We start from the raw sequence: 57,671 nt of genomic DNA, 5'->3' as shown, positions 1-57,671 counted from the left end.
GCTGCTGACGCAAAACATCGAAACGGCTCAGATGCATGGCGTCGCCCTGGATGAGTTGCACCCCAGGAAAACGCTTGGCCAGAAGCGCGGATAGCGCCGCCGAGCGCTCGACCAGCACCAGATCTTGGGCGGCGACACCTTGGTTCAGCAATGCGGCCGTCACCGCGCCAGCGCCGGGGCCTAATTCCAAGACAACACCGTCGCCCTGTGGCACCAAGCTGGCCATGCGCCGTGCCAGGAACGGAGAACTGGGGCAGATCGCCCCGATTTGGCGCGGATTACGAACGAATTCCCGCATGAAATGCCAGTATCCCGCCGCTCGCCTGTTGACCGACTGCTTGTTCGCCTCTTTCATCCTCGTTGTCATGGCCGCCTTGAAGGGCGGCTAGATCCTGAACAGCGGCCAGTTTAGCGAGCCAGACTTAGGGCTGGCCGCTGGCGCCAAACCCATGGCAACGGAGGTTTGAGTCAGGCCGCGCGTACGAGCCACTGGTTCACGCGTCGCACGTAGGCGGCCGGGTCTTCGGGCATGCCGCCTTCGGCCAGCTGCGCCTGGTCGAACAGGATGCGGGACAGGTCGTCGAACGCTTCGGCCTGGGCTGCATCCCCCTTGTCGAGTTCGGACTGCAGACGCTGCACCAGCGCATGCGCCGGATTGATTTCCAGGATGGGCTTGGACTTGGGCGCCTCCTGTCCGGCCTGGCGCAACAGCCGCGCCAGATGCCCGCTGACGTCGCCCTCGGCGACGACCAGGCAGGCGGGCGATTCCACCAGCCGGGCGCTGATGCGCACGTCCTGCGCCATGCCGTCCAAGGCCGTTTTCATGCGCGCGAGCAAGGCCTGATGCGTCTGCGCGGCCTCCTCGGCCTGCTTCTTTTCCGCCTCGTCCTGCAATGCGTCCAAGCTGGCGGCGCCGCGCGCCACCGATTGCAGCAGCTTGCCCTCGAATTCGCGCAAGCTGCCGAGCATCCACTCGTCCACCCGATCGGTCAGCAGCAGCACTTCCACGCCCTTGCGCTTGAACACCTCAAGCTGAGGGCTGGAGCGCGCAGCACGCGGCGTATCGGCGGTGATGTAGTAGATCGCCGTCTGTTCGGGTTTCATGCGCGCCACATAGTCGGCAAGGCTCGTGGTCTGCGCGTCGGACTCGGCGGCCGTGGAGGCGAAGCGCAACAGCTTCGCCAGGCGCTCGCGGTTGGCGAAGTCCTCGCCGATGCCCTCCTTGAGCACCTGGCCGAATTCCTGCCAGAAGGTCGCGTACTTGTCGCGCTGCGCCTGGTCCTCGCTGCCCGCCAGGTCTTCCAGCAGCGAAAGCACACGCTTCGTGCAACCTTCGCGAATGGCGCGGATATCGCGGCTTTCCTGCAGCAACTCGCGCGAAACATTGAGCGGGAGATCGGAGCTGTCGACCACGCCGCGCACAAAGCGCAGATAGGTGGGAAGCAGGCTGGTGGCGTCGTCGAGAATGAACACGCGCTTGACGTACAGCTTCACGCCGGCCATCTGCTCGCGATTCCAGAGGTCGAAGGGGGCCTTGGCCGGGATGTACAGCAGCTGGGTGTATTCGCTGCGCCCCTCGACACGGTTGTGCGTCCAGGCCAGCGGCGCTTCGGCGTCGTGGGCGATCTGCTTGTAGAAATCGATGTACTGCTCGCTGGTGAGTTCGCCCCTCGGCCGCGCCCATAGTGCGGCTGCCTTGTTCACCTGTTCCCAGTCTTCCCGCACGACTTCCGCGGCCTTGTCCTTGTCCCATTCGCGCTTGCGCATCTCGATGGGCAGGGAAATGTGGTCGGAATAACGATTGATGATGCTCTTGAGCTTCCAGGCCGTGAGCAGGTCGCCGAATTGCTGTTCGTCGGCGTCCTCGCGCAGATGCAGGATCACGTCCGTGCCCCGCGCCTCGCGGCGGATGTGCTCGACGCTGAATTCGCCGGTGCCGTCGGATGACCAGCGCACGCCCTGCTCGACCGGCAGTCCGGCGCGACGGCTTTCCACGGTGATGCGGTCGGCCACGATGAACCCAGAATAGAAACCCACGCCGAACTGCCCGATCAGGTTGGCGTCGGCCTTGCGGGCGTCGCCGATCTGCTGCATGAACTCGCGCGTGCCGGACTTGGCGATGGTGCCCAGGTGGTCGATCGCATCCTGCATCGACAGGCCGATGCCGTTGTCGCTCACGGTGATGGTGCGCGCCTGCGGGTCGAAGTCCAGGCGAATGCGCAGATCGCTCTGCCCTTCCCACAACGCCGCGTCGTCGATCGCCAGATAGCGCAGCTTGTCGCAGGCATCGGAAGCATTCGAAACGAGTTCGCGCAGAAAGATGTCCCGGTTCGAATACAGCGAGTGCGCCACCAGGTGCAACAACTGCTTGACCTCGGCCTGGAAGGCATGGGTGTGGCTGCTGGCGGCGGGCGGGCTGGTCGTGGTGTCTGTGCTCATGGCTCTGGATCCAAAACGCTGGGTAGATGGGAAATGATGGTGAGTTCGCGGCTGAAAGCCCGTGACCCCAAATGGTGCCGGAACGGCAAAGTTCAAGTCGGCTGCGCATCCAGCCACGCCGCCAATCGGGGCAAGGCCGCGCGCGCGTTGGCCGTCGTGATGCGGGCCGCATGTTCTGCCGTCCAGCCGCGCAAGGCGGCCAGGGTCTGGGCGATGCGCGGCAATTGTGCCGGCGTGTTGGGCTGCGGCGGCTGCGAACGGGCCAGCCATTCAGGCGGAATGTCGGGTGCGTCGGTTTCCAGCACGAGGTTGGTCTCGGGCAGTTCGGACGCCAGCCGGCGGATGTTGAGCGCACGGGGGAAGGTCATGGCGCCACCGAAACCGAGCTTGAAACCCAGCCCGATAAAACCATCGGCCTGCTGCCGGCTGCCGTTGAAAGCGTGTGCAATTCCACCGGACGCGAACTGCGACCACCCCTGTCGCCGCAGGCCGGCGAGCAGGGTGTCCTGCGACTTGCGCACATGCAGCAGAACCGGCAAGGCGAATTCGCGCGCAAGCCGCAACTGCTGGTCATACCACCAGAGCTGACGCTCGCGGTCCAGTCCGGGGACAAAGAAATCCAAACCGATCTCGCCGATGGCGACGAATTGCGGGTCGTTCATGGCCTCCCGCACGGCCATGCGCACGACCTCGAAGTCGGACTCCACCACCCTGTCGACATACATCGGATGCACGCCCAGCGCGTAGACATGGCCGCTTGCCCGCGCCAGCTCGCGCACCGCGCGGAAATTCCCCGGCTCGACCGCCGGAATCACCACGCAGCGCACGCCGGCCTCGCGCGCCTGGGCCAGCACGGCGCCGCGCGCGCCGGCAAGCTCGGCGGCGTCCAGATGGGCATGGGTGTCGATCCAGGCCGTGGGTTCGGAAAAAATGTTCAATGCGGCGGACACCAGAAGCGGGCCGACCCTGATCAGGGCGCGGCAGATCGAAAACGCGGATTGCGTGAATTTGTTGGCAAATTGTGCTTCACGATGGCCCGCAGCCCGGAAACCCGTCCCCCGCTGACCGACAATACCGATGGCCCGGCACGCTTCTTCCAGGTATCGTGTGCCCACCACTCACGACACCATGAAACGCCGCCAATTCCTGCAAACCCTGCCGCAAAACCGATTCCTGGCCCGATTTCTCACCCGGGCGGGCGGCCTCGCCTCACTCGGCACATGGATTGGCGGCCTGGGCGCTTCGCCGGCCCGGGCGGCCGGCGAAGCGCCACCATGCAACTGCGGCGACTGCCCCTCCTGCCACAGTGCCCAGGCAGGGCAGACGCCGGCCATCGCGTTCTACTACGGCAGCCGTATCCCGCTGGACGATCTGCGCGCTTTCGATTGGGTCGTCCTGGAACCCGAACACGCGCTCAAGCAAGACCCGGAGGTCGTCAAGAACCTGGCGCCCCGGACCCTCGCGCTGGCCTACGTCTCGCTGGGCGAGGTCCGGCCTGACCGCCCTTATTACAACGACATCCCGAAAGCCTGGCTGCCCGGCGACAACCCGGCCTGGGGCTCGCGCGTCATCGACCAGACCGCCGCGGGCTGGCCGCAGTTCCTGCAACAGCGCATCATCGGTCCGCTGTGGCAGGCCGGCTTTCGCGCCTTTTTCCTCGACACCCTCGATTCCTATCAATTCCTGGCGAAAACCGACGCCGAGCGCAAGCGCCAGGCCACGGCGCTGCAGTCCACCCTGCGCGGCCTGATCGCCGCGTTTCCCGGCATTCGCTTGCTGCCCAACCGCGGCTTCGAGTTGATGGATGCAACCTTGGCCAAGGCCACGCTGGCGGTGGCGGCCGAGTCGCTCTACCGCGGCTGGAATGCGACGAGCAAACAGTTCGTCGAGGTTTCCGAGCCCGACCGCCAGTGGCTGCTTGCGCGTTTCGGCGAACTACGCAGCCGCTACCGGCTAGCCGGCGTGGCCATCGACTATGTCCCTCCCGAGCAGCGCCCCCTGGCACGCGAGACGGCCGGCAAAATCGCCGCCGCCGGCCTCATCCCCTGGGTGGCCGACCCCGCACTCGAAAGCCTGGGTGTCGGCACGGTCGAACTGGTTCCGCGCCGCGTGCTGTTGCTGCATTCCTGCCAAAACGGCGACAGCCCGGAACTGCTCAACCAGAGCGCGCACCTCTACGGCGCCATGCCGCTCGAATACCTGGGACTGGTACCGGAGTATCGATACGTCGGAGCCCCGGCCATCACCGAGCCGCTGGCCGGGCGGTATGCCGGCGTGGTGCTGTGGGCGGACCGTTCCGACGTTCCCGACGCCACCGACCGCCTGCTCGCGCGCGCCAGAGCCGAAGGCATCCCGCTGGCCATCCTGGGCCAAGTGGACCCTTCCGTGCTGACGGCCTTCGGCCTGCGTGTCGGCCAGGACGCGCTGCCCGGCCCACTGGCCGTGCAGCGTCAGCCCGGCACGCCGAACGGGGAAATCGTCCCTCTCGTCGCTGCGGCCAACGCGTTCCGGCTCGACGCCGGCCCGGGCAGCCAAGTTTGGCTGCGCGCCACGGCGGCGGACGGCCAGACCATGGACGGCGCCGCCATCACGCCCTGGGGCGGCTACGCGCTGGGCAATTTCGCCGTGTTCAACCTGCCGGGCGATTCGGGCACCCGCTGGTCCGTCGATCCTATCGCGTTCTTCCGCGCGGCGCTGCGCGTGACCGACGCGCCCATGCCCGACATCACCACCCGCACCGGCCGGCGCGTTTTTTTTGTCCATTTCGACGGCGACGGCTGGGTCAACGCCTGCGACCGCCCAGGCTCGCCGCTGGCGTGCGAGGTGCTGGTCACCGAATATCTGGAGAAGTACCGCACGCCCACGCTGGGATCCATCATCGTCGCCGAGGTCAGTCACGAGGGCCTCTACCCCGCCCTCGCCGACCAGGGGCAGAAATGGGCGCGACGCATGTTCGCGCTCCCCCACGTCGAAGCGGGCAGCCACACCTGGAGCCACCCCTTCGACTGGGTCGCCGCCAGCGACGACCACAACCGCGGCACGCCGACCAAGGCGCTGCCCTACGGCAACTACCTGCCGGTGCCGAATTACACCTTCAGCACCGAGACCGAGGTCGTGGGCGCGCGCAACTACATCCAGAACAAGCTCTGCCCTCCGGGAAAACCCTGCGACATGCTCCTCTGGCCCGGCGACTGCAATCCGCCGAACAAGGCCGTTGCGCTCGCCTACAAGGTTGGCATGCGCAACATCAACGGCGGCGGCGCCACGATCACCCGCAGCGAACCCACGTTGTCGCGCGTGTGGCCGATGGGCATCCCCAAGGGTCGCGACTTCCAGGTCTACGCCGCCTGCTCGAACGAGGAGACCTACACCCACAACTGGACCGGCCCCTACTTCGGCTTCGAGCGCGCGATCGAGACCTACCAGATGACCGACAGCCCGCGCCGGCTCAAAGCGCTGGACGTGTATTTCCACCCCTACATCGTCACCAAGCAGGCCGGCGCCATGAGCCTGCACAAGGTCTGGCAATGGGCCATCCGCCAAACCACCCACCCCATCTTCGGCAAACAGTACTCCGACAGCGTGCTCGCCTGGCGCCAGGCCACCGTGGCGGCTCTGCTCGATGGCGGCTGGCGCCTGCGGGGAACTCCGGCGTTGCGGCAATGGCGCGTGGGCGAGCACACGGCACGGCCTGATTTGGAACGCTGCAGCGCCATTGCCGGACACACCACGCATGCCGGCATGCGCTACGTGCACGCCACAAGCGATCAGGCCATCCTGCGCGTCGGCGGCCAGAGCCCCTTGCCCTATCTGATCGACGCCAACGCCGACATCATCCGCTTCGAGACCATGCCTGGCGGGGGCTGGACACTGGAATTCGCCGGCCACGTCCCGCTCCAGGCCAACTTGACGCTGCCGCCCGGCTGGCGGGTGCAAACCGGGCCTGCCGTGCAAGTCCAGCTCGGCACCGGGACAGCACGCATCGACAGCCGCGACACCCGTGCCGCGTTGCGCATCCTGCCCAAGGCCTGATGTCCAATCCATCCGGACAGCGCCCGCAACGACACCGACAGCGGCTCTCGGTTTCACCCGACGATCCGCGGCGCAGCAGGCTGTTCCCGCGCGGCACCCTCGCCGGACTCGCGCTGATCGGCGCGGCGACGCTGGCGCTGATGTGGCCCGGGCGCGAGCTGATGCAACTGCTGCGCAGCACGCAGGACACCAGCCTCGCCATCGACTACCTCAAGCACCTGCTGCGCCTGCAGGGCGGCAACGCCGACCTGCGCCTGCTGCTGGCGCAGCGCTACATGAGCATCGGCCAGGCACAGCAGGCACTCGCCGCGCTCGAGCCATTGGGCGCCGACCCGCGCGCCGACGCGATGCGCCTGGGCATCTGGCAGCGCCTCTGGTTCGATGCCCGCGCCCGCGGACAGACCGCGCAGGCGCAGCGGGCGCGCGGCGCGCTCGTCGCCCTGCTCGCGCAGACCCAGCCGCGCAATTTCGACGATTGGCGCTCCACACTGCTTCTTCTGCAAGGTCTGGACGACAAGAAAACGATCCAGCGTCTGGCCCCGATGGCGCTGCGCTACACCCCGCTGCCCACACCGGCCGCGCTCGAGACCAGCCAACTGCTGCTCGGGCTCGGTGAATACCGCCTCGCCGCGCAAGTCCTGTTCGCGTCGCTGCCGGCTGCCCGCACCCAGGCGCAGCAACGCGCGCTGCTGCAGCGGGCTGCGCGCGTGCTGCTGGCCTCGGGCGATGCCAAGCAGGCCTACGCCCAGGTCGCCGCCCATGCGCGCGACCTCCCGTCCGATCCGCAACTGGCCTGGGAGCTGGTGCGGCTCGCGCTTGCTGCCGACCGGCCGCAGGACGCGCTGGCCTGGCTGGGCCGCGCCGTGGACCTGAGGCAACCCGCGGCCCAACTCGCACGCCAGCTCGACGCCGCCCAGGCCGAACTGGCGTGGCGGCTGATGCTGGCTTCGACCGATCTGAACGGCGCGCTGCACATCGCCGACGCGGCACTGGCCGCGCCCTACCGCAGCACGGCCTGGGCCCGGCGACGCGCGCAGGTCCTGGAATGGAACAACCAGCCGGATGCCGCCATGCACCAGTGGATGGCCCTGCTGCGTCAACGCATCACGCAAGAAGCCTTGAGCAATGTGCGCCGCCTGGCCGGCAACCTGCATTCCTCCAGCGGCCTCATCGCCTACTGGGAAGCGCGCGCCAGGACGGGCGGCATGACAGCCGGCGACTGGCTGGAGTATGCCCAGGCGCTCGAAAACCAGGGCCACCCACAACAGGCCGTCGCCGTGCTGCGCAAAGCCACGCCGACCCACCCCAGCCTGCTCGGGCCGCTGGCATGGCTGCAGGGCAATATGGGCGAGACGGACGCCTCGCTGCAAACCTATGCGAAGGGTCTGAAACTCGGCGCGCTGGACCTGCGCGCCAGCATCGACTACGCGCTGGCGCTGCTGCAGGCCGGCCAGTTCCAGCAGGCGCGCGACGTCCTCGCGCAAACCCAGCAGGCCCGTGGCACGGACGATCTGCGCGCCACGCACCAGGGCCTGCTGGCCGACATCGACTGGGATCTCGGCGACACGCGCGCGGCGCGCGCCGCCTACGCCAGTGCCTGGAACGCGCCCGCCTTGCGCGGCCGCATGAAGCCGTACCAGGTGGAACGCTTCATCGTGCTCACGCAACAGATCGACGGGCCGGCGGCAGCGCTCGCTTTGCTGCCCAAAGCCTGGGAAATCGCACCGACCAAGTCGCTCGCCATGGACTGGCTGCAGGCGCTGGTCAAGTTGCCCAGCCTGCAGGGCCTGCAGGACTGGACGCGCACGGTGTTCGCCGGTGCGCTGGGCGAGGAACTGAAGCGGGATCCACAGGTTTTCGCGGCGCGCTCCCAGGTCTGGCAGGCGCTGGGCCGGCGCCGCGAAGCCCTGGCCGATCTGCGTGCCGCCGTGCGCCTGGCCCCGGACAACCGCGACGACCAGATCGCGCTGCTCTGGCTGCTGCTGGACATGAACCGCCTCGACGAACTGCGCACGGCGTTCAAGCAGTTCGCCCCCGGTTTGCAGCGCGCGCCTGGCGGCCTGGAGGTGCAGGCCGCCGTTGCGCAGGCGCTGGGCGATTTGCGGCTGGCCGTGGCGCTCAGCCAGCGACTTTACCCACGCAAGCGCCTGGACACCCTGTGGCTGGTGAACTACGGCGATCTGCTCACCCGCGCCGGCCACGCCGTGCGGGCGCAAGCCGCCTACGACCAGGCCTGGCGTTTGCTGCGCCGCGCGCCGGCTGCCTTCGGCACGCGCAAGCCGCACTTGCGCTTCGACGATCTGCTGGCGGCGCTGCGCCTGTCCTACGGGAGGGCTCCGCGGCAGGCGCAGCAGGACATCGTCGCCGCGTTGCGCGCGCGCCTGCGCAGCGGTGCTGTGCCGGCGCAGGCGCGCCAGCAGATGGACGCCGCCATCGCCGACTGGCTGCTGCACCTGGACACCACGGCTCCGGCGCGCTGGTGGCTGGCGCGCGCCGTGCTCACGCGCGCCGACCGCCAGTCGATCGAACTGCAGGTGGCCTTGCAGGAACGAGACCGCGAGCAGGTGCGCGATCTGCTCGACGCCGGCGCCGCGCGCGCCCTGACCCCGATCGACCGCGTCGAGGCCCTGCGCGCCGCCGGCCGCCCGATGCAGGCGCTGCGCCAGGCGGACCGGGTGCTGGAACAAGCCGCCGAACAAGGCCTCAGCAGTCCCGCGCTCGAAGCCCTGGCGCGACAGACCGCGCAGGACCGCATCAACCTCGCCGACCGCACCACCTTGCGCTTTGCCAGCCAGCAGACCGACGCGGTGATGCGCCAGGGGCCGTTGCTGGAACAAAACATCACGCTCGCCCCCGGTCTCAGACTGAGCCTGCATGTCGAGCGTGATCGGCTGAGCACGCGCGACGCCAGCGCCATCACCGGTCTGCCCCCGACCTGGACCGATGCGCAGGCGGGCCTGAGTTGGAAGCACGGCATCATCGACCTCGGCGCCAAGATCGGCCGCAACACCGCGCTGGGCAGCATCACCCCGCTGGAACTGACACTCGGCGCGCCGCTGCCCGGCGGCATGGCCTTGCAGGCGCAGGCCCAACGCCACGCCGTGGCCGACGAATCCGGGGCCCTGCTCGTGGCGGGCCGGCGCGACCGGCTGGCCGTGACCCTGACCAAGACCTTCGGCCGCTTCTGGGCCAGTGTCAGCGAAAGCGACTCGCGCTACGCCACGCGCCTGGGCAGCGACCTCGGCACGGGCCGCAGCACGCAGGTGCAGGCCGGCGTCTGGCTGCGCCAGGGCGAGCCCGATCTGGCGCTCAAGGTGCTCGGCTATTCCAACCAGTTCGCCGCCACGGGAACCCCCGAAGCGTTCTATGCCCGCCTGAACCCGGCCGGCGTGCCCCCGCCCGCCAGCATGTTCATCCCGGCCGGCGACGACGCCTACGGCCTGGGCATCGCGCTGAACCAGCTTGCGGCGGACCGCTACAGTTCGCACTGGCTGCCCTTCGGCGAACTGGACCTGCTGCGCTCGCGCCGCCTGGGCAATACCACCGGCATCAACCTCGGCGTGCAAGGCCCCGTGTTCGGCGGCGACCAACTCTCGCTGCAATACCAGCGCCAGCAGGACACGACGGGATTGAACCGGCAATGGAGCCTCCAGTACCGCATCTGGTTCGGCCCCTGACCCGAGACCCCGCGCCCATGCCCCCCGTCACCGACATCCACGCTCACACCACGCACCACAGGAGTTTCCGATGAACCGTTTCCGCATCTGGATCGCCGCCGGCATGAGTCTGCTGCTGGCCGCCTGCGCCACCACCGCCTTGCCGACGCAAGGTTTGCAAATTCCGGCGCAGGACAAGCTCGCCGTGCTGCCCTTCGCCAACGCCACCGAGGCGCCGCAGGTACAGGACCGCGCGCAGGCCATCACGGTGGCGCTGCTGCGGCAGAAGGGCCTGAGCACCGTCGTCGTCTATCCGCAGGAGCCCTCGGACAATCCGCTGGAGGCGCAGCCGTCGCCGACGGGGGCGCAGACGCTCGACTGGGCGCGCGCCCAGGGCGCAAGCTACGCCCTGTCGGGCACGGTGACCGAATGGCGCTACAAGACCGGCGTCGACAGCGAACCCGCCGTCGGCCTGACCCTGCAGGTCACCGACATGCGCAGCGGCCGGGTGGTGTGGTCGGCCACGGGCGGCCGATCGGGCTGGGGTTACCAGGCGCTGGCCGCGGTCGGCCAGGCGCAGATCGCCGACCTGCTGCGCGGTCTGCACGTGGTCGCCGCGCCGGCCAAGCCCGCAGCCAAACCCTGACCGCCCGCACCCTGCGTCGCCATGAGCCGCATCGCCCGCCTGCGTGCCCGCGTCACGCGCCAGCGCCAGCCGCGACGGACCCCGCCCTGGCTGCGCTTGTTGCGCGCCTTGCGCATCTGGCGTCCGAACGCGCAGGCGGACCGCCTGCTGCCCATTCTGGAAAGCGCCGCGCTGCCCGGGCTGGCGCTGTATCTCGGCTGGCGCGCCAACCCCCAGGACCCGCTCGGCCTGCACGGCGGTTTCCCCTGGGTGTGGTTCGGCCCCTGGCTGGCGGCGGTGCGCTATGGCGCCGGCTACGGCCTGTTCGGCGTCGTGCTGTACGGCGGCATGTGGGCACAGTTCTTCGCCACCAGCAGGGCCGCGTTCCCGGGCGAGTTTTTCCTCGGCGGCGCGCTGGTCAGCCTGATCCTCGGCGAGTTCGGTTCGGCCTACAAGGTGCAGAGCCTGCGCCACCGCGAAATCCAGGAAGATCTCGCCGCGCGGCTGGAGCGCACCAAGCGCCGGCTGTTCATCGTGAAAGAATCGCTGGCCACGCTGGAGCAGGAACTCACCGATCGCCCCATGACCCTGCGCGACGCGCTCATCGGCCTGCGCCGCGCGCTTGTTCTGGCGCGCGCCCCAGCACCCGCACCGGCGATCGGCGACAAGGCTGACATCGACGCCCTGCCCGACCCGGCGTCATTCCTGCAACTGCTCAGCCAGGCCTGCCGCCTGATCGAGGCGGGCATTTTCGTGCGCAAGAGCGGAGCGGAACGCTGGGTGCTGGTTGCGCGGCTCGGCCAGAACCTACCCAAGCTCGACCCCGCCCACCCCTTGATCGAGCACGTGCTGGAAACCCGGGAAGTGGCGCACATCGCGCAGGCCGGCTTGTCCAACCCGCAGTACAACCAATGGGTGTTCGCGGCGCCGCTGCGGCAGGACCTGTTCGACGAGGTCGACGCCGTGCTGGCGGTGCACACCATGCCCTTCATGGCTTTCGACGACATCAATCTGCGCCGCCTGCAGGTCCTGGCCTCGTCCTATGCCGACTTCACTCAGCTCGAACTGCTGGTGGAAGACGTGCGCGCGGTGTGGCCCGAGTCCCCCATCGGCATGCAGCAGGAATGGGCGCATCTGGCCGCGCTGCACGAGGCGTCGGGACTGCCCAGCTACTGCGCGCTGTGGATGGGCCAGGCCCGGCTCAGCGAGGACGTACTCGACGAATTCGCCGGCTTGCAGCCGCCCGAAAGCAGCTGGTGGCGGCTGCAGACGCACAAGGGCCATCTGGTTCTGGCCGTGCTGCTGCCCATCATCGGCGGCGCCAGCCTGACCGCCTATCGGCGCGAGATGATCGACGCGCTGGAGAACATCCTCGCCCGCCAGGACCAGCCCAAGCAAACCATCGGGGTCGATTTCTACCCGGTGCGCCACGCGGCCGACTATGCCGAGCTGCGCAAGCGCATCACCCAAATCTGACCGACCTGCGCCATGGACCTGATCCGGTTCTACAAACTGCTCGCCTTGTCGCTGTCGATGGAATCGGCCGCGCTGTGGCTGTTGAACTCGCATGGCGACGCCAAGCTCATGCTGTTCTGGCTGCTGCACGCCTGCGCCTCGGCGGCCGCGAGCTGGCTGGTCTGGTGGACCCTGCCGCCCAGCCTGCGCCAGCCACGCATCCTGTCCCTGCTGCTGGTGTTCCTGCTCGCGCTGCTGTTCCCGCTCATCGGCATGGTGGGCCTGTTGCTGGCGTCGCGTCTGGCCCTGGCCATGCCCAAGAGGACGCGCGACGAAGACGCCGTGCAGCAGGCTCCGCAGCTCGACATCTATGCCATCGACCCACAGCTCGACAAGGCCATCGACGCCTTGCCCCCCGGGCAGATCGCGCGCATCGCCTCCGACGCCACGGCGCCGACGCCGCAGCGCATCCGCGCCGTGCTGGCCCTGCGCGACATGCCGGCGCGCCTGGCGCTGCCGCTGCTGCGCAGCCTGCTGGGCGACCCGGACGAGGAGATCCGGCTGCTGGCCTACGGCATCGCCAGCCAGTGGGAACAACGCCTCACCGCCGACCTGCAGCAGGCCCAGAAGGAACTCGACGCCCTGCGCAGCCAGGGCTCCAGCGGCAACACCCTGGCCAGGGCGGCGCAGCGCGTGGCCGAACTGCAGATGGAGTTCATCTACCAGGGTCTGGCGCAGGGCGACCTGCGCAAGTTCGCGCTGGACCAGGCCTGGCATTACACGATCATGGGATTGCAGGCCCAGCCCGACCACCCCGCCCTGCTCATGCTGCGCCTGCGCCTGAGCATGGCGAAGGACGACCTCGACAATGCGCAGAACACCCTGCTGCTGCTCGACGAGCAGACCAGTCCTTCGGTCTGGGTGCCGTATGCCGCCGAACTGGCCTGGAAGCACCGCAACTTCACCGCGGTGGGGGTCATCCTCGGCCAGCTCAGGAACACGCAGGTCGCGCCGCGCCTGCGTCCCATCCTGCGCCTGTGGTCGCCTCCGGACCAACAGGCATGAACGCGACGACCTCCGCGGCCGATCCGGCCATCGACGTGATGCTGCTGCTCGAAGGCACCTACCCCTATGTGTCGGGCGGAGTGTCGAGCTGGGTGCACCAGATCATCAACGGCTTTCCCGAACTGCGTTTCCACCTGTGCTTTCTCGGCTCGCGCCGCGAGGACTACGGCGAGGCGCGCTACAAGCTGCCGCCCAACGTGGTGGGCCTGACCGAGCATTACCTGTTCAGCGAGGAAGTGCTGCCCAAGCCCCAGGGCAGCGCCGGCGACGCCGCCACCGCCGAGCTGGTGCGCAACCTGCACGAGCAACTGCGCGAGGGCGACAGCCGCGAAGCGCGCGCCCAGGTCCTGGAACAGAGCCTGCAAGCCATGCAGGGCAGGCTCGATCTGCAGTACTTCCTGCATTCCAAGCGCGCCTGGAGCTACCTCACCGAACAGTACCTGCAGCGCTGCACCGATCCGTCCTTCGTCGACTACTTCTGGACCGTGCGCACCATGCACACGCCGATCTGGACCCTGGCCGCGCTGGCGCGCAGCCTGCCGCCGGCGCGCGTCTATCACACCATTTCCACCGGCTATGCCGGCTATCTCGGCGCGGTGCTGGCGCGCATCACCGGCCGCCCGCTCATCCTGTCCGAACACGGCATCTACACCAAGGAGCGGCGCATCGACCTGTTCTCGGCACAGTGGATCAGCGACAACATGCCGGTGCTGGAGCGCAACGCCGGCGAGGCCGGCTACTTCCGCCAGCTGTGGATCCGGCTGTTCGAATCGCTCGGGCGCATGTGCTATGACGCCGCCGACCCGGTGATCGCGCTGTACGAGGCCAATCGCCTGCGCGAGCTGGCCGACGGCGCCGAGCCCGCCACCACCTGCCTCATCGCCAACGGCATCAACGTGCCGCCGTTCGCCGCCACGCGCGCGCTGCGCCCCAGCCAGCCGCCCACGGTGATGTGCCTGATCGGCCGCGTGGTGCCGATCAAGGATGTGAAAACCTTCATCCGCGCCGTGCGCGTGGCGACCAACCGCATGCCCGGCCTGGAAGGCTGGATCGCCGGCCCGGAGGACGAACACCCCGATTACGCGCGCGAATGCCGCGAACTGGCCGAAAGCCTGGAACTGGGCGACCGGCTCAAGTTCCTGGGCTTCCAGAAGCTGGTCGAACTGCTGCCGAAAGTCGGCCTGGTCGTGCTGTCGTCCATCAGCGAGGCGCTGCCGCTGGTGCTGCTGGAAGGCTATGCCGCCGGGGTGCCCGCGGTGACCACCGACGTCGGCTCCTGCCGCCAGCTCATCGACGGCCTGGGCCCCGAGGACGAGGCCCTGGGCAGCGCCGGCGCCGTGGTCGGCATCGCCGACGCCCAGGCTCTCGGCGAGGCCTGCACCGCGCTGCTCGGCGACCCCGAGGCGTATGCCCGCGCCCAGGCCGCCGGCATCGCCCGCGTCGAGCGCTACTACACCCAGCCCATCATGTTCGCCAAATACCGCGCCGTGTACGAAGACGCGCTGGCGCGCAGCAGGCTGGCCGAACCCCCGCCGCGCGGCGCGCTCGCCACGGCCTTGCGCGAAGGGCGCATTCCGCGCCCGCAGGAGACGGGCTGATGGCAGGCATCGGTTTCGAATTGCGCAAGCTGCTGCGCAGCGAGTCCTACCTGGGCCTGCTGCGCGCCTACACCTATGCCTCCATCATCAGCTCCGGCCCATGGGTGTTCTCCATCCTCGGCCTCATCATCACCGGGATCCTGTCGCTGGGCGTGGTGCTGCCCAATGCCCTCATCACCCAGTTCCAGGTGACGGTCACCTATCTCATCATGAGCTCGCTCGTGCTGTCCGGCGGCCTGCAGCTCGGCTTCACGCGCTGGGTGGCCGACACCTTGTTCGCCAAGCAGCGCGAGGCCGTCGCGCCCGCCTTCCTGGGTGTCCTGCTCGTCAGCACCGCGGTGGCGGGCGCCATCGGCTGGCTGGTCGCCCTGCTGCTGTTCCCGCGAGAAAGCAACTTCTTCCGCGTGCTGCTGGCGGGCGGCCTGCCGCTGTTGTGCAATATCTGGATCGCCACGGTGTTCCTCTCCGGGCTGAAGCAGTACCGCGCCATCGTCGCGCTGTACGCGGGCGGCTACGGGCTTTCCGTGCTGCTGGCCTTCATGCTGCGCCCCTGGAAGCTGGAAGGCCTGCTGGCGGGGTTCCTCGGCGNCACTTCGGGGGAAAACTTGTTCGTCTTGTTCATGGCTCCATCTTCTCAAAGGTTGGAGCCTCCTCAAAACCCGGGGCGGTTCAGAGAGAGCAAAGGCAGCCAGCGAAGCGCTCTGTTAGCCGGGGCGCCTAAGAAAAAAGCTCATGATGTCGAGAAGGGGTAGGCAGATTGGACGTTTTTGACTTTCGTGACCATGTCGTTGGCGAGTACGAACAGTTCACGCGCAGCTTCACGCGCATTCGCGCTGACGACATCCGGGGCTTTGTCAACAAGGAGTACGCGAGCCAAAAGTATTGGCCCGAGCCCCTCATTCAAATCAACCTGTTGATTCATCGGCACAACTGAGCCAGTGATCACGTCGAATGCTGAGCCACTGGGTTGATGGATGTTTTGGCTACTCGGTTGTGGATAAGTCTATCGGGTCTGCTGTTTTTCGATCTCCTTTCTGCGCTTTGCCGCGTGGCTTTGGTGGTGCCGCGCCAGCGGCACTGGAATGCTTGAATCGCCAGCTCTCATTGCCGGTCTCCACGATGTGGCAGTGGTGCGTGAGGCGGTCGAGCAAAGCCGTGGTCATCTTGGCGTCGCCGAAGACGCTGCTCCATTCCGAGAAGGTGAGGTTGGTGGTGATCACCACGCTCGTTCGCTCGTACAGTTTGGAGAGCAGGTGGAACAGCATCGCGCCGCCTGATTGCGTGAACGGCAGGTAGCCCAGTTCATCCAGGATCACCAGATCGACGTACATCAGCCGGTGTGCCATTTGCCCAGACTTGTTCTGCGCCTTCTCCAGCTCCAGGGCATTGACCAGCTCCACCGTGGAGAAGAAGCGCACCCGCTTGCCATGCATGCGGATGGCCTCGATTCCCAGGCTCGTGGCCAGGTGGGTTTTGCCCGTTCCGGGGCCGCCGACCAGCACCACGTTGTGCGCCGAGTCCACGAAGCCAAGGGTGTGCAGCTGGCGCACCAACGCCTCATCGATTGGCGTGTGAGCAAAGTCAAAGCCAGCGAGATCGCGGTGCGATGGGAACCGCGCCACGCGCATCTGGTAAGCCATGGAGCGCACCTCGCGCTGCGCGGTCTCGGCCTTGATGAGCTGGTGCAGCACGGCCTCGTGATCAAGCGACTTCATGCGGGCGGTTCCCAGCACCTCCGGCCATGCACTGGCCATGCCATGCAAGCCCAGCGCCTTGAAGGCATCCATGACGTCATGCATGGTCGGACTCCGGTGAAGCCTCGTGAAGCGGGAGGCTGCGCAGTGCGTCGTAACGCTGCAGGTTGGCCAGTGGCGGCGTGTTGAGCGTGAGCCTCGTGGCCACAGGTGGCTCGGGCATGCGCTGCTCCTGCAAGCGCGATAGCACGTTGAGCACATGCTCGGCACTCACCCGCCCGGACTGCAGCGCCAGCTCCACCGCCACCAACACGGCCTCCAAGCCGTGCAGGCTCACGCCCATGAGCACCTGCGCCATCACCCTGTCACCACCGCTGTGGCGCAGCAACTGGCGCTGCAGCTCCTGCAGGGGTTCGGGCATGGTCTTGAAGGGTGCGCCGTTACGCAGCCCGCCGGGCTTGCGCTCGATCAGCGCGATGTAGTGCATCCAGTCGTAGAGCGTCTGATCCCGCTCGAAGCTGCGCGCCAGGCGCACCTGTCGCCCGTCAGGCCCGACCACCAGCAGACCATCGGCATAGGCCCGCAAGCTGACCACCGCGTGGATCCATTCGCACGGCACGCTATAGCGGTTGCGCTGGAAGTGGATCAGCGAAGTGGCAGAGACCCGAACCGGCTGCTCCACATAGCCATCAAACGCTCGGGGGTTGGGCATGAGGCGAACCCGTTCGTCCTGCCAGACATCGGCCACCGTGAGCTGCGTCCATTCAGGGTGGCTCATCTCGGCCCAGGCCTTCACACAGGCCTGCTGCAACCAGTCGTTGAACTCGCCAAGCGATCCCCAGCGCCGTTCACTGGCCTCGCGCCAGATGTCCTTGCGCCGATCCTGAACATTCTTCTCGACGACCCCCTTCTCCCAGCCGGCGGCCCGGTTGCAGAACTCCGGCTCGAACAGATAGTGCCCGGTCATGGCCTCAAAGCGCGCGTTGACGCTGCGCTGCTTGCCCTGGCCGACCTTGTCCACCGCCGTCTTCATGTTGTCGTAGATGCCCCGCCGGGGCACGCCACCGAAGAGAGCGAACGCGCGCGCGTGCGCATCGAACAGCATCTCGTGCGCCTGGCTGTAGTACGCCACCAGGCAGAAGGCACGACTGGCCGCCAGCTTGGTGTGTGCCACCTCCAGGCGGCGACGCAGCCCACCGATGAAGAGGTACTCGCAGCTCCAGTCGAACTGGAACGCCTCGCCCAACTCGAAGCTCAGCGGTATAAACCCCGCGCCGCGTGCCGCGTTGCCTTGCTCTTGCTGCCAGCGCTGGGCAAATGTGTACACCGGCCCCCGGCTGCCGCTGTAGCCCTGCGCCCGCAGCGCTTCAAACATCGCCTTGATCCCGCGCCGATCGCGTTTGCTGCGATGGCTATCGGCTTTGAGCCACTGGCTCAACTGCTCCTTGTACGGATCCAGGATGCTGGGACCTGACACCCGTTGAGGGTATCTGGGCTCGGTCATCTGACCATCTTTGAGCCACTTGGTGGCTGTGTTGCGCGAGATGCCCAGCCTGCGGCTGGCCTCGCGCACCGACACGTCCTGCCTCAGCACGAGGCGGCGCAACTTGCTCAATGTGCTCACGTTGATCACTCCTGCTCCCCTGTGCTGAAAAACTCAGCACGATAGAGCGGCAACGTGGCTCAGATTTCAACGTGAACGCGTCCCCAAATGGCCCAGTTTTGGAAATGAATCAACAGTAGACATTGGTTGCATTCTGTATCAGAATGTCACTGAGCCTTAACCGGCTCTTTCAGGGAGTGTGCAATTCGCCCGGGCCATGCCCGGGTTTTTTTATGGGGTCGATCCAAGCTCGCGTCAAGTGCGCCGATCGGTGCATGACGGTCTTGTGGAGAAGGCCTATGGCCCCTCGTGGGGCGCGTGCGGACGCATAATTGGGCCTGTGCACCTCCAAGATTCCAGTCCATGTCTCTGACCACCCCTTTGCCAGCGCGTTTGACGGTGCATCGCCAGACGCGTGTGTTGGAAATCGTCTTTGAAGATGGTGCGTCGTTTCGCATTCCCTTCGAATTGATGCGGGTGTATTCACCGTCGGCCGAGGTGCGTGGTCACGGCCCGGGGCAGGAAACCTTGCAGACTGGCAAGCGCGAAGTGCTCATCGATGCACTGGAGCCTGTCGGAAACTATGCCGTGCAGCCCACGTTTTCCGATGGACACGATACGGGCATCTTCACCTGGGAGTATCTGTATTTTCTCGGTGCAGAGCAGGATCGTTTGTGGTCGGAATATCTGAGCCGCCTGGCGAAGGCGGGGGCAAATCGCGAAACACCGCTTCCTGCGCAGGGCGCCGGCCAGAAGGGCGGTTGCGGTCATGGGGCACGCCATGACCATTGAACGATCCGAATCGACCACCCATTTCGGTTTCGAAACCGTTGCCGAAAGCGAGAAGTCGCATCGCGTGGCCCAAGTCTTCGATTCGGTAGCTCCACGCTACGACCTGATGAACGACTTGATGAGCGCGGGCCTCCACAGAGCCTGGAAGGCGTTCACCGTTGCCCTGGCCGGTGTGCGCCCGGGACATCGCGTGCTGGATATCGCGTCTGGCACGGGCGATCTGGCGCGGGCCTTTGCGCCTCAGGCCGGGCCGCAAGGTTTGGTCGTGGCCACCGACATCAACGGCGCCATGCTCGAGCACGGGCGCGCTGAACTCGAGAACGCCGGCCTATGTCTTCCTACGGCCCAGTGCGACGCTGAAAAGCTGCCGTTTCCCGACGCCAGTTTCGACCGCGTCAGCGTAGCTTTCGGGCTGCGCAACATGACCCACAAAGACATGGCCTTGGCCGAGATGCACAGGGTTCTCAAGCCTGGCGGAAAGCTGCTGGTTCTGGAGTTCTCGCGCCCCTGGGAACCGTTACGCGGGGTTTACGACTGGTATTCCTTCCATATCTTGCCGCGCCTGGGCAAGATGGTCGCCGGCGACGCCGGCAGCTACCGCTACCTGGCCGAATCCATCCGCAAGCATCCTGACCAACAAACTCTCGTGTCCATGATGCAAGAGGCGGGCTTCGCCAAAGTCGACTACTACAACCTTTCAGCCGGTGTCGTTGCGTTGCATATTGGCATCAAGGCTTGAGTTGATACAAATTTTATGAAAAGACTGAACTTTTCCTGGCCTATTGGTAACAAAATGTAGGCATTCATCACTGGACATGAACATGAAAAAGCAGCGCGCCTTCCCCCTTCTACTTGCTTGTTGCCTCGCCCTGACCTCAGCTCTGTTCACGGCCGATGCTCAGGCCAAGCGCTTGGGTGCGGGCAAGAGTCTTGGCCGCCAGAGCAGCGGCGTGCTGCAGCGGCAGCAGGTCACTCCAACACCGGCCGCCGCGCCCAAGCAGGCGGCGCCAAGTCCTGCGGCGGTTCAGCCGCGCCCAGCCAGCCGCTGGGGGGGCATACTGGGTGGCTTGGCAGCTGGGATCGGTTTGGCGGCTTTGTTCCATGCCTTCGGGTTCGGCGCCGGAATGGCTTCCTTCGTGACGGCGCTTTTGCTTGCGGCGCTGGCGTTCTTCGCCGTGATGGCCTTGATGCGCGTCCTGCGCAGGCAAAGCGGCGAATCCATCCCGCAACCCGCTGGCATGCCACGAGGGGCTTATGACGCCGCCCAGCTCGGGCAGGAGTCCTATCTGCCGCCCCAGCGTATTGATGACATGAGCGCGGCCGGCGCTGGGGGATCGCCGGCGCAGGGCTCGATACCGGCCAACTTCGACCAGCGCGCCTTCCTGAACAAGGCGCGCGAGCATTACTACCAGCTGCAGAAGGCCTGGGACGCGGGTGATCTGTCCAGCATCGAGTCGTACACGACGCCCGAGCTGTTCGCACAATTGCGCGGCGAAATCCAACAGCGCGGATCCGAGCGCAATCAGACGGATGTGGTCACGCTCGAGGCCGTGCTGCTCGAGTTGCAGGAGCAGCAGGGCGAGTACCTGGCGAGCGTTGAATTCTCGGGTCTGGTGCGGGAGGAGAGCTGGGGCGGGGCCCAACCCATGCGGGAAATCTGGAATCTGGTCAAGCCGGTCTCGGGTTCGTCCGGCTGGCTGCTCGCCGGAATTCAACAAATCGGGTAGGCGCCATTCCAGAGGCGGTTCGATGATGGGAAAGGGGGCGCGAGCCCCCTTTCGCATGGTGAACTCACGCCCGGCTGCAACTGGCGCGGCAGGGAGTATGGCCGGCCTCCTAGAATGGGCAGGGTCCCTCCGAACCGCACGATGCCCAGCTCTCACGCTTCAACGACGCCCCTCCTTCCTGCGCGACTGAGGCATGCATTGCTTCAGCGCGTGGCGCAAGCCGTCAATCACGTCATTCAACAAAATCCCCAGGCTCAGCGCCGCTTGCTGGCCCATGCGGGCAAGTGCGTCAGTGTGCGCGTGGCCGGTGCGGAGTTGGTGCTGGAGGTCACGCCGCAAGGGGGCTTCGACCCGGTTGTGCACGCAGCGCAGGCCAGCGCTGTGGCCTTGACGCTGGAGGTCGACGCGGCCGCAGCGCTGGCGGCGCAGTGGCAAGGGCAGCGTTTGGGCCTGAGCGGCGTGCGCATCGCAGGCGATGCGGATTTTGCCCAGGCCATGTCCTGGTTGCTGGGGCATGTGCGGTGGGATGCGGAGGATGACCTGGCGCGATGGTTCGGTGAAGTCGCGGCCTACCGCATGGCGCAGGCTGCGCGCAGGATACGCAACCAGGGGTCCGATTGGCGCGAGCGTATCGAGAGTGATCTTCGGGACTGGCTGACCGAAGCGCCTCGGGGGTTGGTCGGCCGGAGCGAATTCGCCGACTGCAGTGCGGCGGCGGCCGCATTGCGCGACGCCACGGCGAGGCTCGACAAGCGTATTCAGATTCTGGCCCGGCGTCGCCGCGCGGTGCGGAGCTGATTCATGCGCCGCCTGCTGCGTTTATTGCGCATCGCCCGCGTCGCCCTGCATTATGGGCTCGACCAACTCGTGCTTTCCGGGTTTCGCCACCGCTGGTTGCGGGTTCTGGCGCGGGTGTTGGCGACGGGGCGCAACCTCGAGGCTCCGCGCGGACAGCGCCTGCGGCTGGCGCTGGAAAGCCTGGGTCCGATCTTCGTCAAGTTCGGGCAGATGCTGTCGACCCGGCGCGACTTGCTGCCGCTCGACATCGCCGACGAACTAGCCAAGCTGCAGGATCGCGTGCCGCCATTCGATTCGGAGCTGGCGGTTGCGCAAATCGAAAGGGCGCTGGGCAAGCCGATCGACCAGTTGTTCGCCAGCTTCGAGCGCACGCCGGTGGCCAGCGCCTCGATCGCGCAGGTGCATTTCGCCGTCTTGCCACCATCGCAGGACGGACATGAGGTGGCCGTGAAGGTGTTGCGACCCGGCATGCGCAACATCATCGACCAGGATTTGCATCTCATGCGCACCCTGGCCGGCTGGGTCGAGTGGGCCTGGGAGGACGGCAAGCGCCTCAAACCGCGCGAGGTGGTGGCCGAGTTCGACAAATACCTCCACGACGAACTCGACCTCGTGCGCGAGGCGGCGAATGCCGCGCAATTGCGACGCAATATGGACGGTCTGGGCCTGGTGCTGATCCCGCAGATGTATTGGGACCTGTGCACCGAGAGCGTGATCGTGATGGAGCGCATGCGCGGGGTGCCGATTAGCCAGGTGGAGCGCTTGCGCGCGGCCGGGGTGGACATCCGCAAGTTGGCCCAAAGCGGCGTCGAGATCTTTTTCACCCAGGTGTTCCGCGACGGCTACTTCCATGCCGACATGCACCCCGGCAACATCATGGTCAGCCTGTCGCCCGAGACCTTCGGCTGGTATATCGCACTCGACTTCGGCATCATCGGCACCTTGTCCGAGTTCGACAAGGACTACCTGGCGCAGAACTTCATTGCCTTTTTCCAGCGCGATTACCGGCGCGTCGCCGAACTGCACCTGGAGTCGGGCTGGGTGCCGTCCGAGGTGCGGGTGGAGGAACTGGAGGCCGCGGTGCGCACCGTGTGCGAGCCGCAGTTCGAGCGGCCGCTGAAGGACATCTCGCTCGGGCAGATTCTCATGCGCCTGTTCCAGGTGTCGCGCCGCTTCAAGGTGGAGATCCAGCCCCAGCTCGTGCTGCTGCAGAAAACCTTGCTCAACGTCGAAGGTCTGGGCCGCCAGCTCGACCCCGAGCTGGACCTTTGGAGCACGGCGCAACCCTTCCTGCGGCGCTGGATGCAAAGCCAGGTCGGCTGGCGCGCGTTCACCACGCACTTGCGCAAGGAGGCGCCTCGCTTCGCGCAGTACTTCCCGGCATTGCCGCGCCTGATCCATCACGCCCTGGAGCAGGCCCAGCACCCGGCCGAGCGCGAGTTGACGCGCCAGCTGCTGCAGGAGCAGCGCCGGACCAATGCCTTGTTGCAAGGGCTGATCGGTTTTGTCGTCGGCCTGGTTTTTTTCCTGGTCCTGTTGGCGCTTTGGAATGCGCGCTTTTGGCTTGGAGCTTGAGACCGATGCATGCGGTGCGATGTTGCGGCGGCGAGGCCTGGCCTGCACTTGGCTTGGGGACCTGGCGTTTCGGTGAAGACCCGGCGCAGCGCGGTGCGGAGGTCGCCGCGCTGCGCGCTGCGTTCGAGATGGGCTTTCGCCTGATCGATACCGCGGAGATGTATGGCGAAGGCGGGGCCGAGCGCGTCGTGGGGCAAGCGCTGGCCGAATCCCTGCGCGCCGGCACCGTGCGCAGGGAGGAGGTGCGCATCGTCAGCAAGGTCTATCCGCATCACGCAAGTGCCGAAGGCGTGCGTCAGGCTTGCGCGCGCAGCCTGGAGCGCCTGGGCATCGACCGCATCGATCTCTACCTGTTGCACTGGCGCGGCGACATTCCTCTGCAACAGACCCTCGACGGGTTCGAGCGGCTCAAGGCGGAGGGGAAGATCGGCGCATGGGGCGTGAGCAATTTCGACCTCGACGACATGCAGGAATTGCGCGGTCTGGACGCCGGCCACAACTGCGCGACCAATCAGGTCTATTACGCCGCCAGCAGCCGGGGCGTCGAGTTCGATCTCCTGCCCTGGATGCAGCGGCACGCCATGCCGCTGATGGCCTACAGCCCGCTCGACGAGGGCAAGCTCGCGCGCCACGCCAAGCTGGCGGCACTGGCCGCGCCGTTGGGTCTGAGCGCCGCGCAACTCGCGCTGGCCTGGGTCTTGCGTTTGCCCAATGTGCTCGCCATCCCGAAGGCGGGGCGCCTGCCGCATCTGCGTGACAACCTGGCCGCCGCAGACGTGCAACTCGATGCCGGCACGCTTGCCGCGATCGATGCGCTCTTTGCGCCGCCGCAGCGTCGCCAGCCGCTGGCGATGATCTGACGGGCTCGCGGCTTGGGGTGATGCGCCCCGCGCGTCTCACATGTTCCGCCGGTACTGGCCGCCCACCTCGAACAGCGCGGCGGTGATCTGCCCGAGCGAGCAGCAGCGCACGGCCTCCATCAGCACCTCGAACACGTTGCGGTTGTCGATCACGGCCTGGCGCAGCCGTTCCAGCTCGGCGGGAGCGTGTTCCGCGTGCCGGACGTGGAAGTCGGCCAGGCGCCGGAGCTGGGATTGCTTTTCCTCCTCCGTGGAGCGGGCCAGTTCCAGATGGCGGGTGACGGGATCTCCGTGCGGGTTACGGAAAGTGTTGACGCCGACGATGGGCAACTCGCCGGTGTGTTTGAGCATTTCGTAGTGCATGCTCTCCTCCTGGATCTTGCCGCGCTGGTAGCCGGTTTCCATCGCCCCCAGCACGCCACCGCGCTCGGCGATGGCCTCGAACTCCTTGAGCACGGCTTCCTCCACCAGATCGGTCAACTCCTCGATGACGAAAGCGCCCTGGTTGGGGTTCTCGCATTTGGCCAGGCCCCATTCGCGGTTGATGACGAGCTGGATGGCCATGGCGCGGCGCACGCTCTCCTCGGTGGGCGTGGTGATGGCCTCGTCGTAGGCATTGGTGTGCAGGCTGTTGCAGTTGTCGTAGACCGCGATCAGCGCCTGCAGCGTGGTGCGGATGTCGTTGAACGCGATCTCCTGCGCGTGCAGGCTGCGCCCCGAGGTCTGGATGTGATACTTGAGCTTCTGGCTGCGCTCGCCGGCGCCGTACTTGTCGCGCATCGCCACGGCCCAGATGCGGCGCGCAACCCGTCCCAGCACGCTGTATTCGGGGTCCATGCCGTTGCTGAAGAAGAAACTCAGGTTGGGCGCGAAGTCGTCGATGTGCATGCCGCGGGCCAGGTAGGCCTCGACGAAGGTGAATCCGTTGGCCAGGGTGAAGGCCAGCTGCGAGATGGGGTTGGCGCCGGCCTCGGCGATGTGATAGCCCGAAATGCTCACCGAGTAGAAGTTGCGCACCCTGTGGTGCACGAAGTATTCCTGAATGTCGCCCATGACCTTGAGCGAGAACTCGGTGGAGAAGATGCAGGTGTTCTGGCCCTGGTCTTCCTTCAGGATGTCGGCCTGCACCGTGCCGCGCACGTTCTCCAGCACCCAGGCGCGGATCTTGGCCGCCTCGTCGTCCGAGGGCTCGCGGCCGTTTTCGCGCTGGAACTTGTCGAGCTGCTGGTCGATCGCGGTGTTCAGGAACATGGCCAGGATGGTGGGGGCCGGGCCGTTGATGGTCATGCTCACCGAGGTGGCCGGGTCGCACAGGTCGAACCCGTCGTACAGCGCCTTCATGTCGTCCAGCGTGGCGATGGAGACGCCCGAGTTGCCGACCTTGCCGTAGATGTCGGGGCGCAGATCGGGCTCGGCGCCATACAGCGTGACCGAGTCGAACGCGGTGGACAGGCGCTTGGCCGGCATGCCTGCGGACAGCAGCTTGAAACGGCGGTTGGTGCGAAACGGGTCGCCTTCGCCGGCGAACATGCGGGTGGGATCTTCGTTCTCGCGCTTGAAGGCGAACACGCCGGCGGTGTAGGGAAAGCTGCCGGGCACGTTCTCGCGCATCAGCCAGCGCAGCAGCTCGCCGTGGTCGGCCCAGCGCGGCAGCACCACCTTGCGCATGCGCGTGCCCGACAGCGTGGTTTGGGTGAGCCGGGTGCGGATTTCGCGGTCGCGGATCTTCACCACGTATTCGTCGCCGTCGTAGGCCTGCAGCATCTGCGGCCACATCGTCAGCAGTTTGCGCGCCGCCGGCAGCATGCGCGCCTCGCGCCGCTCGGCCAGCGCGGTGACGGCCTCGACCGCGGAAATCTTGTCCGGGTTGGCGTCGAGCAGCATGCGCCCGCTTTCGCGCAGTTGCTGCGCCTCGCGCGCCAGGCGGGCCTGTTCCTCCACCTGCCGGTGGTAGGCGCGCACCGCGTCGGCGATCTCGGCCAGATAGCGGCTGCGCGCCGCCGGCACGATGGGGGTCTGGTGCGTGCTGTGACGCGTGGACACCTTGGGCAGCCGGCCTTGCGCGAGCGACAGGCCATGTTCTGCCAATCGCGGCTTGATCGCCTGGTAGAGGGCGGTCACGCCGTCGTCGTTGAAGCGGCTGGCCATGGTGCCGAACACCGGCATGTCCTCGGGCTTCTGGGCGAAGGCTTCGCGGTTGCGCTGCACTTGCTTGGCCACGTCGCGCAGCGCGTCCATGGCGCCCTTGCGGTCGAACTTGTTGATCGCCACCCAGTCGGCGAAGTCCAGCATGTCGATTTTCTCGAGCTGGCTGGCGGCGCCGAACTCGGGGGTCATCACGTACAGGCTGAGGTCCGCGTGCGGCACGATGGCGGCGTCGCCCTGGCCGATGCCGGAGGTTTCGACGATGACCAGATCGTGCCCGGCCGCCTTGCATGCCGCGATCACATCCGGAAGGGCCTGGCTGATTTCGCTGCCCGCCTCGCGCGTGGCCAGGCTGCGCATATAGACCCCCGGCGATGGCGTGCGTCCCGGGCGCGCCCAGGGTGCAATGGCATTCATGCGAATGCGGTCGCCCAGCAGGGCGCCGCCGCTCTTGCGCCGCGAGGGGTCGATGCTGACGATCGCGATGCGCAGCGCATCGTCCTGGTCCAGTCGCACGCGGCGGATGAGTTCGTCCACCAGGCTGCTCTTGCCTGCGCCGCCGGTGCCGGTGACGCCGATGACGACGCCATGCATGGCTTTGGCTCGCTGATGCACCGCGCGCAGCAGGGCGGCGTCGGCCGAGCCATTCTCAAGCTGGGTGATCGTGCGCGCCAGCGCCGCCTGGTTCTCGGCGAGGGCCTGTACCGGGTCAGCCTCCGCCAGCGCCGGCAACGGGCGGTCGCAGCGCTGCAGCATGTCGCCGATCATGCCCTGCAGTCCAAGGCGCTGGCCGTCCTCCGGGCTGTAGATGCGCGTCACGCCGTAGGCTTGCAGCTCGGCAATCTCGTCCGGCACGATGACGCCGCCGCCGCCGCCGAACACCTGGATGTGCCCGGCGCCCTGTTCGCGCAGCCGGTCGACCATGTATTTGAAGAACTCCACATGGCCGCCCTGGTAGCTGGAGATGGCGATGCCGTGGACATCTTCCTGGATGGCCGCGGTGACGATTTCATCCACCGCGCGGTTGTGGCCGAGGTGGATGACCTCCGCCCCCATGCCAATGAGGATGCGGCGCATGATGTTGATGGCCGCGTCGTGCCCGTCGAACAGGGCTGCCGCGGTGACGAAGCGCAGGCGTTGCCGCGGCCGGTAGGCGGCCAGAACCTTGGCGTCGGACAGATCGGTCATAGGGGTCTCCGGTGGCCGGCGGGCATGGCGCCGGACTTTGTCGCTGAGCTTGCCGCGGTCGGGCTCGTGAGTGGTAATTGACGTATACGTCAATTTACAACTTTAACCGATTCGCGGCCGCCTCGATAGAGGGCAAGTCGATGCGCCGATGCGCGCAGCGACGGTTTCGCTACCGCCGCAAACGATGGCGGGGACGTGTGGGCAGGCTGCTCTGCTATGGTGCGGGCGTTGATTGTGCGGCCCCACCATGAATCTTCTTTTGCTCGACCTCGGTAACACTCGGCTCAAATGGGGCATCTGGTCCGGCACGCGCGCCAGCCCGGAGCCGCAGTTGACGGCCCATGGGGCGATGTCCCAGCAATCCATCGAAACGCTGGCCTCGGAGCTTGGAGCGCAGCAGACGCGGCCGCGATCCGCGCTGGGCTGCGCGGTGGCCGGCGCCGTGGCCACCGCGCGGGTGGACGCCCAGCTTGCCAGCCTCGGTCTGCGCTGCGACTGGGTGCATTCCCCCGCGCAGCAGTGCGGCGTGCGCAACGGCTACACCAACCCCAGCCTGCTCGGTCCCGACCGCTGGGCGGCGCTGATCGGCGCCCGCATGCGCTGCGCGGATGGCCCGGTGCTGGTCATCAGCGTGGGGACCGCCGTCACCATCGACTGCCTGGCCTCGGACGGGCGTTTCCTGGGCGGCGTCATCCTTCCCGGCTTCGGGCTCATGCTCAAGGCCTTGGAAATGGGCACCGCCGGGCTCAACGTACCCGAGGGCGAACTGCGGGAGTTTCCCAACAACACCAGCGACGCGCTGATGACCGGGGGCGCATTGGCCATTTCCGGCGCGGCGCGGCAGATGCACGAGCGCCTGACGCGGCTGGAGGGGCGGGCTCCTCTGGTGCTGCTGACGGGCGGGGCGGCGCCCAAGCTGGAACTGGCCTTGGGCCTGCCGCACCAGACGGTCGACCACCTGGTGTTCGAGGGGCTGCTGCGCATCGCCGGCGAGCGCGGCCTGGTTCGCCCGCCGGCAGCCGCCGCGCGGGCCTGATGCGAGGTCAGAGCACGAAGCGCGATAAATCGTCGTCGGCCGCGATCCCGCCCAGCCGCTCGTCGACGAACGCCGTATCGATGGCCAGCGTACGCGGCTTGCTGCCGTCGGCATGGAACGATGCGTCTTCCAGCAGGCGCTCCATCACGGTGTGCAGGCGGCGGGCGCCGATGTTTTCGGTCTTTTCGTTCACGGCGTAGGCCACCTCGGCCAGCCGGCGGATGCCGTCCGGCGCGAACTGCAGACTCAGGCCGTCGGTGTCCAGCAGGGCCTGGTATTGCTTGACCAGGCTGGCGTCCGTGGCGGTGAGGATGGCCTCGAAATCCTGCACCGAGAGGCTTTGCAATTCCACGCGGATGGGGAAGCGTCCCTGCAGCTCCGGAATCAGATCGGAAGGTTTGGCGACGTGGAAGGCGCCGCTGGCGATGAACAGGACGTGATCGGTGCGCACCATGCCGTACTTGGTGTGGACCGTGGTGCCTTCCACCAGCGGCAGCAGGTCGCGCTGCACGCCCTGGCGCGACACGTCGGCTCCCTGGGTGTTACCGCGCGAGGCGATCTTGTCGATCTCGTCGAGAAAGACGATGCCATTTTGTTCGACGAGCTGCACGGCCTGGGTGCGAATCTCGTCCTCGTTCACCAGCTTGGCCGCTTCCTCCTCCACCAGCAGGCGCAAGGCTTCGCGCACCTTGAGCTTGCGGGCCTTGGTCCGGTTCTGGTTCATGCCGGCGAACATGCCCTTGATCTGATCGGCCATCTCCTCCATGCCGGGCGGGGTCATGATGTCGACGCTGGCCTGGGGCTGGGCGACCTCGATCTCGATGTCCTTGTCGTCGAGCTGTCCCTCGCGCAGGCGCTTGCGGAAGATCTGCCGGGTGTTCTCGTCCGATGTGGGCAGGGGCTGGCCCATGGCGTCGCGCGGACGCGGCAGCAGCGCGTCCAGGATGCGGTCCTCGGCGGCGTCCTCGGCCTGCGTGCGGCGCGACTGCATGGCCTGCTCGCGCACCTGTTTCACGGCGATGTCCACCAGGTCGCGCACGATGGTGTCGACGTCGCGCCCGACGTAGCCGACCTCGGTGAACTTGGTGGCCTCGATCTTGATGAACGGAGCGTTGGCCAGCCGGGCCAGACGGCGTGCGATTTCCGTCTTGCCCACCCCGGTGGGGCCGATCATCAGGATGTTCTTCGGCGTGATTTCGTGCCGCAGCGGCTCGGCCACTTGCTGACGGCGCCAGCGGTTGCGCAGGGCCACCGCCACGGCGCGCTTGGCGTCGGCCTGGCCGATGACGTAGCGGTCGAGTTCGGAGACGATTTCACGCGGGGTCATGTTCATGGGGCAATTCGGTCATTGGGGGCGTGCGGCATCGCAACGGAGGAGACCACCTTGGCCAGGCTCAGTCGCCCAGGGTTTCGATGCGCAGTTCGTGGTTGGTGTAGATGCAAAGATCGGCCGCGATGTGCAGCGAGCGCTCGACGATGGCGCGCGCGTCCAGTTCGGTGTTCTCCAGCAGCGCGCGCGCAGCCGATTGCGCATAGGCGCCGCCCGAACCGATCGCCAGCAGCCCGTGCTCCGGTTCCAGCACGTCGCCGTTGCCGGTGATGATGAGCGAGGCCGTGGTGTCGGCCACCGCCAGCATGGCCTCGAGGCGGCGCAGCATGCGGTCGGTGCGCCAGTCCTTGGCCAGTTCCACGGCGGCGCGCAGCAACTGGCCGCGGTGTTCCTCGAGCTTGGCCTCGAAGCGCTCGAACAGGGTGAAGGCGTCGGCCGTGCCGCCGGCGAAACCGGCCAGCACGCGTTCGTGGTGCAGGCGCCGCACCTTGCGCGCGCTGGCTTTGACGACGATATTGCCCAGGGTGACCTGGCCGTCGCCGCCGAGAGCGACTTGCGCGCCGCGGCGCACGCTGAGGATGGTGGTGCCGTGGTATTGCTGCATGGAGTGGGAGAGGGTGCGGGCGGCAGCAGGCGCCGCCAGGTTTCAGAACTTGCGCAACTGGATTTGCGCGACCGAATTGATGCCCAGGATGATGAAAAGCCCGGCGATCAGGCGGTGCGTGCCCTCGAACTGGACCGCGCGGCCGGCGCTGCTTTGCGACATGACCCAGTTCAGCATGATGCCCGCGCTGGCGAAGTCGAGCCTGCGCAGGTCGCTCAGATCGACGATCACGGTGTTGTGGCCTTTCGCGGCCTGGTCGAGGGGCCGGAGAAAGTCCTCGCTGCCGCCCTTGATTTCGCCATGGAGCGCGGCAAGCGCTGCTCCAGGGCCGGTATTGCCGAAATGGGTGCTGAACTGGCTGCTGGGATGCTGCAGCGAGGGCTGCGTCCCGGGACGGCTGATGCCCGCGCCGGCTTCGGCGGCGAGGACGCGCACCTTGGCCCGGCTCGGCTCCCACGTGGGCGGCGAGATCTCATAGGTCACGCAATAGTCGAGCGCGGCGTTCTCGAAGTGCTCCTGTTCGCCGGCCAGGCGCAGGGCCTCCAGGCGCAGCCCCCACCATGCAGGATCGGCATCGCGCTGCATCGGCGGGGCGGATGCGGCGCAGGCGTCGATCAGGTTGCCGATGCCGATCAGTTCGATCGCGCAGCCGTTTGCCGCATTGAGGGTTTTCAGCGCCTCCATGGCGAAGGTCTGGGCGCCGGGCGCGATGCCGGTCAGGCCGGTGAAATCCAGCGCCACTTGCCGCACGTTCCCGCGGGCCAGCAGCAGCAGCGCACGAGACTGCGCGGCATCGAACTCGCCGAGGGCCGTGAAGGTCGATGCGGCCGCCGGGGCGGCCGGTTGTGAAGCCGCAGGGGGGGGATTGCCTGCGGCCTTGTGCACCTGGACCGGCATGCCTCCCCAGGAGGGGGCCGACGTCTGGAAACGGTCGACGTAGTCGTTGACCAGGGCCTCGAACTTGGCCGTGTCGTGGCTGGCGCGATAGAGGTCGAACAACGCCAGCCAGAACTCGTTCTCCAACTCGCGGTCGGGCGAACCGGAGATGGCGTCCAGCAGGGCGCGCTCGGCATCACGGTCGTGGCCGTTGGCGAAGTCGATGCAAGCCTGGTCGAACAGCGGGCTGGACGACACGCCCTCTTGCACGTCCACCGCCATGGGGCTGGACGAGGCGTAGGCCCCGCCGGTTTTCATCCAGGTGTCCATCGGCGGCAGCTCCGCGGCGATCTGGGTCATGCCCAGGCCCATGAGCGTGCCCGCGGACTGGGCATTGGCCATCTGCGTCGGCGCCATCTGTGTCGGTGCGGGCACGGTGGCGTCGATGTCGCCCTGCGTGCGGGGCCGCGCATCGGCAGCCTGCGCACCGCCGGTGCGCGAGTACAAATTCGTGGTGGGGAACGTCTGCGAATCCCCGGGCGCGGCCGCAGAAGCGGGCGATGCCGGGGGTGGCTCGCCATGGCCCAGGCGTATCGCATCCCCCTCGGCAGCCAGGGCGCTGGCGGATGGGGCGGGTTTGGAGCTGAGAAAGGATTTCGCGCGCAGTCCGGGCTTGGAGTCTTGCACCATGGACTGTTCGATCTCGTTGATCTTGCGCAGCGTGGCTTCGCGCTCCGGCGCCGAGGGACCGGTGCCGGTGCCTGTATCCGGGATGTCGGTATAGCCTTCGTCCAGGGGGAGACCGTCGGCTTGCCGCTTGCGCAGGCGCCGCAGCGAAGCCAGCTCGCGGCGGCGGATGAAGGCGTCGAGCTTGCGCTGCTCTTCCTTGGCCTTGACCTGCTCTTGTTCCTGCAATTCCCGCAGGGCGTTTTCGTGACGAGTGAGCGACCAGTCCTGGGTCGGATTCTTGACAAACTCAGTGACCCGTCCCCAGAAGCTGCGCGGTTTGGTATCACTCATCGGTAGTCAGGCATCAAAATCGTTTGCGAACTGGTTTCAGTCCCCAAACATTTTCTGTTTCATCTCGCGGCGTTGTTGCGCTTCGAGTGACAGGGTCGCCGTGGGCCGGGCCAGCAGTCTGCCGATGCCGATCGGCTCGCCGGTTTCCTCGCACCAGCCGTATTCGCCGGCGTCGATCAGCGCGATGGCCTGTTCGACCTTTTTCAGCAGCTTGCGTTCGCGGTCGCGCGCGCGTAATTCCAGCGCGTGTTCTTCTTCGATGGTGGCACGATCCGCCGGGTCGGGCACGAGCAGGGTGTCTTCGCGCAGATGCTCGGTGGTTTCACCGGCGCTGCGCAGCAGTTCGTCGCGCAGGGTGCTCAGCCTGTGCTTGAAGAACTCGAGTTGGGTCGCCTTCATGTACTCGCTCTCGGGCATGGCGAGAACCTCGGCATCGGTCAGTTCCTGCGGCGACTTGGTTTTCCAGGCATTGGCCAGTTTCGGGTCGGCCTTGGTCGGGGCGGGGGCTGCGGGGGCGATACTACTCATGGATTTCGGTGCTGTTGTGGATGCGATAGCCATGGGCCTTGACGGTACCACAGCTGTGACGGGCTTTGACGGTTTGGCGGGCGGCAGTGTAGCTGGAACAGGGGTTGCGCAAGAGACCGGTTTCGGGGCCGCTGCGGTCGGCTTGGCCTTGGCCGCGGTCGCGGATTTTGCCGAGGCCGTGTGACGCGGGGCTTGGGCGGACGGCTGCGGCTTGGCGCTGCGGCTTGGCGTTGCGGCCTTGGCGCCTGAGGGACCCGGGCCCTTGCCCCTGGCCTGGGTTGCCGGTTTGGCCGCCACCGCAGCCTTGCCGGTCTTGACCCCGGCTGCGGCGCCCGCCGCGCGCTTGGGCGCCGGTTTGGCCTTGGCCGGCGCGGCTTGCACGGCCGCCTTGGCTCCTCGAGCCGGCGTGGTTTTGCTGGCCGGGTGCGATGACCGGCCGGGTTCTGGTTTTGCCGCCTTGACCACAGTTCCTCCTGGAATCTGGTGATGCCGCTGCTGACCGGCCGCTTTGGGTTTTTCTTGACCCTGTGCGCGGCGCTAGACCTCCGAAGCCGGCCGATTGTAGTCAGATGCCCGGGCCGCGCTCGATGGAGCGTGCGCGGCGCCGGTTTGCGTCGCGGATACGCAACGGCGGCGAGTTCAGGCCGTCAGGGCCTGCTCCAGTCCCTGCAGGATGACGTCGCGCGGCAAATCGATGCCGATGAACACCAGTTTGCTCTGGCGCGGCTCGTTGCCCCAGGGCGCCGCCAGATCGCTGCCCATGAGCTGGTGCACGCCCTGGAACACCACCTTGCGGTCGATGCCCTTCATGTTGAGCACGCCCTTGTAGCGCAACATGCGGGGGCCGTAGATCTGCACGATGGCGCCGAGGAAATCCTCCAGTTTGGCCGGGTCGAACGCCTTGTCGGACCTGAACACGAAGGACTTCACGTCGTCGTCGTGGTGATGATGGTGCGGGTGGTCGCAGTGTTCGCCATGCGCGTGGTCGTGGTGATCATGGTCATGGTCATGCTCGTCGGCCTTGAGGAACTCGGGATCGATGTCGAGCTTGGCATTGAGGTTGAAGCCGCGCAGGTCGAGCACCTGGTTCAGCGGCACCTCGCCAAAGTGCACCACGCTTTGCTTGGCGCGCGGGTTCATGTGCGCCAGGCGGTGCTGCAGCGCCGCCACGTCGTCCGCGCTTACCAGGTCGGCCTTGGAAATGAAGATCTGGTCGGCGAAACCCACCTGCCGCTGCGCCTCGAGGCGGCTATCCAGCTGCTGTTGCGCATGCTTGGCATCCACCAGGGTCAGCACCGAATCGAGCAGGTACTGGCTGGCGACCTCGTCGTCCATGAAAAAGGTTTGCGCCACCGGGCCGGGGTCGGCCACGCCGGTGGTCTCGATCATCACGCGGTCGAACATCAGCTCGCCCTTGCGCCGGCGCGCGGCCAGGTCGGCCAGGGTGGCGCGCAGGTCTTCGCGGATGGTGCAGCAGATGCAGCCGTTGGACATCTGCACGATCTGTTGTTCCGAGTCCTGCACCAGGATGTCGTTGTCGATGTTTTCCTCGCCGAACTCGTTCTCGATCACCGCGATGCGCGAGCCATGCGCCTCGCTCAGCACGCGTTTGAGCAGGGTGGTCTTGCCGCTGCCGAGGAAACCGGTGAGGATGGTGGCGGGAATCAGGGGTGTGGACATGGTGTTCGGAATTCGGTTGTCGGAAGAGGGGCGCTCGGGCAGACATGCCGCGGCGCATCGCGTCCCAGTGTAAAACCCGCCGCAAAGCCCCGCTGCTCAACGCGTTTGCAGCAGCAGGCCCTTGAGATATTCGCCTTCGGGGAACGACAGCAGCACGGGGTGGTCGGCCCCGGCCCGCGCCCGCGCCACGATGTCGGCCTCGACGCCGGCATCGAGCGCCGCGCCGGCCACGATGCTCTGGAACAACGGGGCGTCGATGCCGCCGGAACACGAGAACGTGAACAGCCAGCCGCCCGGCTCCAGCAGGGTCAGCGCCAGGCGGTTGATGTCCTTGTAGGCGCGCGCCGCGCGCGCCGCCGAGGCCGCGGTGGGCGCCAGCTTCGGCGGGTCGAGCACGATGGCGTCGAAGCGCCGGCCTTGCTCGCGCAGGCTGCGCAGGGTGGCGTTGACGTCGGCATCCAGCATGGTGCTGCGCGCCGCGTCGAAGCCGTTGAGCCGCACATGCTCTTGCGCCTGCGCCAATGCCGGGGCGGACGAGTCCACCGTGAGCACCTGCCTGGCGCCGCCGGCCAGCGCGGCCAGGGTGAAACCGCCCGTGTAGCCGTAGCCGTTGAGCACCCGATCGAGCCGTTGTTCGCGCACCAGCGCGGCGAAGCGCGCGCGGTTGTCGCGCTGGTCGAGGTAGAAGCCGGTCTTGTGGCCGGTCTGCACGTCGACGTGAAAACGCATGCCGTGTTCCTCGATGTCGACGCGGGTCTCGCCGTGGCCGTGCAGCCAGCCGCTCGCCGGCTGCAGGCCTTCGAGACCACGCACCCCGGCGTCGGAGCGCTCGAAGACCCGCGCCTCGGGCAGCAATTCGCGCAGCAATGCCGCGAGCATGGCCTTGTTGCGCTCGATGCCGGCGGCCAGCGCCTGCAGCACGACGATGTCGCCATAGCGGTCGACGATGCAGCCGGGCAGGCCGTCCGACTCGCCATGCACCAGGCGCACGGCCCGCATGTCCAGCCCCAGCCGGGCGCGGCGCGCGATGGCCTGCTGCAGGCGCAGGCGGAAAAAGTCGCGGTCGATGCGTTGCTCGGCGTCGAAGCTCCACATGCGCAGGCGGATCTGCGAATTCGGGCTGAACGCGGCCCAGCCCAGCACCCGTCCGTCGGCGGCGTCCACGCGCACCGTCTCGCCGCTGTCGGCGCCGCCGCGTGCAATGGCGCCGGCGAAAACCCAGGGATGGCGGCGCAACAGGGCGCGTTCCTTGCCTTCGTGCAGGCGGATGACTTTCATGGATGGCTTTCGGATGGCAGGGAATGAAGACCGGGCAGGCGGCGGCGCCACCGGCCCACGGCGTGCCGCAATGGCGTCAACGCGGTTTTTTGGCGCGGGGATGCGCCGTGTCGTACACCTTGGCCAGGTGCTGGAAATCGAGCCGGGTATAGATCTGGGTGCTGGCGATGCTGGCATGGCCGAGCAGTTCCTGCACCCCGCGCAAATCGCCGCTGGACTGTAGCAAATGCGAGGCGAACGAGTGGCGCAGCATGTGCGGGTGCACGGCGGTGGGCAAGCCGGCCGCGCGAGCGCGAGCGCGCAATTCCTCCCACACCCTTTGCGGGCTGATGCGGCGCCCGCGCGGGCCGAGGAACAACGCCGCCTGGTCGCTGGCGACCGACGCCGGCGAGGCCGACGGGCGCAGCGCCAGCCAGTCGCGCAGGGCCTGCAGCGCCGGGGCGCCCACCGGCACGGTTCTGCGCTTGCCGCCCTTGCCCAGCACGGTCACCTCGCAGGCGTCCCAGTCCACCCAGCCGGCGGATTCGTGTTCGGCGGTGCGGGTGTAGCGCATGTCGAGACCGACGAGTTCCGACACCCGCAGCCCGCTGGAGTACAGCAATTCGGCGATGGCCCGACCGCGCGCCCGGGCCAGGGGGCCTGCAGGCGTCGATGCTTCCGGCGTGTCGGCCGCTGGCGCATAGCTCGCCAGCGCCACCGCCTGATCCACGCTCAGCGCCTTGGGCAGCGGCCGCGCGGCACGCGGCGCGCGCACGTCCTGCACCGGGTTGCTGGGCAGGCGGCCATGTTGTCCCAGCCAGGTGAACAGGCCGCGCCAGCCCGACAGGCGTGCGGCGATGGCGCGCGGCGTCATGCCGCCGCCATGCAGGGCCGCGACCCAGGTGCGGATGTGGTGCGGGGTGATGCCCGCGAGCGGCAACTCGTGCGATTGGGCGCGCGTCTGCAGATCTTCCAGGTCGCGCCGGTAGTTCGTCAGCGTGCGCGGCGACAGCCTGCGCGCGTGGCGCAGCATGTCGAGGTACTCGTTGCATGCTTGCCGCAGTTCCGCGTCGCGTTGCGGCGCGCCGCCTCGACCCGGCTCGGGTTTGATGGGGCTGGCCATCGCCGCGGGTTGGCCGGGAATCCGTTGCGCGGCTTCAGCCGCCGCGCACCAAGTGCAGCAAGCCGGCCGAGGCGAGATGGCCGATGCGGGAGAGGAATTCCGTGCCCATGTCGGCGGTGAAGCGGCCGGCGCTGGGCGAGCCCAGCACGAGCAGGCCGAAGGCCGCGGCGTCGGTGTCGCGGCGCAGCGGGATCAGGGCCAGAGACTGCGCCGGCGTTTCGCCGTCCAGCCAATTCGCCGCTTCGAACCCTGCGTTCGCGCCGCAATACGGCTGACTCAGGCTGTTCGCCAGCACCGGGATGTCGTCGCCCACGCCGGCCGCGTAGTCCTGCGTGGCGAATTCGGGGCGCAGGTTCCACAGGCGCAAGGCCGCCTGCGGCAGCTGGAATTGCTGCTGGATTTCGCGCACCACCGCCTGCGGCAATGCGGCCGGGTCGCGCTCGAGGAGCATGGCGCGCACCCAAGCCAGCAAGCGTCCCGAGATCGCCTCGTTCTCGGCGGCGTTGCGCATCAGGTCGGCCAGCCGGTGCTCGAGGACGCGCATCTTGTCGCGCATCATCTCGATCTGGCGTTCCTGCAGCGAAACGGCGCGGTTGCCGTGCGGGCTTTGCAACTGCACGCCGGCCAGCAGTTCGGCGTGGCGTTCGAAAAATTCGGGGTGTTCGGCGAGGTAGGCGGCCAGATCTTGTTCGGTGAGTTGCATGGGCGGTCTCGGAGAGGTTGTCGGACAGGTGGTGTTCAGAGTTCGATCGTTCCGTCGAACACATGTGCCACCGGGCCGGTGAGCAGGACGGGGCTGGCGCCGCCGTCCCAGGCGATGGTCAGCCGCCCGCCGCGGGTGTCGACGTCCACCGGGCTTTGCAGCCAGCCGTGGCGTATGCCTGCGGTCACCGCGGCGCAGGCTCCCGTGCCGCAGGCCAGGGTTTCACCCGCGCCGCGTTCCCACACGCGCAGCCGGATATGGTGCGGGGTGACGACCTGCATGAAGCCGGCGTTGACACGCTGCGCAAAGCGCGCGTGATGCTCGATGCGCGGTCCTTGTTCGGCCACCGGCGCGGCGTCAGCCTCGTCGACGCGCTGCACCGCATGCGGGTTGCCCATCGACACCACGCTGACCCAGGCCGTGCCGGAACTGCCCAGGTCGAGCGGCCAGAGCTCGAAACCGCCTTCGGTGCGCGGCGCGAGATGGGCGGCGTCGAACGGAACCCGCGCCGGCTCGAAGCGCGGCGGCCCCATGTCCACGGTGACGCGGCCGTCGTCTTCCAGGCGGGGCTGGATGACGCCGGCGTGGGTGGCGACGCGGATGGCGCGCTTGGCCGTGAGCCCCTGGCGGCGCACGAAGGCGACGAAGCAGCGCGCGCCGTTGCCGCATTGCTCGACCTCGCCGCCGTCGGCGTTGAAGATGCGGTAGCGGAAGTCCACGTCCGGGGAGGGCGGTGGCTCGACCACCAGGATCTGGTCGGCGCCCACGCCGAGATGGCGGTCGGCCAGCTGGCGCAGTTGCTCACGCGACACATGCAGCGGTTCGCGTGTGGCGTCGAGCATCACGAAATCGTTGCCGGCGCCGTGCATCTTGGTGAACTGAAGTTTCATGCGGCTGCTTGTGGGTCAGTACAGCGAAGGCTCGCCGGGCGGGCGGGTCTTGAACCGCTTGTGCACCCAATGATATTGCTCGGGCATTTCCAGGACCCGCTGCTCGATGAAGCGGTTCATGCGCAGCAAGTCGGCGTCGAGGTCGGCCAGGGTTCCGCCGGCCACCCGCGGGAAGCCGTCCCAGACCGGATACACCGTGATGGCGTAGCCAGCATAGCCGGGAAGCATGCGCGCCACCACCGGGTAGACGCGCGCCTTGCTGGAGGCCGCCAGGCGCGGCACGGCGTCGAGCGTCGCGGCCGGCACGCCGAAGAAGGGGATGAAGCGCGAGTGGCGTTCGCCGAAGTCCATGTCGGGCAGGGTGTAGAACGGCGTGCCGCGGCGCAGCGCGCGCAGCATGCCCGAGGCGCCGTCGCGGCGCGAGACGATGCGCTCGGTGTGGAAGCGGCTGCGGCCGTCCAGCACCCAGCGGTCCAGCGCCTTGGACTTCTGCGGCGTGTACATGCCCGACAGCGGCCTGCGCGCGGCCAGCGTGAGCGCCGTCCAGGCCGCGTCCATGCCCTCGAAATGCAGGCCCAGGAGCAGGGCCGATCCCTTGCCGTGCAAGGCTTCCTCCACCGCGCCCTCCAGGTGAAGGACGCGCGCCAGCCGCTGCGGGCTCGCCCACCACAGCACGACGCGGTCGAGGAAGGCGCGGCTGACGCAGACGAAATGCGCCTTCGCCACGCGTTTGCGCTCGGCCTCGGTCCATTGCGGGAAGCACAGTTCCAGATTGCGCAGCGCAATCGCGCGCCGCCTGCGCGCCAGCGGCCACAGCGCCAGGCCCACCGCCGTGCCGATGCGGCCGATGGCGCCGTAGGGCAGGAAATGCAGCAGCCAGAGCGCGCCCAGCGCCAGGCGCGCACCGAACGCGGCTTCACGCGTGGCGGGTTGCTCCTGGGGCGGTGGCGCCGCGTTGTCGGCTTTCGCGTTCATGACGGCGAGGTCTCGGCGGGTGAGGGTTGGGTCGCGGGCATCGAGCCGGGCGGCGCCTTGTAGCGGTTGTAGCCCCAGAGATACTGCTGCGGACGCATGCGGATGAGGCTCTCCACCGCCTGGTTGATGCGCGTCGCGGCTTCCACCGGATCGTCGGGCAGCGGGTCCTCGAAAGGCCGGAAATGCAGGATGTAGCCCTGGCCGCGCGGCAGACGTTCGGCGAACACCAGCATGATCTGCGCCCCGGTGAGCTGCGCCAGACGCGCGGGCAGGGTCATGGTGTAGGCCGGGCGGCCGAAGAACGGCGCCCAGACGCCTTCGCCCGCGGCGGGGGCCTGATCGGGCAGCAGGCCCACGGCTTCGCCGTTGCGCAGCGCGCGCAGCAGCGGACGCATGCCGGCTATCGTGGCTGGAACCGTGCGCAGTTGGCCGCGCGGCCTGGCCCGCACCAGCTTGTCGACCCAGGCCTTGCGCGGCGGGCGGTAGAGCACGGTGATCGGCCTCCACTCCGCCGCCACCTGCGCCGACACCTCGAAGCAGCCGAGATGCGGCGTGAGGTACAGCACCCCCCGGCCTTCGGCCGCAGCCTGGTCCGCAGGCTCGCGGCCCTCCACGCGCACGCGGCGCACCGCCGCGCGCGGGCCGCTGCGGAACCACACGAATGGCATCTCGCCCAGCATGCGCCCGGTTTCGCGCGCGACCGCCAGCGCCATGCGGTCCGGCGCATAGCCGGCTTGCGCGAGGTTGGCGCGCAGGCGCTCGCGGTAGGCGGGCGACGCGGCATACACCGCCAGGCCCAGCAGGCCGCCCGCGGCCTGCAGCAGGCCGAGCGGCAAAAGGGAGAGCGCACGAAACAGGCGCAGCATGAAGGCCAGGGAGGGTTGGAAAGTCGGTTTCGCAAACCGTGCGGGCCTGCCCGGACCGCAGGCGGCGGCAGGCTGGCGGCGGCACACCAAACCGGCAATCTTACGCACCCCACGCCGTGCCCGGCATCGGCTTAGAATGCAAGCCGGTCGCCGAGTTAATGACAACTTGCGGGGCGACCGGCAGCGTGCAAACCACGATCTGCCGAACCCATACCGCTAAAGCGTCGCCGTGCGGGGTCTCAAGCGGTGACGGAACTGCAACCCAACTGGAGCACCGCCATGGCTGATTCCTTCCTCTTCACCTCCGAATCCGTGTCCGAGGGCCATCCCGACAAGGTGGCCGACCAGATTTCGGACGCTATCCTCGACGCCATCCTCGAACAAGACCCGCGTTCGCGCGTCGCCGCCGAAACCCTGGCCAACACCGGCCTCATCGTGCTGGCCGGCGAGATCACCACCAACGCGGTGGTCGACTACATCCAGGTCGCGCGCAACACCCTCAAGCGCATCGGCTACGACGACGCCGACTTCGGCATCGACCACAAGAGCTGCGCCGTGCTGGTCGCCTACGACAAGCAGAGCCCCGACATCGCCCAGGGCGTCGATCGCGCGCACGACGACAACCTCGACCAGGGCGCCGGCGACCAGGGCCTGATGTTCGGCTACGCCTGCGACGAAACCCCCGAGCTGATGCCCGCGCCCATCTACTACGCGCACCGCCTCGTGGAACGCCAGAGCCAGCTGCGCCGCGACGGCCGCCTGCCCTGGCTGCGCCCCGACGCCAAGAGCCAGATCACCTTCCGCTACGAGAACGGCCGCCCGGTCGCCATCGACACCGTCGTGCTGTCCACCCAGCACGCGCCCGACATCGAGATGGCCGATCTGCGCGAAGGCGTCATCGAGCACATCATCAAGCCCGTGCTGCCGCACGAGTTCATGCGCGGCGAGGTCAAGTACCTCATCAACCCCACCGGGCGCTTCGTCATCGGCGGGCCGCAGGGCGACTGCGGGCTCACCGGGCGCAAGATCATCGTCGACACCTACGGCGGCGCCGCCCCGCACGGCGGCGGCGCCTTCTCCGGCAAGGACCCGAGCAAGGTCGACCGTTCCGCCGCCTACGCCGCGCGCTACGTGGCGAAGAACATCGTCGCCGCCGGTCTGGCGAGCAAATGCCTGGTGCAGATCTCCTATGCCATCGGCGTGGCCCAGCCCACCAGCATCATGGTCACCACCCAGGGCACTGGCGTGATCGACGACGCCAGGCTCGAACAACTGGTGCGCCGCCATTTCGACCTGCGTCCCAAGGGCATCGTGCAGATGCTCGACCTGCTGCGCCCGATCTACGCCAAGTCGGCCGCCTACGGCCACTTCGGCCGCGACGAGCCGGAGTTCACCTGGGAAGCCACCGACAAGGCCGCCACGCTGCGCGAAGACGCGGGGCTGGGCGCATTGCGCGGGGCGGTGGCGGTCTGACGGCAGGCGGCGCGGCCGGGCTGGTCGCCGGCTGCCCGGCTTGAAGCCGCGTCACCCCGAACTGCGAAGCCGCGCATGATCACCCTCTACGGCATACCCAATTGCGACACGGTCAAGAAAGCGCGCGCCTGGCTCGGCGCGCAGGGCGTGGCGCACGCCTTCCACGACTTCAAGAAACAGGGCGTGCCCGAGGCGGCGCTGGATGCTTGGCTGGCGAGCCTCGGCTGGGAGGCGCTGGTCAACCGCAAGGGCACGACCTGGCGAGATCTCGACGACGCCACGCGCGCCGCCGTGGTGGACGCGGCCAGCGCACGCCGCGCGCTGCTGGCCCGGCCCAGCCTGATCAAGCGCCCGGTGGTGCAATGGGCCGACGGCGCGGTCACCGCCGGCTTTGACGCCGCCGACTGGCAGCGCCGCGTCTGAGCCCCGTGGCCGGCCCGGAGCCTCGTGCGCCGCTCCGCGTCCGAGTCTGTCGTCCATTCCGGAAATCTCAATAACATGGCGGCTTCGCCTTCATGGCCTCCCCATTCATTCCCATGAGCACCACCCAGATCGGCGGCGTGACCGTCAACACCCAGGCCAGCGTGTACTTCGACGGCAAGTGCGTCAGCCACGGCATCACCTTCCCCGACGGGACGAAGAAGTCGGTCGGCGTGATTCTCCCCGCCACGCTCACCTTCAACACCGGCGCGCCCGAAATCATGGAGTGCGTGGCCGGCGCGTGCGAATACAAGCTGGCCGGCAGCGACGCCTGGGTCAAGTCCGGCCCCGGCGAGACGTTCAGCGTGCCGGGCAACAGCAGCTTCCAGATCCGCGTGTCCGAGCCCTACCACTACATCTGCCACTTCGGCTGATCCATCGCCCGAGCCTGCCATGAGCACCATCCTGCAAAACCTGCCCAAGGGGCAGAAAGTCGGCATCGCCTTCTCCGGCGGCCTGGACACCTCGGCCGCGCTGCTGTGGATGAAGAAGAAGGGCGCGATGCCCTACGCCTACACCGCCAACCTCGGCCAGCCGGACGAATCCGACTACGACGAGATTCCGCGCAAGGCCATGGCCTACGGCGCGGTGAAGGCCCGGCTGGTGGACTGCCGCCGCCAGCTCGCGCACGAAGGCATCGCCGCCATCCAGTGCGGCGCCTTCCACATCAGCACCGGCGGCATCACCTACTTCAACACCACGCCGCTGGGCCGCGCCGTCACGGGCACCATGCTGGTGGCCGCGATGCAGGAGGACGACGTCCACATCTGGGGCGACGGCTCCACCTTCAAGGGCAACGACATCGAGCGCTTCTACCGCTACGGCCTGCTCACCAACCCCAGCCTGAAGATCTACAAACCCTGGCTCGACCAAACCTTCATCGACGAACTCGGCGGCCGCAAGGAGATGAGCGAGTTCCTCATTGCCAACGGCTTCGACTACAAGATGTCGGTCGAGAAGGCCTACAGCACCGACAGCAATATGCTCGGCGCCACCCACGAGGCCAAGGACCTGGAGCACCTGAGCTCCGGCATCCGCATCGTCAACCCCATCATGGGCGTGGCGTTCTGGAAGCCCGAAGTCGAGGTCAAGGCCGAGGAAGTCACCGTGCGCTTCGAGGAAGGTCAGCCGGTGGCGCTCAACGGCCAGACCTTCGACTCCGCGGTGGACCTGTTCCTCAAGGCCAACGCCATCGGCGGCCGCCACGGCCTGGGCATGAGCGACCAGATCGAGAACCGCATCATCGAGGCCAAGAGCCGCGGCATCTACGAAGCCCCCGGCATGGCGCTGCTGCACATCGCCTACGAGCGGCTGGTCACCGGCATCCACAACGAAGACACCATCGAGCAGTACCGCATGGGCGGCCTGCGCCTGGGCCGCCTGCTCTACCAGGGCCGCTGGTTCGACCCGCAGGCCATGATGCTGCGCGAAACCGCCCAGCGCTGGGTGGCCCGCGCCATCACCGGCGAAGTCACCCTCGAACTGCGCCGCGGCAACGACTACTCCATTCTCAACACCGAAAGCCCCAACCTCACCTACGCCCCCGAACGCCTGAGCATGGAAAAGGTGGAGGACGCGCCGTTCTCCCCGGCCGACCGCATCGGCCAGCTCACCATGCGCAACCTCGACATCACCGACACCCGCGCCAAGCTGGGCATTTACGCGAAGACCGGGCTGCTGTCGCTGGGCGAGGGGGCCGGCATGCTGAGGCTGGAGGGCGAGAAGGGCGAATGAACGCCGCCTCGGACAAGCCGCTCTTTGGAGCGGCTTTTTTTGTGCCTGGTTCCCCGAACCATCGTTCACGACAGAGCAACAGCCGGTCAGTCAGCGCGCAGTGTGTGTGCCGAGCGATTTTCACTGGAGAGGCGAAGAATCTGCCGGCGTCTTGTTTTTATCTCGTCCGATAACATCGAAAACAGTTGTTATTCGACGATCTAAATTACGTTAGGAGCCTTGCCGTGGCGTTCTTAATCTTCGCACAATTGATACTGCATAACGCAACAGCGATGCCTAAAGAATGACCGTCGATGAACTGAAGACACATCTGTGCGAACTAATTGCCAGGTACGTTACAGATGAAGTTGCAAAGGAGCGACTGCTCGACTTGGTGGAGCGAGATGATGTTCCCGTGAAGGGAATCCTCGTCGAGTTGACTCCGTTTACATCTGGCCGTGTGAGCGAGGAGGACGGGAAGGTGATCGGTGAAATTGCTTATTACTTTTGCTAAACAGCTCGGTTTCATAAATTGGGGCAATGTCGCACATGACTAACAGGCCCCTAACCCGGCGGTCAACACGGACGCTGCGCGAAAAAGCCGCGCAGCGCCGGTTACCTCCACTACAAGGGCTTCCCCTCGAAAGTCAAACACCGATCCAGCCGTGAAGCATCGCAGCGCGATAGATCACGGAGCGGACGTTGGATGACGGTTTTCCACCCTCAGCGCCAGGCCTGCGTTGCTCACAGAGCAAGGGATGCGGACAGCGAAACTACAAACGGTCATGGATGCTGCTTGAATAGCAGCGGACCCTGATGAAAGACGCGCGCGGGGGACCCATTCGTTAGCCGAGGAGGGTCGATGCTTGCATCGACCCTGGACTCCTTGAGTTAAACGGTCACGCCCCGCGCAGGTCCAACCTTGACTCATCAACGGCGGCGGCTGCACGCGGTGGTGGAAATCGAATCAAATCTCCTCTTGTTGGCTGATGTGTTCGGTTGAGCCGCTCGGTGCTCAGGTCGGCAATCTGAAATCCTCGCCCCGACTGAGCACCGCCCAGCACATGCGGGCGTTCTTGGCCGCAATCGCCACCACGGCCTTCCAGTAGCCGCGTCGCTGCGCCAGCGCCGTGGCCCAGCGGCTGATCGGGTCGCTCTTGTTCTTGGCTGCCGCCAGCACCGCTCTGGCACCCAGCACCAGTAAGCTGCGCAGGTACGGGTCGCCGGCCTTGGTGATGCGGCCCAGACGCTGCTTGCCGCCCGAGCTGTACTGGCCGGGCACCAGACCGAGCCAGGCACACAGTTGGCGCCCGCATTTGAAGTCTCGGCCATTGCCGATGGTGCTCAAGAGCGCGGTGGCCGTGATCTCCCCAACCCCCGAGAGCTGCATCAGGCGCTGTGCTTCGGCGCTTTGGCGGGCCATGGCTCGGATGTGCTGGTCGTACTGGGCGACGCGTTCATCGAGCCGGGTGACCTCGCTCAACAGATCCCCGATCACGGTATTGGCCCAGCCCGGCAGATCTTCCAGGCGGGCCAAGGCCTCGCGACGCACCACAGCCGCCTTCAACGGCAGCACGATGCCCAGCTCCGAGAGCAGGCCGCGGATGCGATTGAGCGTGGCCGTGCGTTGCTCGATAAAACCCTGGCGGGCACGGTGCACCAGCAACTGGCCTTGCTGCTCGATGCTCTTGATGGGCACGAAGCGCATGCTGGGCCGGGTGATGGCCTCGCAGATGGCGGCGGCGTCCGCCGCATCGTTCTTGCCGCGCTTGCCCGAGAGGCGGTAAGGGGTGACGAATTTGGGCGCTATCAGGCGCACGGTGTGGCCGAACTTCTGAAACTCGCGTGCCCAGTGGTGGGCGCCGGAGCACGCCTCCATGCCGACGAGGCAGGGTGGCAGTGCGGCGATGAGTTCGAGCAGTTTGGCCCGCGGCACAGTGGGGCGAACCAACACCGCTTTGCCTGCGGCGTCCACGCCGTGAACCGCAAAGACGTTCTTGGCAAGATCAATTCCGATGGTGACAATGCGCATGGCCTTCCCCTTCCACAAAACGAGTGAGTTGATGAGAGATCGCACTTCCCATCGTGGCACCTCGATGCCGTACCACGCAACTGCGCGGATCACTCGGGACGGGGAAGTCCCTTTCATTCGTTAAGTCCATGCAGCAGTAAGCCAAGCCGAACGTCCAATCCACCACCCTCATCCCATGCTCGGTATTCACCACATCACCCTGTTTCCGCTTTTCGCCGCGCTGCGTAATATGCCGCTTGGTTCGGTGCCGGACCTCTGACCTTTTTGCTCCATGGAATCGATACAGACCGATGCTCGCTTCTGATGCCCCCGACACCGGGCCCGGTGTGCGGGCCTGCGTGGCCTACGACCGCAGCGGGCAGCGCGTGGGCGATATCGCGCTGGAGGCCATCAGCGACATGCTCGCCTTGCCCGATCGGTTCGTCTGGGTGGGCTTGTACGAGCCGGATGTCGCCTTGCTGGCGCAGATGCAGGAGGAGTTCGCCTTGCATCCGCTGGCGGTCGAAGATGCCGGCAACGCGCATCAGCGGCCCAAGCTCGAGGCCTATGGCGAGTCGCTGTTCGTCGTTGCGCGCACCGCGACGCGCCACGGGGTGCATGTGCGCTTCGGTGAGACGCATGTTTTTCTGGGGCGGAACTACATCCTCACCGTGCGGCATGGTGATTCGCCCGGCTACGCGGCGGTGCGCCGCGCCGCCGAGCAGGCGCCGGCACTGCTGGCGCAGGGGCCGGCGTATGCACTCTACGCGGTGCTCGACGCCATCGTCGATGGCTACCTGCCCATCGTCGAGGCCTATCAGGGAGAACTGGAGGAGTTGGAGGGCGACATCTTCGCCAAGCAATGGCGGCGCGGCACCCTCAAGCGGCTTTACGCCATGCAGCGTGAACTCACCCGCTTGCGCCTGGCCGTCGCGCCGCTGCAGGACGTGCTGGCGCAGCTCCAGCGCCTGCACGGCGATCTGATCCCCGATTCCGTGCGCCCCTATTTCCGCGACGTGAACGACCACGCCAGCCGCATCAACGACACCGTGAGCGTCCTGCGCGAAATGCTGTCGGCCGCCATGAACGTGTCGGTCTCGCTCGTCACCCTCCAGCAGAACGAGGTGGTCAAGCGGCTGGCCGGCTGGGCCGCGCTGTTGGCCGTGCCGACATTGCTCACGGGCTGGTTCGGGATGAACTTCCGTCACATGCCCGAACTCGACATGCCCTGGGCCTATCCCGCCCTGATCGTCTTCACGCTGGCCTTGTGCGGTGGCCTGTATTTCTGGCTGAAGCGGGCCCGCTGGCTTTAGCCGACCGTTGAAGTCAGAAGCGAAATCGGTCTGACCGCACGTCCACCTGCTGCCCACTTCCCATGCTCGGCATCCATCACTTCGCGCTGTTCCTGCTCGCCGGTCTGCTGCTCAATCTCACGCCGGGGGCGGACATGCTGTTCATCGTGTCGCGCAGCGCCGCGCGCGGGGCGCGTGCCGGGGCGGTCGCGGCGCTCGGCGTGGGGGCGGGCTGCCTGGTGCATGTGACGGCCGCCGCGGCGGGATTGTCGGCGTTGATCGCGGCGTCCGCGACGGCGTTCGCGGTGGTCAAGTGGCTGGGCGCGGCCTATCTGGTGTGGCTGGGCGCAGGCTTGCTGCTGGCGCGTCGTGCCGGCGCTGCCCCCGTTGTGGAAGGCGCCGCGCGGGCGCCCGAGCAGACCTTGCGCGCCATATTCCTGCAGGGCATGCTGACCAATGTGTTGAACCCCAAGATCGTCCTGTTCTTTCTCGCCTTCCTGCCGCAGTTCGTCGACAGCACGGGTGGCGCGCAAGGCTGGGCTTTCCTGCTGCTGGGCGTGGTGTTTGACATCAACGGCACGCTGTTCAATCTCGGCGTCGCCTGGTTGGCGGCGCGCACGGGTGCCCGCCTCGGGCGCGCGCAGGCGCTGGGGGCTTGGTTGCGCCGCGCGACGGGGCTGGTGTTCGTGGGCCTTGGTCTGCGACTGGCGCTGGCCGCGCGCAACTGAGGCCCGAAGCATTTAGAATCGCCCACTCCCTGAGGAGCGTTGCAACGCACGGTTTGTCCGTCGCCAGGCTCAGGGACCTGATCGCAAACCGCCGACCTTTCTGGTCGTTCGTGTTTTCTTTCAACGGCGCTCACCCAACCCGTGCCGGGCGCGGGATGCGGTGTGCATCCGACCCGGCCGCCGTTTCATGGAGAACCGAATGAACGCTGTGGCCGACTTGAACACAACTTCCGATTGCGCGATTGCCGATATCACCCTGGCCGACTGGGGCCGGCGCGAGATCCGCATCGCCGAAACCGAAATGCCCGGCCTGATGGCCATCCGCGAGGAATTCGCGGCGGGCCAGCCGCTGCGCGGCGCGCGCATCACCGGCAGCCTGCACATGACCATCCAGACCGCCGTGCTGATCGAGACCCTGCAGGCGCTCGGCGCCGAGGTGCGCTGGGCTTCGTGCAACATCTTTTCCACGCAGGACCACGCCGCCGCGGCCATCGCCGCCAGCGGCACGCCGGTGTTCGCGGTCAAGGGCGAGTCGCTTGAGGACTACTGGGACTACACCCACCGCATCTTCGAGTGGAGCGACGGCGGCTACTCCAACATGATCCTCGACGACGGTGGCGACGCCACCCTGCTGCTGCACCTGGGCGCCCGGGCCGAGTCCGACATGGCCGTGCTCAGCAACCCCACCAGCGAGGAGGAGCGCGTGCTGTTCGCCGCGATCAAGGCCAAGATCGCGCGCGACCCGAAGTGGTATTCCACGCGCCTGGGCCACATCAAGGGCGTGACCGAGGAAACCACCACCGGCGTGCACCGCCTGTACCAGATGCACCAGCGCGGCGAGCTGCGCTTCCCGGCCATCAACGTCAACGACAGCGTGACCAAGAGCAAGTTCGACAACCTCTACGGCTGCCGCGAATCGCTGGTGGACGGCATCAAGCGCGCCACCGACGTGATGGTGGCCGGCAAGGTGGCCGTGGTGGCCGGCTATGGCGACGTGGGCAAGGGCTCCGCGCAGGCGCTGCGCGCGCTGTCGGCCCAGGTCTGGGTGACCGAGATCGACCCGATCTGCGCGCTGCAGGCGGCGATGGAGGGCTACCGCGTGGTGACGATGGACTACGCCTGCGACAAGGCCGACATCTTCGTCACCGCCACCGGCAACTACCACGTCATCACCCACGACCACATGGCCCGCATGAAAGACCAGGCCATCGTCTGCAACATCGGCCACTTCGACAACGAGATCGACGTCGCCGGGATCGAGAAGTACACCTGGGAAGAGATCAAGCCGCAGGTCGACCACGTCATCTTCCCGGACGGCAAGCGCATCATCCTGCTGGCCAAGGGCCGCCTGGTGAACCTGGGCTGCGCCACCGGCCACCCCAGCTACGTGATGTCGTCGAGCTTCGCCAACCAGACCATCGCCCAGATCGAGCTGTTCACCCAGACCGCCAAGTACCCGGTCGGCGTCTACACCCTGCCCAAGCATCTGGACGAGAAGGTCGCGCGCCTGCAACTCAAGAAGCTCAATGCCCAGCTCACCGTGCTGACCGACCAGCAGGCCACGTACATCGGCGTGCCCAAGGACGGCCCGTACAAGGCCGACCACTACCGCTATTGAACCCCGGCGGGCTGGCGCGCGAACCCGGCGCCGGGTTCGCGCTTCGCCGAGCTTCGCTGGCCGTGCCGCCGCCCGCAGCGGCTTTCCCCGGCCGGGTCCTTGCCCGGCCGCTCCCGAGATCTATGCCGGTATGGACATTCCCAACCTCAGCTTCGAGTTCTTCCCGCCCAAGACGCCCGAGGGCGCCGTGAAGCTGCGCGCCGCGCGCCAGCAGCTCTACGCGCACCGCCCGCAATTCTGCTCGGTGACCTTCGGCGCCGGCGGCTCCACCCAGGACGGCACCCTGCACACGGTGAAGGAAATCGCCGAGGAGGGGGTGGCCGCCGCACCGCATCTTTCGTGCATCGGCGCGAGTGCGGACAGCATCCGCAACCTGCTGCGGCGCTACCGCGCCGAGGGCATCCGCCGCATCGTCGCGCTGCGCGGCGACCTGCCTTCGGGCTACGGCATCGGCGGCGAGTTCCACCACGCGCGCGACCTGGTGGCGTTCATTCGCGCCGAAACCGGCGACTGGTTCCACATCGAGGTGGCGGCCTATCCCGAAACCCACCCGCAGGCGCGCACGCCGCAGGACGACCTGCGCCATTTCGCCGAGAAAATGCGCGCCGGTGCAAACTCGGCCATCACGCAGTACTTTTTCAACAGCGACGCCTATTTCCGCTTCGTCGACGAAGCCGCCGCCATCGGCGTGGACGCGCCCGTCGTGCCCGGCATCATGCCCATCACCAACGCCAGTCAGTTGCTTCGCTTCTCCGAGGTGTGCGGCGCCGAGGTGCCGCGCTGGATCCGCCTGCGCCTGCAGAGTTTCGGCGACGACCGCGCCAGCATCCTGGCCTTCGGCCGCGAGGTGGTGGCCGACCTGTGCGACCAGCTCCTCGCCGGCGGCGCGCCGGGCTTGCATGTCTACACCCTGAACCAGGCGGCCCCCACGCTCGATCTGCTGCGCGATCTCGGCGGCCGCTGACTGCCTGCCGCCTGGAGTGTTCAGGCACCGCAGCAGGCCGGCGGCAACCGCGGCGCGGCGAGGCAGGGGCCGCCGCGCGTTTCAGCTTGCATTGCAGGTCGTCCGTCGGGTCGCGGCGCCGGGAGCGCAATCGCCCCCGGCCCGCCGGCGGCGATTGCCGGTGGAGTCGGATACGCCATGCCGCGCACGGCGGCTTTGACGACGCGCACGCTGATCGGCCCCCAGGCGGTGGCCACCACGCGGCCATTGCCGCGCAGCACGTGGCTGTCGCCCGGGCGCAGAAACACGTCGTCCAGCGCGCCCTCCTCGGTCAGCCACAGCAACGGGGCCGGCTCGGCCGGGAAGGGCGACGGCGTGGCCTCCACACGCAGGCCGCGCGCGCCGCGCAGGAGCATGGAGTCGCCAGCCTGCAAGGCGATCCATTCGCGCCGCAACCGCAGCGGTGTTGCATTCCATTCACGCATGATTCTCTCCTTCGTGCCGATACGCCAATCGACGGCCTTGGTGTCGGGCGGTGACATCGATCACCCGATAACGATGCTGGAAATCGTAGGCATGCTCGGCCTTTCCGGATAGCGGTCTTTTCGTATCCTTATCATGCGTTTGTTGCATGCTTCTGGCCGTCCCCAGGGGCAGCGTGCCAGCCTCGCCCACTGGTGGGGGAGGTGCCGACCCCCTTCCCATGCACGGGGAGGGTTGGGGTGGGGAGAGATTCGCACGATCACGAGTTGGGAAACGTCGAGAGGAGCACGCCATGTCAACCGCCAGTTCGCCGCCGAGAGGTTTCCCGCGCCGCATCGACGCCGGCAATCTGCGCGCGTTCGAGGCCGCCGCGCGCCTGGGCAGTTTCACCGCCGCGGCGCGCGAACTGTTCGTCACCCAGTCCGCGCTGAGCCGGCAGATCCAGACGCTGGAGGCCGAGGTCGGCGTGGCGCTGTTCCTGCGCGACGGCCCGCGCATCCGGCTCGCCGAGGCTGGCGAGCGATTGGCGGCGGCGCTGCGCCCGGCGCTGGCCGCGCTGGACGGCGCGGTGGACGACCTGCGTCAAAGCACCCAGCGCCCGCGCGTGCGCATCACCACCTTCGCCTCCTTCGCCAGTTTGTGGCTGATGCCGCGGCTGCCCTTGTTCCAGGCCGCGCATCCCGAGGTGGATATCGCGGTCGAGGCCTCGGACCGCTTGGCCGACCTGGATGCGTCGGGCCAAGACGTGGCGATTCGTTTGCCTCACCCCGACAACCCGCTGGCGCGCGCGCCCGGCGCCCGGGTGTTGTTCGAGGAGCGCATCGCGCCCGTGTGCAGCCCGCGCCTGCTCGCTGAACTAGAGGCGCGCGGCGGCTTGCGCACTGCGGCGGATCTCAAGCGCACCACGCTGATCGCCGATGTTGGATCGCGCGGCAGTTCACCATTGCAGGCATGTCATATCGAAGCACTGTCCTGGCCGGGCTGGTTCGCCGCGATCGAGCACGCGCCGGTCGAGCCGCTGAGCTGGCTGGACTTGAACTTCACCCACCAGGCGGTGCAGGCGGCGCTGGCCGGCATGGGCGTGGCCATGGGGCAGATGACGCTGGTGCAGCATCTGCTGGCCGACGGCAGCCTGGTGCTGCCGCTGGGGCCGATGCGCGGCAGCGGCTGTTTCTACTATCTGGCGCAGCGCGTCGACGCCGTCAGGCGTCCCGAAGTCATGGCTCTGGTCCAATGGCTGGAAGCCGAGCTGCACGCGCCGGCGCAGAGCGAATCCGCTTGAGGTTCGCCCGGCAGCGCAAAATTGTTGCCGCGTTCGCGGCTTCGTTCTCAGGCCTCGGGCCTGTGCCACCAGGGCGCCGCGGCGCCCGCGCATCATCCGCACACCATGACCGAAACCCCCCTCATCACCCGCAGCCACACCGACGCCAATGCCGCGCTGGCCCATGTCCAGGCCGTCTACGCCCAGGGCGTGGCGTTTCTGCACGACGCGCTGCACGGCTTCCTCGCCGGCGCCGAGCCGGCGCAGCCGGTGCGCGCGTGCTACCCCTTCGTGCGCGTGCGCACCAGCAGCGGCGCGCATGCGGACTCGCGCCTGAGCTACGGCTTCGTCTCGCGCCCGGGGGTGTTCGAGGCCACGCTCACGCGGCCGGACCTGTTCGCCGACTATTACCGCGAGCAATTCGCCCTGCTGCTGCGCAACCACGGCGCGCCGCTGGAGGTGGGTGTCAGCGCCACGCCCATTCCGCTGTCCTTCACCTTCGCCGACCACGAGCCTTTCGACGCCCAGCTCAGCCTGGAGCAGCGCGCGCGCCTGCGCGCCCTGTTCGACCTGCCCGATCTCTCGGCGATGGACGACGGCATCGCCAACGGCACCTTCGAGCCCGTGCCGGGCCAGCCGCGTCCGCTGGCGCTGTTCACCGCGCCGCGGGTCGACTACTCCCTGCACCGGCTGCGCCACTACACCGGCTGCGACCCCCGGCATGTGCAGAACTTCGTGCTGTTCACCAACTACGGCTTCTACATCGACGAATTCGCGCGCCTGGCGCGCGAGCGCATGGCCAGTCCGGCGGAGATGGAGGACGACTACATCGCCTTCGTCGAGCCCGGCAACCTCGTCACCCGCCGCGTCGGCCAGCCCGCCGAGGCTTTCGACGCGCTCGGCGAAGCCCCGCCGCGCATGCCGCAGATGCCGGCCTACCACCTGCTGCGGCGCGACCGGAGCGGCATCACGCTGGTGAACATCGGCGTCGGCCCGGCCAACGCCAAGACCATCACCGACCACATCGCCGTGCTGCGCCCGCACGCCTGGCTCATGCTCGGCCACTGCGCCGGGCTGCGCAACACCCAGCAGCTGGGCGACTACGTGCTCGCCCACGGCTATGTGCGCGAAGACCACGTGCTGGACGAAGACCTGCCGCCCTGGGTGCCGATTCCCCCGCTGGCCGAGGTGCAGGTGGCGATCCAGGAGGCCGTGGCCGAGATCACCCGGCTGCAGGGCTACGAACTCAAGCGCGTGATGCGCACCGGCACCGTGGCCAGCACCGACAACCGCAACTGGGAGCTGCAGCCCTTCCACGGCCCCTTGAGCACGCCCGAGCGCCGCTTCAGCCAGAGCCGCGCCGTCGCGCTCGACATGGAAAGCGCGACCATCGCCGCCAACGGCTTTCGCCTGCGCGTGCCCTACGGCACCCTGCTGTGCGTGAGCGACAAGCCCCTGCACGGCGACATCAAGCTCCCCGGCATGGCCGACCGCTTCTACCGCGAGCGGGTGGACCAGCACCTGCGCATCGGCATCCGCGCCCTCGAAATCCTGCGCCAGCAGCGCATGGACCAGCTCCACAGCCGCAAGCTGCGCAGCTTCGACGAGGTGGCGTTCCAGTGAGCGGCCGGCGTGCTGCGCATACCGGCCGGGGGCGAAGGCCGCCCCCGGCGGTTCACGGCCCGCCCGGCACGATGATGTGCTGCGCCAAGCCAGGCTCGGCCACCAGGCGCTCCTGGCTTGGCGCATAGCCGAATTTGCGCGCATAGGCGCGCGACAGGGCGGCGGCGCTACCGAAGCCCACGCGCGCCGCGATCGACTTGATCCTGCGGCCTTGCGACAGGGCCCGCCGCGCCAAGGTCAGCCGCCAGTCGGTCAGATAGACGCCGGGCGTGGTTCCCAGCGTCTCGCGGAACAGTGCCATGAACCGGCTGCGCGACATGCCGGCGAGCGCGGCCAGATCGTCGATTCTCCAGGCGCGCGCCGGGTCGTTGTGGATGGCCGCCAGCGACCGATACAACGCCGGATGGGCAAGGCCGGCGAGCAGGCCCGCGCCGGTGGCTCCGGCTCGAATCGCTTGCCGTAGGATCATGAGCACGATCAACTCGGCCAGGCGGCCGAGGGCGGCATCGCGGCCGCACTGCGCCTCGGTTGCTTCGAAAACAAAGGCATTGGCGATTGCGCGTAGCGCCGGCGCATCGCCCAAGCTCATCGCCACCCGGTCCGGCAAGGCGTTCACGAGCGGATTGGCCGCGCCGCCGAATTTGATCGATGCCGCGACAACGTCCGCATCCCAGGGTTCGGGATCCATGGGGCCGCGCGTGTAGAACACGATTCGCGACGCGTGCCCTCCGGGCGTCAAGCCGACGACCAGTTTGGCGTCGTCAGGCGCCGCAGTCGTTGCGTCGAGGCTGACCGAGAGGTCGAAAACCCTGAAAAACGCCGATAAGCGGTCATAGCTGGTTTGGCACTCGGACTCGGCTGCGTTTCGTTCCGTGGATTGCGTTTGCACAGACCTAAGCCTCTCGAGCTTTCTCGAACTCTGCGGGGCTGTGGTGATGCCGATTCGAATGCCGTCGGGCCGGTTCGCGAATTCGCCCGATGCGTTCGAAGATATCGGCCACAAAGCGCTGCAACGCGCGGGTTTGCATCGGCCAGCCCAAGGCCCGATGCCCATGCATGCCGGGCGCCATGGCCGCGCAAGGGCGATTCCTGACGGATGCGCGCCGCGCACAGGCCGTGTTTATGCCGGGTTTCAGGACCTCTGGCCTGCATCCCTCCCGGTCGAACCGCCGTCTCCTCCACACTCGCCGACTCCAATTGATTGAGCTTCGCGAAGGTAACAAGGCGTGCTTGAAACCGACAGTGTCTCTGGACTTTCAATCATGTTTTTGAGACTCCCATGACCTTCGGGTGTGAAACAGTGCGAATTGATGCACGTTGCCGCACGTTTCGGCCTTTCTGCCGTTCCGTCACATTGCCGGCCAGGGCATGCGCGCGGGGGTTTGACGGGCCGCTTGCCGTCGAGACGTGACGGTTTCTGTCGTTGCAAGCAAGCATAGGCGTTTGCCGGGCAAAACGGTAGCGTTTTGTTTCATTTGAATTCGCCGGCGGCCTCAATAATGCACCAGCCGCGACGTTAATCGGTCTGTTCGCGCCTTTAGTCGAATTTGTTGTGATCTTGGTGTATGTTGCCGAGACATAGGCGCTTTTATCGTCTGATTAGCGAGGTGCTCTATGTTGCGGAATATGCGAATCGGCCTGCGCCTGGGCCTAGGTTTTGGTTTGATCGTCATGCTGCTGGTTGCTTTGGCGGCGGTCGCGATCATGAACATGAATGCCATGAAACGGGCCACGGACGAAGCCACCAAGGTCGCCTGGCCCGAGGCGCACCGCGTCGGGGAGATCAAGGCCGACGTCAACCAGAATGCCGCGGATTGCCGTGACATCCTGCTGAGCAAGGATCCAGCCGAGCAATCCAGCATCCAGCAGCGCATCCGGGCGAGCGAACGCACCAGCCAGCAGGCCGTCGCGCAACTCGCGCAAATGGTGCATAGCGCGCAAAGCCAGCAGTTGCTGGATCGGACCAAGACCAGCCTGGCCCGGTACAGAAGCGCCCTGGAGGTCTGTTTCAACGCGCAGCAACAGGGCAGCGGCGGCGATGCGCTGACCATTTTTCAGCAGCAGGTCAAGCCCGCCGAGGACGCCCTCAAGGCCGACCTGGCCGAACTGGACAAGGGCTTTGTCGGGCATTTCAGCCTGGCTTCGCAGCACGCCGACGCGGCCTATTCCAGAGCCCGGGACGCGGCGGCCGGGGCAACCCTGTTCGCGCTTGCGCTGGCGTTCGTGTTCGGCACTTGGATCACGCGTTCGATCACCGTCCCGCTCAGCCAGGCCGTGGGGGTGGCGCAGCGAGTGGCCGACGGCGACCTCACGGTCCAGGTCCAAGCCAATTCGCGCGACGAGACCGGCCAACTGCTCGGCGCGCTGGGCGAGATGGTGCGCCGGCTGACGGCAGCCCTCGGTTCCGTGCGATCCGGGGCGGACAACCTGTCCTCGGCCTCGACCCAGATTTCGGCAACGTCACAGAGCTTGGCGCAGGCGACGACCGAGCAGGCCGCCTCGGTGGAGGAGACTTCGGCCACGCTGGAGCAGGCCACGGCCTCGATCAAGCAAAACGCCGACAACGCCCGCCTCACCGACACCATGGCGCAGCAGGCTTCCTCCCAGGNTCACGCGCCTGGGAGGAAGCCTGCTGCGCCATGGTGTCGGTGAGGCGGGCGTTGTCGGCGTTTTGCTTGATCGAGGCGGTGGCCTGCTCCAGCGTCGCCGAAGTCTGCTCCACCGAGGCGGCCTGCTCCGAGGCGGCCTGGGAGATGCTTTGCGAGGTGGACGACACCTCGGTGGAGGCAGACGACAGGTTGTCAGCCGCCGAGCGCACCTCACCCATCGCCGCAGAAAGTTTGTGGCGTAAGGCTTCAATTGCACCTAGAACATTGCCCGGAACGTCGGACCCAACAGCGATTGGAACGGTGAAATCTCCGGATGCAATCTGACCTACAACTTGGGTAACATATTTTGGCTCACCGCCGAGCATATTTGCTTCTGCGCGCAAAATAATTGAAATATAAATAAGAAGGCCCGCTTCAAAAATAACATAAAGCGCATGAACAACAACTCTCTCTAGACTTGCGCCCTGCGAAAATAAGTGCACCCCAAGCCCATCTTGCTGCATGTAATTAAAGGTCAAGTGATGAATTGCGATCACCGTTGCCGCGAGCAAGATGGGTCTCCAGTCCCTGTAGAATAAAAGAAAGGCTAGCAGCACAAAAATTCCAAAGTGCGCCTCAATTGCGCCCCCTGTTTGCTGAATCATAAGGGCACAAAAAATCATGAAGGACAGAGCCACTGCCAAACGCGAAACAAGCGCTCCAGGAGATAAATATATAATAATCAATGGAGCGCCTGCAGCTGGCAATCCGACCCACAGCACCTCCTGCCAACTATTCGTTAAAAAACCAAGCGCAACACAGATTAGAAAAATGAGCACAACTGTCCAGCCCATAAGCTTGTCAGCGCGCATGCTTGCAGCATCTGCCGACTTGGTCGAATATTCCATGACAACCCCTTCTATACTTTAAAAATGCACGCCGCAGATCGGCGTTCTCAGGAATAATTGATATCGCCATAGCGCTGTCACGCTATAAATTAAAAACACAATTAATATTAACCAAGAAAAATACCTTTTGATGATGTCAGTCATTTTATTTTTGACGCACTTTTTACGTTTAAATTTTTCGCGAGCCAAACTAATTGGGTGAGAATTTTCTCTGCCCACAGGTTTTACGGCATGTCGACCTACCGCCATGAGTGAAGCTCCATTTGACTTTGACATTGATTTTTCTATTGCATCAGCCCGCGCAGCAAGATGGATCTGTGACCGCAATTAATATGATTAGGCGGCAATTAAAGATATTTATACTCGCATCTATGAGATGCGCCGGAAAATACAATATCGCCTCGGATCGA

46 protein-coding genes and 1 riboswitch (1 of these 47 cut by a window edge) are annotated in these 57,671 nt (G+C 66.9%); of the genes, 26 read left to right on the top strand and 20 right to left on the bottom strand.

Going from position 1 to position 57,671, the window contains the following annotated elements; translation table 11 throughout:
* The 3 genes from THIARS_RS10560 to THIARS_RS10550 all read right to left on the bottom strand — a co-directional run.
* Window positions 1-226, bottom strand: partial view of a class I SAM-dependent methyltransferase gene (locus THIARS_RS10560; RefSeq protein WP_342747751.1) — the 5' end (the start) only. Its footprint begins 248 nt before the window's first position; 226 of the gene's 474 nt are visible here — the first part of the coding sequence; it begins with the start codon at window positions 224-226; the stop codon falls past the left edge of the window.
* Window positions 227-468: 242 nt separating this feature from the next.
* Complete coding sequence (gene htpG, locus THIARS_RS10555; RefSeq protein WP_094160908.1) at window positions 469-2,439, bottom strand: molecular chaperone HtpG; 1,971 nt, start codon at window positions 2,437-2,439, stop codon at window positions 469-471.
* 92 nt (window positions 2,440-2,531) lie between these two features.
* On the bottom strand, window positions 2,532-3,377 hold the full coding sequence (locus tag THIARS_RS10550; protein WP_245845885.1) for a TatD family hydrolase: 846 nt from the start codon (window positions 3,375-3,377) through the stop codon (window positions 2,532-2,534).
* 190 nt (window positions 3,378-3,567) lie between these two features.
* On the opposite strand from THIARS_RS10550, the gene THIARS_RS10545 reads away from it, so the two are divergent.
* The 7 genes from THIARS_RS10545 to pelG all read left to right on the top strand — a co-directional run bounded on the left by THIARS_RS10545 (window position 3,568) and on the right by pelG (window position 15,622).
* Window positions 3,568-6,471, top strand: coding sequence for a bifunctional glycoside hydrolase/polysaccharide deacetylase family protein (locus THIARS_RS10545; protein ID WP_094160907.1), 2,904 nt, complete (start codon window positions 3,568-3,570; stop codon window positions 6,469-6,471).
* Window positions 6,471-10,148: a tetratricopeptide repeat protein gene (locus THIARS_RS10540; RefSeq protein ID WP_094160906.1), complete on the top strand. Its 3,678-nt coding sequence runs from the start codon at window positions 6,471-6,473 to the stop codon at window positions 10,146-10,148. The genes THIARS_RS10545 and THIARS_RS10540 overlap by 1 nt, the downstream gene beginning before the upstream one ends.
* 70 nt (window positions 10,149-10,218) lie before the next feature.
* The gene (locus THIARS_RS10535; protein ID WP_094160905.1) at window positions 10,219-10,773 is read left to right on the top strand and encodes a penicillin-binding protein activator LpoB; all 555 of its coding nucleotides are present in this window, start codon (window positions 10,219-10,221) and stop codon (window positions 10,771-10,773) included.
* Between the two features lie 21 nt (window positions 10,774-10,794).
* Window positions 10,795-12,228, top strand: a complete 1,434-nt coding sequence (locus THIARS_RS10530; RefSeq protein WP_094160904.1) for a hypothetical protein — start codon at window positions 10,795-10,797, stop codon at window positions 12,226-12,228.
* A gap of 12 nt (window positions 12,229-12,240) precedes the next feature.
* On the top strand, window positions 12,241-13,272 hold the full coding sequence (locus THIARS_RS10525; RefSeq protein WP_094160903.1) for a hypothetical protein: 1,032 nt from the start codon (window positions 12,241-12,243) through the stop codon (window positions 13,270-13,272).
* Window positions 13,269-14,870, top strand: coding sequence for a GT4 family glycosyltransferase PelF (gene pelF, locus THIARS_RS10520; protein ID WP_094160902.1), 1,602 nt, complete (start codon window positions 13,269-13,271; stop codon window positions 14,868-14,870). Before THIARS_RS10525 ends, pelF begins: the two co-directional genes overlap by 4 nt.
* Window positions 14,870-15,622 carry an exopolysaccharide Pel transporter PelG gene (pelG, locus tag THIARS_RS10515; protein ID WP_094160901.1) on the top strand — a complete coding sequence of 251 codons (753 nt, stop codon included), beginning with the start codon at window positions 14,870-14,872 and terminating at the stop codon, window positions 15,620-15,622. The genes pelF and pelG overlap by 1 nt, the downstream gene beginning before the upstream one ends.
* 231 nt (window positions 15,623-15,853) lie before the next feature.
* Here pelG and istB read toward each other — a convergent pair whose 3' ends face one another.
* Entirely contained in the window at window positions 15,854-16,669 is an 816-nt protein-coding gene (gene istB / locus THIARS_RS10510) for an IS21-like element helper ATPase IstB (protein ID WP_094158948.1), read from the bottom strand.
* Window positions 16,662-18,188 carry an IS21 family transposase gene (istA, locus tag THIARS_RS10505; protein WP_094158949.1) on the bottom strand — a complete coding sequence of 509 codons (1,527 nt, stop codon included), beginning with the start codon at window positions 18,186-18,188 and terminating at the stop codon, window positions 16,662-16,664. Before istA ends, istB begins: the two co-directional genes overlap by 8 nt.
* Before the next feature lie 342 nt (window positions 18,189-18,530).
* Here istA and THIARS_RS10500 point away from each other — a divergent pair, with 342 nt between their 5' ends.
* The 6 genes from THIARS_RS10500 to THIARS_RS10475 all read left to right on the top strand — a co-directional run bounded on the left by THIARS_RS10500 (window position 18,531) and on the right by THIARS_RS10475 (window position 23,919).
* Window positions 18,531-18,959, top strand: a complete 429-nt coding sequence (locus THIARS_RS10500; protein WP_094160900.1) for a gamma-butyrobetaine hydroxylase family protein — start codon at window positions 18,531-18,533, stop codon at window positions 18,957-18,959.
* The gene (gene ubiE / locus THIARS_RS10495; RefSeq protein ID WP_094162069.1) at window positions 18,949-19,698 is read left to right on the top strand and encodes a bifunctional demethylmenaquinone methyltransferase/2-methoxy-6-polyprenyl-1,4-benzoquinol methylase UbiE; all 750 of its coding nucleotides are present in this window, start codon (window positions 18,949-18,951) and stop codon (window positions 19,696-19,698) included. Before THIARS_RS10500 ends, ubiE begins: the two co-directional genes overlap by 11 nt.
* Before the next feature lie 82 nt (window positions 19,699-19,780).
* On the top strand, window positions 19,781-20,686 hold the full coding sequence (locus tag THIARS_RS10490; RefSeq protein ID WP_094162068.1) for a Tim44 domain-containing protein: 906 nt from the start codon (window positions 19,781-19,783) through the stop codon (window positions 20,684-20,686).
* 210 nt (window positions 20,687-20,896) lie between these two features.
* On the top strand, window positions 20,897-21,484 hold the full coding sequence (locus THIARS_RS10485) for a ubiquinone biosynthesis accessory factor UbiJ (protein WP_222423065.1): 588 nt from the start codon (window positions 20,897-20,899) through the stop codon (window positions 21,482-21,484).
* A gap of 3 nt (window positions 21,485-21,487) precedes the next feature.
* Window positions 21,488-23,059, top strand: a complete 1,572-nt coding sequence (gene ubiB, locus THIARS_RS10480; protein ID WP_094160898.1) for a ubiquinone biosynthesis regulatory protein kinase UbiB — start codon at window positions 21,488-21,490, stop codon at window positions 23,057-23,059.
* A 5-nt stretch (window positions 23,060-23,064) separates the two neighbouring features.
* Complete coding sequence (locus THIARS_RS10475; protein WP_094160897.1) at window positions 23,065-23,919, top strand: aldo/keto reductase; 855 nt, start codon at window positions 23,065-23,067, stop codon at window positions 23,917-23,919.
* 36 nt (window positions 23,920-23,955) lie between these two features.
* Here THIARS_RS10475 and icmF read toward each other — a convergent pair whose 3' ends face one another.
* The gene (icmF, locus tag THIARS_RS10470) at window positions 23,956-27,252 is read right to left on the bottom strand and encodes a fused isobutyryl-CoA mutase/GTPase IcmF (RefSeq protein ID WP_094160896.1); all 3,297 of its coding nucleotides are present in this window, start codon (window positions 27,250-27,252) and stop codon (window positions 23,956-23,958) included.
* Between the two features lie 247 nt (window positions 27,253-27,499).
* Between icmF and THIARS_RS10465 the strand changes: the two genes are divergently transcribed.
* Window positions 27,500-28,288: a type III pantothenate kinase gene (locus THIARS_RS10465; RefSeq protein WP_094160895.1), complete on the top strand. Its 789-nt coding sequence runs from the start codon at window positions 27,500-27,502 to the stop codon at window positions 28,286-28,288.
* Window positions 28,289-28,295: 7 nt separating this feature from the next.
* On the opposite strand, the gene hslU is transcribed toward THIARS_RS10465, so the two are convergent.
* From hslU to dksA, 4 genes are all read right to left on the bottom strand, one after another.
* Window positions 28,296-29,615, bottom strand: a complete 1,320-nt coding sequence (gene hslU, locus THIARS_RS10460; protein ID WP_094162067.1) for an ATP-dependent protease ATPase subunit HslU — start codon at window positions 29,613-29,615, stop codon at window positions 28,296-28,298.
* Between the two features lie 67 nt (window positions 29,616-29,682).
* A complete protein-coding gene (gene hslV, locus THIARS_RS10455; protein ID WP_094160894.1) occupies window positions 29,683-30,222 on the bottom strand; it encodes an ATP-dependent protease subunit HslV in 540 nt (179 codons plus the stop codon).
* Window positions 30,223-30,264: 42 nt separating this feature from the next.
* On the bottom strand, window positions 30,265-32,118 hold the full coding sequence (locus THIARS_RS10450) for an STAS domain-containing protein (protein ID WP_094160893.1): 1,854 nt from the start codon (window positions 32,116-32,118) through the stop codon (window positions 30,265-30,267).
* Window positions 32,119-32,154: 36 nt separating this feature from the next.
* Entirely contained in the window at window positions 32,155-32,646 is a 492-nt protein-coding gene (gene dksA / locus THIARS_RS10445; RefSeq protein WP_094160892.1) for an RNA polymerase-binding protein DksA, read from the bottom strand.
* Between dksA and THIARS_RS10440 the strand changes: the two genes are divergently transcribed.
* Window positions 32,645-32,830, top strand: coding sequence for a hypothetical protein (locus tag THIARS_RS10440; protein WP_094160891.1), 186 nt, complete (start codon window positions 32,645-32,647; stop codon window positions 32,828-32,830). The two genes, dksA and THIARS_RS10440, sit on opposite strands and share 2 nt — an antisense overlap.
* Window positions 32,831-33,285: 455 nt before the next feature.
* Here THIARS_RS10440 and THIARS_RS10435 read toward each other — a convergent pair whose 3' ends face one another.
* The 7 genes from THIARS_RS10435 to THIARS_RS10405 all read right to left on the bottom strand — a co-directional run bounded on the left by THIARS_RS10435 (window position 33,286) and on the right by THIARS_RS10405 (window position 40,140).
* Complete coding sequence (locus THIARS_RS10435) at window positions 33,286-34,326, bottom strand: CobW family GTP-binding protein (protein WP_094160890.1); 1,041 nt, start codon at window positions 34,324-34,326, stop codon at window positions 33,286-33,288.
* Between the two features lie 96 nt (window positions 34,327-34,422).
* Entirely contained in the window at window positions 34,423-35,604 is a 1,182-nt protein-coding gene (locus THIARS_RS10430; RefSeq protein ID WP_094160889.1) for a class I SAM-dependent rRNA methyltransferase, read from the bottom strand.
* A 76-nt stretch (window positions 35,605-35,680) separates the two neighbouring features.
* On the bottom strand, window positions 35,681-36,706 hold the full coding sequence (locus THIARS_RS10425) for a tyrosine recombinase XerC (protein ID WP_281254198.1): 1,026 nt from the start codon (window positions 36,704-36,706) through the stop codon (window positions 35,681-35,683).
* A gap of 34 nt (window positions 36,707-36,740) precedes the next feature.
* On the bottom strand, window positions 36,741-37,409 hold the full coding sequence (locus THIARS_RS10420) for a DUF484 family protein (RefSeq protein WP_094160888.1): 669 nt from the start codon (window positions 37,407-37,409) through the stop codon (window positions 36,741-36,743).
* A 35-nt stretch (window positions 37,410-37,444) separates the two neighbouring features.
* On the bottom strand, window positions 37,445-38,299 hold the full coding sequence (dapF, locus tag THIARS_RS10415) for a diaminopimelate epimerase (RefSeq protein WP_094160887.1): 855 nt from the start codon (window positions 38,297-38,299) through the stop codon (window positions 37,445-37,447).
* Between the two features lie 15 nt (window positions 38,300-38,314).
* Entirely contained in the window at window positions 38,315-39,274 is a 960-nt protein-coding gene (locus tag THIARS_RS10410; RefSeq protein ID WP_094160886.1) for an LpxL/LpxP family acyltransferase, read from the bottom strand.
* Window positions 39,271-40,140: a lysophospholipid acyltransferase family protein gene (locus THIARS_RS10405; RefSeq protein WP_094160885.1), complete on the bottom strand. Its 870-nt coding sequence runs from the start codon at window positions 40,138-40,140 to the stop codon at window positions 39,271-39,273. Before THIARS_RS10405 ends, THIARS_RS10410 begins: the two co-directional genes overlap by 4 nt.
* Before the next feature lie 279 nt (window positions 40,141-40,419).
* On the opposite strand from THIARS_RS10405, the gene metK reads away from it, so the two are divergent.
* From metK to argG, 4 genes are all read left to right on the top strand, one after another.
* Window positions 40,420-41,613 (top strand): methionine adenosyltransferase, encoded by a 1,194-nt coding sequence (metK, locus tag THIARS_RS10400; protein ID WP_094162065.1) that lies wholly within the window; start codon window positions 40,420-40,422, stop codon window positions 41,611-41,613.
* A gap of 75 nt (window positions 41,614-41,688) precedes the next feature.
* Window positions 41,689-42,036 carry an ArsC family reductase gene (locus tag THIARS_RS10395; protein ID WP_094160884.1) on the top strand — a complete coding sequence of 116 codons (348 nt, stop codon included), beginning with the start codon at window positions 41,689-41,691 and terminating at the stop codon, window positions 42,034-42,036.
* 113 nt (window positions 42,037-42,149) lie between these two features.
* Complete coding sequence (gene ppnP / locus THIARS_RS10390; protein WP_094162064.1) at window positions 42,150-42,467, top strand: pyrimidine/purine nucleoside phosphorylase; 318 nt, start codon at window positions 42,150-42,152, stop codon at window positions 42,465-42,467.
* Window positions 42,468-42,486: 19 nt separating this feature from the next.
* Window positions 42,487-43,827 carry an argininosuccinate synthase gene (gene argG, locus THIARS_RS10385; protein ID WP_094160883.1) on the top strand — a complete coding sequence of 447 codons (1,341 nt, stop codon included), beginning with the start codon at window positions 42,487-42,489 and terminating at the stop codon, window positions 43,825-43,827.
* 994 nt (window positions 43,828-44,821) lie between these two features.
* On the opposite strand, the gene THIARS_RS10375 is transcribed toward argG, so the two are convergent.
* Window positions 44,822-45,838, bottom strand: coding sequence for an IS110 family RNA-guided transposase (locus tag THIARS_RS10375; RefSeq protein ID WP_094160751.1), 1,017 nt, complete (start codon window positions 45,836-45,838; stop codon window positions 44,822-44,824).
* Window positions 45,839-46,128: 290 nt separating this feature from the next.
* Here THIARS_RS10375 and corA point away from each other — a divergent pair, with 290 nt between their 5' ends.
* From corA to metF, 4 genes are all read left to right on the top strand, one after another.
* Window positions 46,129-47,130, top strand: a complete 1,002-nt coding sequence (gene corA, locus THIARS_RS10370) for a magnesium/cobalt transporter CorA (RefSeq protein ID WP_094160881.1) — start codon at window positions 46,129-46,131, stop codon at window positions 47,128-47,130.
* 62 nt (window positions 47,131-47,192) lie between these two features.
* On the top strand, window positions 47,193-47,837 hold the full coding sequence (locus THIARS_RS10365) for a LysE family translocator (protein ID WP_094160880.1): 645 nt from the start codon (window positions 47,193-47,195) through the stop codon (window positions 47,835-47,837).
* Window positions 47,838-47,862: 25 nt separating this feature from the next.
* Window positions 47,863-47,976: riboswitch (S-adenosyl-L-homocysteine riboswitch) on the top strand.
* 60 nt (window positions 47,977-48,036) lie between these two features.
* The gene (ahcY, locus tag THIARS_RS10360) at window positions 48,037-49,455 is read left to right on the top strand and encodes an adenosylhomocysteinase (protein ID WP_094160879.1); all 1,419 of its coding nucleotides are present in this window, start codon (window positions 48,037-48,039) and stop codon (window positions 49,453-49,455) included.
* A gap of 130 nt (window positions 49,456-49,585) precedes the next feature.
* Window positions 49,586-50,419 carry a methylenetetrahydrofolate reductase [NAD(P)H] gene (gene metF / locus THIARS_RS10355; protein ID WP_094160878.1) on the top strand — a complete coding sequence of 278 codons (834 nt, stop codon included), beginning with the start codon at window positions 49,586-49,588 and terminating at the stop codon, window positions 50,417-50,419.
* Window positions 50,420-50,439: 20 nt separating this feature from the next.
* Here the strand turns inward: metF and THIARS_RS10350 are convergent, their stop codons facing one another.
* Window positions 50,440-50,883, bottom strand: a complete 444-nt coding sequence (locus THIARS_RS10350) for a DUF2917 domain-containing protein (protein ID WP_186436656.1) — start codon at window positions 50,881-50,883, stop codon at window positions 50,440-50,442.
* A gap of 290 nt (window positions 50,884-51,173) precedes the next feature.
* On the opposite strand from THIARS_RS10350, the gene THIARS_RS10345 reads away from it, so the two are divergent.
* Both THIARS_RS10345 and THIARS_RS10340 read left to right on the top strand, forming a co-directional pair.
* Window positions 51,174-52,163: a LysR substrate-binding domain-containing protein gene (locus THIARS_RS10345; RefSeq protein WP_186436655.1), complete on the top strand. Its 990-nt coding sequence runs from the start codon at window positions 51,174-51,176 to the stop codon at window positions 52,161-52,163.
* Window positions 52,164-52,268: 105 nt separating this feature from the next.
* Entirely contained in the window at window positions 52,269-53,765 is a 1,497-nt protein-coding gene (locus THIARS_RS10340; protein ID WP_094160875.1) for an AMP nucleosidase, read from the top strand.
* A 52-nt stretch (window positions 53,766-53,817) separates the two neighbouring features.
* Here THIARS_RS10340 and THIARS_RS10335 read toward each other — a convergent pair whose 3' ends face one another.
* Window positions 53,818-54,654, bottom strand: a complete 837-nt coding sequence (locus tag THIARS_RS10335) for a helix-turn-helix domain-containing protein (RefSeq protein ID WP_222423064.1) — start codon at window positions 54,652-54,654, stop codon at window positions 53,818-53,820.
* 725 nt (window positions 54,655-55,379) lie between these two features.
* Here THIARS_RS10335 and THIARS_RS10330 point away from each other — a divergent pair.
* On the top strand, window positions 55,380-56,417 hold the full coding sequence (locus THIARS_RS10330; protein WP_094160873.1) for a methyl-accepting chemotaxis protein: 1,038 nt from the start codon (window positions 55,380-55,382) through the stop codon (window positions 56,415-56,417).
* Window positions 56,418-57,671 lie beyond the last annotated feature (1,254 nt).

Source organism: Thiomonas delicata, from assembly GCF_900088825.1.
Lineage (GTDB): Bacteria > Pseudomonadota > Gammaproteobacteria > Burkholderiales > Burkholderiaceae_C > Thiomonas_A > Thiomonas_A delicata.
Note: the sequence above shows the minus strand (reverse complement) of the source record. Positions and strands in the feature narration are given on the sequence as shown.

Excerpts from the sequence above, each read along its gene's own strand:
- THIARS_RS10410 (WP_094160886.1), bottom strand. The coding sequence starts at position 39,274 with ATGAACGCGAAAGCCGACAACGCGGCGCCACCGCCCCAGGAGCAACCC.
- metK (WP_094162065.1), top strand. The coding sequence starts at position 40,420 with ATGGCTGATTCCTTCCTCTTCACCTCCGAATCCGTGTCCGAGGGCCAT.
- istB (WP_094158948.1), bottom strand. The coding sequence starts at position 16,669 with ATGCATGACGTCATGGATGCCTTCAAGGCGCTGGGCTTGCATGGCATG.
- argG (WP_094160883.1), top strand. The coding sequence starts at position 42,487 with ATGAGCACCATCCTGCAAAACCTGCCCAAGGGGCAGAAAGTCGGCATC.
- corA (WP_094160881.1), top strand. The coding sequence starts at position 46,129 with ATGCTCGCTTCTGATGCCCCCGACACCGGGCCCGGTGTGCGGGCCTGC.
- THIARS_RS10345 (WP_186436655.1), top strand. The coding sequence starts at position 51,174 with ATGTCAACCGCCAGTTCGCCGCCGAGAGGTTTCCCGCGCCGCATCGAC.
- dksA (WP_094160892.1), bottom strand. The coding sequence starts at position 32,646 with ATGAGTAGTATCGCCCCCGCAGCCCCCGCCCCGACCAAGGCCGACCCG.
- THIARS_RS10530 (WP_094160904.1), top strand. The coding sequence starts at position 10,795 with ATGAGCCGCATCGCCCGCCTGCGTGCCCGCGTCACGCGCCAGCGCCAG.
- THIARS_RS10450 (WP_094160893.1), bottom strand. The coding sequence starts at position 32,118 with ATGAGTGATACCAAACCGCGCAGCTTCTGGGGACGGGTCACTGAGTTT.
- htpG (WP_094160908.1), bottom strand. The coding sequence starts at position 2,439 with ATGAGCACAGACACCACGACCAGCCCGCCCGCCGCCAGCAGCCACACC.
- THIARS_RS10500 (WP_094160900.1), top strand. The coding sequence starts at position 18,531 with ATGTCTCTGACCACCCCTTTGCCAGCGCGTTTGACGGTGCATCGCCAG.
- THIARS_RS10535 (WP_094160905.1), top strand. The coding sequence starts at position 10,219 with ATGAACCGTTTCCGCATCTGGATCGCCGCCGGCATGAGTCTGCTGCTG.
- hslU (WP_094162067.1), bottom strand. The coding sequence starts at position 29,615 with ATGACCCCGCGTGAAATCGTCTCCGAACTCGACCGCTACGTCATCGGC.
- THIARS_RS10525 (WP_094160903.1), top strand. The coding sequence starts at position 12,241 with ATGGACCTGATCCGGTTCTACAAACTGCTCGCCTTGTCGCTGTCGATG.
- THIARS_RS10440 (WP_094160891.1), top strand. The coding sequence starts at position 32,645 with ATGGATTTCGGTGCTGTTGTGGATGCGATAGCCATGGGCCTTGACGGT.
- THIARS_RS10540 (WP_094160906.1), top strand. The coding sequence starts at position 6,471 with ATGTCCAATCCATCCGGACAGCGCCCGCAACGACACCGACAGCGGCTC.
- dapF (WP_094160887.1), bottom strand. The coding sequence starts at position 38,299 with ATGAAACTTCAGTTCACCAAGATGCACGGCGCCGGCAACGATTTCGTG.
- ubiE (WP_094162069.1), top strand. The coding sequence starts at position 18,949 with ATGACCATTGAACGATCCGAATCGACCACCCATTTCGGTTTCGAAACC.
- THIARS_RS10365 (WP_094160880.1), top strand. The coding sequence starts at position 47,193 with ATGCTCGGCATCCATCACTTCGCGCTGTTCCTGCTCGCCGGTCTGCTG.
- THIARS_RS10435 (WP_094160890.1), bottom strand. The coding sequence starts at position 34,326 with ATGTCCACACCCCTGATTCCCGCCACCATCCTCACCGGTTTCCTCGGC.
- hslV (WP_094160894.1), bottom strand. The coding sequence starts at position 30,222 with ATGCAGCAATACCACGGCACCACCATCCTCAGCGTGCGCCGCGGCGCG.
- THIARS_RS10490 (WP_094162068.1), top strand. The coding sequence starts at position 19,781 with ATGAAAAAGCAGCGCGCCTTCCCCCTTCTACTTGCTTGTTGCCTCGCC.
- THIARS_RS10545 (WP_094160907.1), top strand. The coding sequence starts at position 3,568 with ATGAAACGCCGCCAATTCCTGCAAACCCTGCCGCAAAACCGATTCCTG.
- THIARS_RS10375 (WP_094160751.1), bottom strand. The coding sequence starts at position 45,838 with ATGCGCATTGTCACCATCGGAATTGATCTTGCCAAGAACGTCTTTGCG.
- icmF (WP_094160896.1), bottom strand. The coding sequence starts at position 27,252 with ATGACCGATCTGTCCGACGCCAAGGTTCTGGCCGCCTACCGGCCGCGG.
- THIARS_RS10420 (WP_094160888.1), bottom strand. The coding sequence starts at position 37,409 with ATGCAACTCACCGAACAAGATCTGGCCGCCTACCTCGCCGAACACCCC.
- metF (WP_094160878.1), top strand. The coding sequence starts at position 49,586 with ATGGACATTCCCAACCTCAGCTTCGAGTTCTTCCCGCCCAAGACGCCC.
- ppnP (WP_094162064.1), top strand. The coding sequence starts at position 42,150 with ATGAGCACCACCCAGATCGGCGGCGTGACCGTCAACACCCAGGCCAGC.
- THIARS_RS10425 (WP_281254198.1), bottom strand. The coding sequence starts at position 36,706 with ATGGCCAGCCCCATCAAACCCGAGCCGGGTCGAGGCGGCGCGCCGCAA.
- THIARS_RS10430 (WP_094160889.1), bottom strand. The coding sequence starts at position 35,604 with ATGAAAGTCATCCGCCTGCACGAAGGCAAGGAACGCGCCCTGTTGCGC.
- THIARS_RS10350 (WP_186436656.1), bottom strand. The coding sequence starts at position 50,883 with ATGCGTGAATGGAATGCAACACCGCTGCGGTTGCGGCGCGAATGGATC.
- THIARS_RS10475 (WP_094160897.1), top strand. The coding sequence starts at position 23,065 with ATGCATGCGGTGCGATGTTGCGGCGGCGAGGCCTGGCCTGCACTTGGC.
- THIARS_RS10395 (WP_094160884.1), top strand. The coding sequence starts at position 41,689 with ATGATCACCCTCTACGGCATACCCAATTGCGACACGGTCAAGAAAGCG.
- ahcY (WP_094160879.1), top strand. The coding sequence starts at position 48,037 with ATGAACGCTGTGGCCGACTTGAACACAACTTCCGATTGCGCGATTGCC.
- pelF (WP_094160902.1), top strand. The coding sequence starts at position 13,269 with ATGAACGCGACGACCTCCGCGGCCGATCCGGCCATCGACGTGATGCTG.
- THIARS_RS10340 (WP_094160875.1), top strand. The coding sequence starts at position 52,269 with ATGACCGAAACCCCCCTCATCACCCGCAGCCACACCGACGCCAATGCC.
- ubiB (WP_094160898.1), top strand. The coding sequence starts at position 21,488 with ATGCGCCGCCTGCTGCGTTTATTGCGCATCGCCCGCGTCGCCCTGCAT.
- THIARS_RS10465 (WP_094160895.1), top strand. The coding sequence starts at position 27,500 with ATGAATCTTCTTTTGCTCGACCTCGGTAACACTCGGCTCAAATGGGGC.
- THIARS_RS10405 (WP_094160885.1), bottom strand. The coding sequence starts at position 40,140 with ATGCTGCGCCTGTTTCGTGCGCTCTCCCTTTTGCCGCTCGGCCTGCTG.